This is a genomic window from Phocaeicola sp., assembly GCF_057861905.1.
Map to the genome: position 1 here is coordinate 1 of NZ_DBMACV010000014.1, position 56,860 is coordinate 56,860.

61 protein-coding genes and 5 tRNA genes are annotated in these 56,860 nt (G+C 41.3%); 9 read left to right on the forward strand and 57 right to left on the reverse strand.

Annotated elements, in window-relative coordinates:
- Window positions 1–29: 29 nt before the first annotated feature.
- The 46 genes from ykgO to rpsU form a co-directional block, all read right to left on the reverse strand.
- Window positions 30–146 carry a type B 50S ribosomal protein L36 gene (gene ykgO, locus ACZM60_RS04405; protein ID WP_002558051.1) on the reverse strand — a complete coding sequence of 39 codons (117 nt, stop codon included), beginning with the start codon at window positions 144–146 and terminating at the stop codon, window positions 30–32.
- Window positions 147–159: 13 nt separating this feature from the next.
- Complete coding sequence (gene infA / locus ACZM60_RS04410) at window positions 160–378, reverse strand: translation initiation factor IF-1 (protein WP_002558052.1); 219 nt, start codon at window positions 376–378, stop codon at window positions 160–162.
- A 1-nt stretch (window position 379) separates the two neighbouring features.
- Window positions 380–1,177 carry a type I methionyl aminopeptidase gene (map, locus tag ACZM60_RS04415; protein ID WP_489520889.1) on the reverse strand — a complete coding sequence of 266 codons (798 nt, stop codon included), beginning with the start codon at window positions 1,175–1,177 and terminating at the stop codon, window positions 380–382.
- Between the two features lie 11 nt (window positions 1,178–1,188).
- Window positions 1,189–2,535 (reverse strand): preprotein translocase subunit SecY, encoded by a 1,347-nt coding sequence (secY, locus tag ACZM60_RS04420; RefSeq protein ID WP_340318872.1) that lies wholly within the window; start codon window positions 2,533–2,535, stop codon window positions 1,189–1,191.
- A gap of 4 nt (window positions 2,536–2,539) precedes the next feature.
- Window positions 2,540–2,986: a 50S ribosomal protein L15 gene (gene rplO / locus ACZM60_RS04425; protein WP_489520890.1), complete on the reverse strand. Its 447-nt coding sequence runs from the start codon at window positions 2,984–2,986 to the stop codon at window positions 2,540–2,542.
- 30 nt (window positions 2,987–3,016) lie between these two features.
- Window positions 3,017–3,193 carry a 50S ribosomal protein L30 gene (gene rpmD / locus ACZM60_RS04430; RefSeq protein WP_294595373.1) on the reverse strand — a complete coding sequence of 59 codons (177 nt, stop codon included), beginning with the start codon at window positions 3,191–3,193 and terminating at the stop codon, window positions 3,017–3,019.
- Window positions 3,194–3,204: 11 nt separating this feature from the next.
- Complete coding sequence (gene rpsE, locus ACZM60_RS04435; protein WP_005844884.1) at window positions 3,205–3,720, reverse strand: 30S ribosomal protein S5; 516 nt, start codon at window positions 3,718–3,720, stop codon at window positions 3,205–3,207.
- 6 nt (window positions 3,721–3,726) lie between these two features.
- On the reverse strand, window positions 3,727–4,068 hold the full coding sequence (gene rplR, locus ACZM60_RS04440) for a 50S ribosomal protein L18 (protein WP_340318871.1): 342 nt from the start codon (window positions 4,066–4,068) through the stop codon (window positions 3,727–3,729).
- A gap of 21 nt (window positions 4,069–4,089) precedes the next feature.
- A complete protein-coding gene (rplF, locus tag ACZM60_RS04445) occupies window positions 4,090–4,659 on the reverse strand; it encodes a 50S ribosomal protein L6 (RefSeq protein ID WP_340318870.1) in 570 nt (189 codons plus the stop codon).
- Window positions 4,660–4,675: 16 nt separating this feature from the next.
- Window positions 4,676–5,071: a 30S ribosomal protein S8 gene (gene rpsH / locus ACZM60_RS04450; RefSeq protein ID WP_022125491.1), complete on the reverse strand. Its 396-nt coding sequence runs from the start codon at window positions 5,069–5,071 to the stop codon at window positions 4,676–4,678.
- Between the two features lie 58 nt (window positions 5,072–5,129).
- A complete protein-coding gene (rpsN, locus tag ACZM60_RS04455; RefSeq protein WP_181213966.1) occupies window positions 5,130–5,429 on the reverse strand; it encodes a 30S ribosomal protein S14 in 300 nt (99 codons plus the stop codon).
- 6 nt (window positions 5,430–5,435) lie between these two features.
- On the reverse strand, window positions 5,436–5,993 hold the full coding sequence (gene rplE / locus ACZM60_RS04460) for a 50S ribosomal protein L5 (RefSeq protein ID WP_340318869.1): 558 nt from the start codon (window positions 5,991–5,993) through the stop codon (window positions 5,436–5,438).
- Complete coding sequence (gene rplX, locus ACZM60_RS04465; RefSeq protein WP_072529637.1) at window positions 5,993–6,316, reverse strand: 50S ribosomal protein L24; 324 nt, start codon at window positions 6,314–6,316, stop codon at window positions 5,993–5,995. The genes rplE and rplX overlap by 1 nt, the downstream gene beginning before the upstream one ends.
- A 20-nt stretch (window positions 6,317–6,336) precedes the next feature.
- Window positions 6,337–6,702, reverse strand: a complete 366-nt coding sequence (gene rplN / locus ACZM60_RS04470; RefSeq protein WP_007559377.1) for a 50S ribosomal protein L14 — start codon at window positions 6,700–6,702, stop codon at window positions 6,337–6,339.
- A 2-nt stretch (window positions 6,703–6,704) separates the two neighbouring features.
- On the reverse strand, window positions 6,705–6,962 hold the full coding sequence (rpsQ, locus tag ACZM60_RS04475; protein ID WP_040312450.1) for a 30S ribosomal protein S17: 258 nt from the start codon (window positions 6,960–6,962) through the stop codon (window positions 6,705–6,707).
- An 11-nt stretch (window positions 6,963–6,973) separates the two neighbouring features.
- Complete coding sequence (gene rpmC, locus ACZM60_RS04480) at window positions 6,974–7,168, reverse strand: 50S ribosomal protein L29 (RefSeq protein WP_007559379.1); 195 nt, start codon at window positions 7,166–7,168, stop codon at window positions 6,974–6,976.
- Between the two features lie 5 nt (window positions 7,169–7,173).
- Window positions 7,174–7,605: a 50S ribosomal protein L16 gene (gene rplP, locus ACZM60_RS04485; protein ID WP_013617999.1), complete on the reverse strand. Its 432-nt coding sequence runs from the start codon at window positions 7,603–7,605 to the stop codon at window positions 7,174–7,176.
- A 21-nt stretch (window positions 7,606–7,626) separates the two neighbouring features.
- Entirely contained in the window at window positions 7,627–8,358 is a 732-nt protein-coding gene (rpsC, locus tag ACZM60_RS04490; RefSeq protein ID WP_007567354.1) for a 30S ribosomal protein S3, read from the reverse strand.
- Window positions 8,359–8,364: 6 nt separating this feature from the next.
- A complete protein-coding gene (gene rplV, locus ACZM60_RS04495) occupies window positions 8,365–8,772 on the reverse strand; it encodes a 50S ribosomal protein L22 (RefSeq protein ID WP_007567352.1) in 408 nt (135 codons plus the stop codon).
- Between the two features lie 35 nt (window positions 8,773–8,807).
- On the reverse strand, window positions 8,808–9,077 hold the full coding sequence (gene rpsS, locus ACZM60_RS04500; RefSeq protein ID WP_007559385.1) for a 30S ribosomal protein S19: 270 nt from the start codon (window positions 9,075–9,077) through the stop codon (window positions 8,808–8,810).
- A 25-nt stretch (window positions 9,078–9,102) separates the two neighbouring features.
- Window positions 9,103–9,924, reverse strand: coding sequence for a 50S ribosomal protein L2 (rplB, locus tag ACZM60_RS04505; RefSeq protein ID WP_340318868.1), 822 nt, complete (start codon window positions 9,922–9,924; stop codon window positions 9,103–9,105).
- A gap of 7 nt (window positions 9,925–9,931) precedes the next feature.
- Window positions 9,932–10,222 (reverse strand): 50S ribosomal protein L23, encoded by a 291-nt coding sequence (gene rplW, locus ACZM60_RS04510; protein WP_294598150.1) that lies wholly within the window; start codon window positions 10,220–10,222, stop codon window positions 9,932–9,934.
- A gap of 20 nt (window positions 10,223–10,242) precedes the next feature.
- Window positions 10,243–10,872, reverse strand: a complete 630-nt coding sequence (gene rplD, locus ACZM60_RS04515; protein WP_294598148.1) for a 50S ribosomal protein L4 — start codon at window positions 10,870–10,872, stop codon at window positions 10,243–10,245.
- Window positions 10,872–11,489 (reverse strand): 50S ribosomal protein L3, encoded by a 618-nt coding sequence (gene rplC, locus ACZM60_RS04520; RefSeq protein WP_303176333.1) that lies wholly within the window; start codon window positions 11,487–11,489, stop codon window positions 10,872–10,874. The genes rplD and rplC overlap by 1 nt, the downstream gene beginning before the upstream one ends.
- 21 nt (window positions 11,490–11,510) lie before the next feature.
- Complete coding sequence (rpsJ, locus tag ACZM60_RS04525; protein ID WP_007567343.1) at window positions 11,511–11,816, reverse strand: 30S ribosomal protein S10; 306 nt, start codon at window positions 11,814–11,816, stop codon at window positions 11,511–11,513.
- A 94-nt stretch (window positions 11,817–11,910) separates the two neighbouring features.
- Window positions 11,911–14,028, reverse strand: coding sequence for an elongation factor G (fusA, locus tag ACZM60_RS04530; protein WP_340318867.1), 2,118 nt, complete (start codon window positions 14,026–14,028; stop codon window positions 11,911–11,913).
- A 31-nt stretch (window positions 14,029–14,059) separates the two neighbouring features.
- Window positions 14,060–14,536, reverse strand: a complete 477-nt coding sequence (gene rpsG / locus ACZM60_RS04535; RefSeq protein ID WP_489520891.1) for a 30S ribosomal protein S7 — start codon at window positions 14,534–14,536, stop codon at window positions 14,060–14,062.
- 148 nt (window positions 14,537–14,684) lie between these two features.
- Window positions 14,685–15,089 (reverse strand): 30S ribosomal protein S12, encoded by a 405-nt coding sequence (rpsL, locus tag ACZM60_RS04540; protein WP_340318866.1) that lies wholly within the window; start codon window positions 15,087–15,089, stop codon window positions 14,685–14,687.
- A 182-nt stretch (window positions 15,090–15,271) separates the two neighbouring features.
- Window positions 15,272–15,598 (reverse strand): DUF3467 domain-containing protein, encoded by a 327-nt coding sequence (locus ACZM60_RS04545; protein WP_021971559.1) that lies wholly within the window; start codon window positions 15,596–15,598, stop codon window positions 15,272–15,274.
- Window positions 15,599–15,809: 211 nt separating this feature from the next.
- On the reverse strand, window positions 15,810–20,096 hold the full coding sequence (gene rpoC, locus ACZM60_RS04550; RefSeq protein WP_340318865.1) for a DNA-directed RNA polymerase subunit beta': 4,287 nt from the start codon (window positions 20,094–20,096) through the stop codon (window positions 15,810–15,812).
- 75 nt (window positions 20,097–20,171) lie between these two features.
- Complete coding sequence (rpoB, locus tag ACZM60_RS04555; RefSeq protein WP_489520892.1) at window positions 20,172–23,984, reverse strand: DNA-directed RNA polymerase subunit beta; 3,813 nt, start codon at window positions 23,982–23,984, stop codon at window positions 20,172–20,174.
- 125 nt (window positions 23,985–24,109) lie between these two features.
- On the reverse strand, window positions 24,110–24,487 hold the full coding sequence (gene rplL, locus ACZM60_RS04560; RefSeq protein ID WP_007564160.1) for a 50S ribosomal protein L7/L12: 378 nt from the start codon (window positions 24,485–24,487) through the stop codon (window positions 24,110–24,112).
- Window positions 24,488–24,563: 76 nt separating this feature from the next.
- Complete coding sequence (rplJ, locus tag ACZM60_RS04565; protein ID WP_489520893.1) at window positions 24,564–25,079, reverse strand: 50S ribosomal protein L10; 516 nt, start codon at window positions 25,077–25,079, stop codon at window positions 24,564–24,566.
- Window positions 25,080–25,094: 15 nt separating this feature from the next.
- Window positions 25,095–25,793 (reverse strand): 50S ribosomal protein L1, encoded by a 699-nt coding sequence (rplA, locus tag ACZM60_RS04570; RefSeq protein ID WP_340318862.1) that lies wholly within the window; start codon window positions 25,791–25,793, stop codon window positions 25,095–25,097.
- Between the two features lie 16 nt (window positions 25,794–25,809).
- The gene (gene rplK / locus ACZM60_RS04575; RefSeq protein ID WP_008140170.1) at window positions 25,810–26,253 is read right to left on the reverse strand and encodes a 50S ribosomal protein L11; all 444 of its coding nucleotides are present in this window, start codon (window positions 26,251–26,253) and stop codon (window positions 25,810–25,812) included.
- A 59-nt stretch (window positions 26,254–26,312) separates the two neighbouring features.
- Entirely contained in the window at window positions 26,313–26,855 is a 543-nt protein-coding gene (gene nusG, locus ACZM60_RS04580) for a transcription termination/antitermination protein NusG (protein ID WP_340318861.1), read from the reverse strand.
- Between the two features lie 15 nt (window positions 26,856–26,870).
- A complete protein-coding gene (gene secE, locus ACZM60_RS04585; protein WP_340318860.1) occupies window positions 26,871–27,065 on the reverse strand; it encodes a preprotein translocase subunit SecE in 195 nt (64 codons plus the stop codon).
- Window positions 27,066–27,081: 16 nt separating this feature from the next.
- Window positions 27,082–27,154: transfer RNA gene (locus ACZM60_RS04590), tRNA-Trp, on the reverse strand.
- 59 nt (window positions 27,155–27,213) lie between these two features.
- The gene (gene tuf / locus ACZM60_RS04595; protein ID WP_340318859.1) at window positions 27,214–28,407 is read right to left on the reverse strand and encodes an elongation factor Tu; all 1,194 of its coding nucleotides are present in this window, start codon (window positions 28,405–28,407) and stop codon (window positions 27,214–27,216) included.
- A 49-nt stretch (window positions 28,408–28,456) separates the two neighbouring features.
- Window positions 28,457–28,528: transfer RNA gene (locus ACZM60_RS04600), tRNA-Thr, on the reverse strand.
- An 18-nt stretch (window positions 28,529–28,546) separates the two neighbouring features.
- Window positions 28,547–28,619, reverse strand: a tRNA-Gly gene (locus ACZM60_RS04605).
- Between the two features lie 7 nt (window positions 28,620–28,626).
- Window positions 28,627–28,709, reverse strand: a tRNA-Tyr gene (locus tag ACZM60_RS04610).
- Between the two features lie 50 nt (window positions 28,710–28,759).
- A tRNA-Thr gene (locus tag ACZM60_RS04615) sits at window positions 28,760–28,833 on the reverse strand.
- Between the two features lie 91 nt (window positions 28,834–28,924).
- Complete coding sequence (gene hpf / locus ACZM60_RS04620) at window positions 28,925–29,224, reverse strand: ribosome hibernation-promoting factor, HPF/YfiA family (protein ID WP_021970400.1); 300 nt, start codon at window positions 29,222–29,224, stop codon at window positions 28,925–28,927.
- A gap of 17 nt (window positions 29,225–29,241) precedes the next feature.
- Window positions 29,242–30,123 (reverse strand): tyrosine-type recombinase/integrase, encoded by an 882-nt coding sequence (locus tag ACZM60_RS04625; RefSeq protein ID WP_340318858.1) that lies wholly within the window; start codon window positions 30,121–30,123, stop codon window positions 29,242–29,244.
- 76 nt (window positions 30,124–30,199) lie between these two features.
- Entirely contained in the window at window positions 30,200–30,391 is a 192-nt protein-coding gene (rpsU, locus tag ACZM60_RS04630; protein ID WP_021970402.1) for a 30S ribosomal protein S21, read from the reverse strand.
- Window positions 30,392–30,561: 170 nt separating this feature from the next.
- Between rpsU and ACZM60_RS04635 the strand changes: the two genes are divergently transcribed.
- Complete coding sequence (locus ACZM60_RS04635; protein WP_489520894.1) at window positions 30,562–32,346, forward strand: aminopeptidase P family protein; 1,785 nt, start codon at window positions 30,562–30,564, stop codon at window positions 32,344–32,346.
- A gap of 19 nt (window positions 32,347–32,365) precedes the next feature.
- Window positions 32,366–32,905, forward strand: coding sequence for a gamma carbonic anhydrase family protein (locus ACZM60_RS04640; protein WP_021970404.1), 540 nt, complete (start codon window positions 32,366–32,368; stop codon window positions 32,903–32,905).
- Window positions 32,906–32,957: 52 nt separating this feature from the next.
- Here ACZM60_RS04640 and ACZM60_RS04645 read toward each other — a convergent pair whose 3' ends face one another.
- Both ACZM60_RS04645 and ACZM60_RS04650 read right to left on the reverse strand, forming a co-directional pair.
- Window positions 32,958–34,205, reverse strand: a complete 1,248-nt coding sequence (locus ACZM60_RS04645) for a PepSY-like domain-containing protein (protein WP_489520895.1) — start codon at window positions 34,203–34,205, stop codon at window positions 32,958–32,960.
- 265 nt (window positions 34,206–34,470) lie between these two features.
- Window positions 34,471–35,223: a response regulator transcription factor gene (locus ACZM60_RS04650; RefSeq protein WP_340318854.1), complete on the reverse strand. Its 753-nt coding sequence runs from the start codon at window positions 35,221–35,223 to the stop codon at window positions 34,471–34,473.
- A 111-nt stretch (window positions 35,224–35,334) separates the two neighbouring features.
- Here ACZM60_RS04650 and ACZM60_RS04655 point away from each other — a divergent pair, with 111 nt between their 5' ends.
- Window positions 35,335–35,985: a DUF1349 domain-containing protein gene (locus ACZM60_RS04655; protein WP_021970407.1), complete on the forward strand. Its 651-nt coding sequence runs from the start codon at window positions 35,335–35,337 to the stop codon at window positions 35,983–35,985.
- Between the two features lie 46 nt (window positions 35,986–36,031).
- Here ACZM60_RS04655 and ACZM60_RS04660 read toward each other — a convergent pair whose 3' ends face one another.
- Both ACZM60_RS04660 and ACZM60_RS04665 read right to left on the reverse strand, forming a co-directional pair.
- Entirely contained in the window at window positions 36,032–36,745 is a 714-nt protein-coding gene (locus ACZM60_RS04660) for a response regulator transcription factor (RefSeq protein WP_489520896.1), read from the reverse strand.
- Between the two features lie 13 nt (window positions 36,746–36,758).
- Window positions 36,759–38,135: a sensor histidine kinase gene (locus ACZM60_RS04665; RefSeq protein WP_489520897.1), complete on the reverse strand. Its 1,377-nt coding sequence runs from the start codon at window positions 38,133–38,135 to the stop codon at window positions 36,759–36,761.
- A gap of 107 nt (window positions 38,136–38,242) precedes the next feature.
- Here ACZM60_RS04665 and ACZM60_RS04670 point away from each other — a divergent pair, with 107 nt between their 5' ends.
- Window positions 38,243–40,528 (forward strand): outer membrane beta-barrel protein, encoded by a 2,286-nt coding sequence (locus ACZM60_RS04670; RefSeq protein WP_489520898.1) that lies wholly within the window; start codon window positions 38,243–38,245, stop codon window positions 40,526–40,528.
- Window positions 40,529–40,681: 153 nt separating this feature from the next.
- On the opposite strand, the gene ACZM60_RS04675 is transcribed toward ACZM60_RS04670, so the two are convergent.
- Together ACZM60_RS04675 and gltX are read right to left on the reverse strand one after the other, a co-directional pair.
- Entirely contained in the window at window positions 40,682–41,905 is a 1,224-nt protein-coding gene (locus ACZM60_RS04675) for a 3-deoxy-D-manno-octulosonic acid transferase (protein ID WP_021969908.1), read from the reverse strand.
- Window positions 41,906–41,914: 9 nt separating this feature from the next.
- Entirely contained in the window at window positions 41,915–43,432 is a 1,518-nt protein-coding gene (gene gltX, locus ACZM60_RS04680) for a glutamate--tRNA ligase (protein WP_021969909.1), read from the reverse strand.
- Window positions 43,433–43,516: 84 nt separating this feature from the next.
- On the opposite strand from gltX, the gene ACZM60_RS04685 reads away from it, so the two are divergent.
- A complete protein-coding gene (locus ACZM60_RS04685) occupies window positions 43,517–45,574 on the forward strand; it encodes an HD family phosphohydrolase (RefSeq protein WP_489520899.1) in 2,058 nt (685 codons plus the stop codon).
- 97 nt (window positions 45,575–45,671) lie between these two features.
- Entirely contained in the window at window positions 45,672–46,793 is a 1,122-nt protein-coding gene (pelA, locus tag ACZM60_RS04690) for a pectate lyase (protein ID WP_340318849.1), read from the forward strand.
- Between the two features lie 240 nt (window positions 46,794–47,033).
- Here the strand turns inward: pelA and ACZM60_RS04695 are convergent, their stop codons facing one another.
- From ACZM60_RS04695 to priA, 3 genes are read right to left on the reverse strand one after another with little or no spacing between them, the layout of a single operon-like run.
- Window positions 47,034–47,510: a low molecular weight protein-tyrosine-phosphatase gene (locus tag ACZM60_RS04695; RefSeq protein ID WP_021969912.1), complete on the reverse strand. Its 477-nt coding sequence runs from the start codon at window positions 47,508–47,510 to the stop codon at window positions 47,034–47,036.
- The gene (locus tag ACZM60_RS04700) at window positions 47,507–48,223 is read right to left on the reverse strand and encodes a phosphatase (RefSeq protein ID WP_489520900.1); all 717 of its coding nucleotides are present in this window, start codon (window positions 48,221–48,223) and stop codon (window positions 47,507–47,509) included. The genes ACZM60_RS04695 and ACZM60_RS04700 overlap by 4 nt, the downstream gene beginning before the upstream one ends.
- An 11-nt stretch (window positions 48,224–48,234) precedes the next feature.
- On the reverse strand, window positions 48,235–50,697 hold the full coding sequence (gene priA, locus ACZM60_RS04705; protein ID WP_021969914.1) for a replication restart helicase PriA: 2,463 nt from the start codon (window positions 50,695–50,697) through the stop codon (window positions 48,235–48,237).
- Window positions 50,698–50,788: 91 nt separating this feature from the next.
- Here priA and ACZM60_RS04710 point away from each other — a divergent pair, with 91 nt between their 5' ends.
- Complete coding sequence (locus ACZM60_RS04710; protein WP_340318847.1) at window positions 50,789–51,766, forward strand: Gfo/Idh/MocA family protein; 978 nt, start codon at window positions 50,789–50,791, stop codon at window positions 51,764–51,766.
- Window positions 51,767–51,851: 85 nt separating this feature from the next.
- Here the strand turns inward: ACZM60_RS04710 and ACZM60_RS04715 are convergent, their stop codons facing one another.
- Window positions 51,852–52,436, reverse strand: coding sequence for a porin family protein (locus ACZM60_RS04715; protein ID WP_021969916.1), 585 nt, complete (start codon window positions 52,434–52,436; stop codon window positions 51,852–51,854).
- 309 nt (window positions 52,437–52,745) lie between these two features.
- Here ACZM60_RS04715 and ACZM60_RS04720 point away from each other — a divergent pair, with 309 nt between their 5' ends.
- Together ACZM60_RS04720 and ACZM60_RS04725 are read left to right on the forward strand one after the other, a co-directional pair.
- On the forward strand, window positions 52,746–53,174 hold the full coding sequence (locus tag ACZM60_RS04720; protein WP_021969917.1) for an Hsp20/alpha crystallin family protein: 429 nt from the start codon (window positions 52,746–52,748) through the stop codon (window positions 53,172–53,174).
- Window positions 53,175–53,239: 65 nt separating this feature from the next.
- Complete coding sequence (locus ACZM60_RS04725) at window positions 53,240–54,007, forward strand: arginase family protein (protein ID WP_418586733.1); 768 nt, start codon at window positions 53,240–53,242, stop codon at window positions 54,005–54,007.
- A gap of 4 nt (window positions 54,008–54,011) precedes the next feature.
- Here the strand turns inward: ACZM60_RS04725 and ACZM60_RS04730 are convergent, their stop codons facing one another.
- Window positions 54,012–56,735 carry a SusC/RagA family TonB-linked outer membrane protein gene (locus tag ACZM60_RS04730; protein WP_489520901.1) on the reverse strand — a complete coding sequence of 908 codons (2,724 nt, stop codon included), beginning with the start codon at window positions 56,733–56,735 and terminating at the stop codon, window positions 54,012–54,014.
- Window positions 56,736–56,860: the final 125 nt, after the last annotated feature.

A 56,860-nucleotide genomic window follows, 5' to 3' on the forward strand; every position in this document is an offset into this window, starting at 1 on the left:
TAAATTATTTTTTTTGCAAAAATAATAAATTATCCTTGACGTTGTTTATACTTAGGATTTTTCTTGTTAATAACATACAAACGGCCATTACGTCTAACGATCTTACATTCCGGCGTACGTTTCTTTAATGATGCTCTTACTTTCATATCTTATTTTCTTTTATTTATATCTAAAAACGATTCTTCCTTTAGATAAATCATAGGGTGACATCTCTACCCTCACTTTATCTCCCGGTAATATTTTAATGTAATGCATTCTCATCTTGCCGGAAATATGAGCGGTAATCTCATGTCCGTTTTCCAGCTCAACACGAAACATTGCATTTGACAATGCTTCTACGATTACTCCATCTTGTTCAATTGCGGATTGCTTTGCCATATTAAATTGCTTTATCTCCCAAAACTTGTTCTATAAATTCAAACGATGATAAAATATCTGCCTTATCTAAACCGATTGCAACTGTATGTTCAAAATGTGCGGCACATTTACGATCCCTGGTTCTTATCGTCCAACGATCACTTTCCATCACAATCTGACGATCACCTTGAGTTATCATGGGTTCAATGGCAATACACATACCTTTCTTTAGTAAGGCACCTGTACCTCTTTTCCCATAATTAGGAACTTGAGGCTGTTCGTGCATTTCCTTACCTATTCCATGACCAACAAACTCTCGGACAACTCCGTATGATCGAGCTTCACAATGTTGCTGAATAGCATAACCAATGTCACCCAAACGTTTTCCATGAACAGCATTTTCGATTCCCTTATACAATGCTTCTTTTGTAGTTTTTAAAAGCGCCCGAATTTCCGGATCGACTTCACCCACACAAAATGTATATGCTGAATCACCACAATAACCATTCATATAAGTTCCGCAGTCAACGGAAACGATATCTCCTTCTTTCAAAGGTATATCATTAGGAATACCGTGCACGACTTGATCATTTACCGAAGTACATAAAGTTCCAGGGAATGGAGGTCCATATGGATTAGGGAATCCTTTAAATGTTGGAATTGCCCCATGATCTCTAATAAATTCCTCCGCAACTTTATCAAGTTGTTTTGTTGTTACTCCTGGCTTTATCAGTTTAGCCACTTCAGCCAGAGTCTTCCCCACAAGGAGATTACTCTGACGAAGCAACTCTATTTCATCATCTGTCTTAAGAAATATCATTCTGACTTCTTTTAATATGCAGCAACATTTCCTGAACGACCTTTAATTCTTCCTGAGCTGAGTAAGCCATCGTAATGACGCATTAACAAATGGCTTTCAACCTGCTGGAGGGTATCAAGAACAACACCTACAAGAATCAACAAAGATGTTCCACCAAAGAACTGCGCAAATTCAGCCTGAACTCCAAATATGCCCGCAAATGCCGGTAAAATAGCAACGATAGCCAAGAAAAGAGAGCCAGGGAAAGTGATACGTGTCATAATCGTATCAATGTAATCGGCCGTACTCTTACCCGGTTTAATACCTGGAATGAAACCATTATTACGTTTCATATCTTCAGCCATCTGAGTTGGATTAATCGTAATTGCCGTATAGAACCACGTAAACACAATAATCAGAATTGCAAATACCAAATTATACCAAAAACTGGTATGGTCTACAAACGCACGAGCAATACCACTTGCCGAGGCAACATTTGAGAATCCGACAATTGTAATAGGAATGAACATAATTGCCTGAGCAAAAATGATCGGCATTACATTTGCAGCATTTACCTTCAAAGGAATATACTGTCTAGCACCACCATATTGTTTATTACCTACAATGCGTTTTGCATACTGTACAGGTATCTTACGAACTCCTTGTACCAAAAGGATAGCTGCAGCGATAACCAAAATCAACACTACAATTTCTAACAAGAACATAATGATACCACCAGCACCTGGAGACGCAAGACGAGAAACAAATTCACCACCGAAAGCTTGAGGAAGACGGGCAATAATACCAATCATAATAATCAGTGAAATACCATTACCGATACCTTTATCAGTAATTCTTTCTCCAAGCCAAAGGATAAACATACTTCCCGCAGCCAAAATGATGGTAGAAGTAATAATAAAGAAAGTCCAATCTAATGAAGCATTAAGAGCCGGACCTGCCTGCATTTTCAAGTTGATCAAATAAGAAGGAGCCTGGAATATCAAAATAAAGATAGTCAGAATACGAGTATACTGATTAATTTTTCGACGTCCACTCTCACCTTCACGCTGTAGTTTCTGGAAATAAGGAACTGCAATCGCCAACAACTGGATCACGATGGATGCAGAGATGTACGGCATGATTCCCAATGCAAAGATAGACGCATTAGAGAAAGCTCCACCAGAGAACATGTTCAACAAAGCAAGAAGACCTTCACTCGTTTGTTCATGCAACTTTGACAGCATATCAGGGTTGATACCTGGAAGAACCACATACGAACCAAATCTGTAGATTGCAATAAACAATATAGTAATGAGGATCCGCTGTCTCAGATCCTCAATATTCCATATGTTCTTTAATGTTTCAATAGATTTTCTCATTGAATCAGAGTTTTACTGCATTACCACCAACGGCTTCGATTGCAGCTACTGCACTCTTAGAAAAAGCATTTGCTTCTACATCGAGTTTAGTAGTTAAACTACCGTTACCAAGAACTTTCACTAACTGGCTAGAAGAAATAAAACCAGCTTCAATCAAGTCATTAACACCTACCTTAGACAGATTCTTAGCTTCAGCCAACTTCTGAATAGTGTCAAGGTTAATAGCCTTATATTCTACACGGTTGATATTCTTAAAACCAAATTTCGGAACACGACGCTGAAGAGGCATCTGACCACCTTCAAAACCGATCTTCTTAGAATAACCAGATCTTGACTTTGCTCCTTTATGTCCTCTTGTAGAAGTACCGCCTAAACCAGAACCAGCACCACGACCAATTCTCTTTATAGTTTTGACTGAACCTTCTGCAGGACGTAAATTATTTAAATTCATATTGTAAAATCCTTTATTATTAACAATATATTACTTAACGATTGCAACCAGGTGTTTTACCTTTTCAATCATACCCAGAATTGAAGGAGTTTCTTCGTGTTCAACCACACGATTCATCTTACGAAGTCCCAGTGCATCCAATGTTCTCTTCTGATCTGCAGGAGCACCAATTCTACTTTTTACTTGTTTGATCTTAATAGTTGACATGTCTATCCTCCTTATCCTCTAAATACTTTTTCCATACTTACACCTCTGTTTTGAGCTACCATGCGAGCATCTCTCATTTCACCCAAAGCCAAGATTGTAGCTTTTACCAAGTTGTGCGGGTTAGAAGAACCTTTTGACTTAGCCAAAACGTCAGTAACACCAACACTTTCCAAAACGGCACGCATCGCACCTCCAGCTACAACTCCTGTACCGGTTGAAGCAGGTTTAATGAAAACTTCTGCACCACCGAATTTAGCAGACTGTTCGTGAGGAACAGTACCTTTCAATACAGGAACACGAGTCAGGTTCTTCTTTGCAGCTTCTACACCTTTAGCAATAGCAGCTGTAACTTCACCAGCTTTACCAAGTCCCCAACCGATGATACCATCTTCATTACCAACTACAACAATAGCAGAGAAACTGAAAGTTCTACCACCTTTTGTAACTTTAGTAACGCGGTTGATTGCAACCAGTCTATCTTTTAATTCTATATCGTTAGTGATCTTAACTCTATTATTAACTGCCATAATTCATTAAAATTTAAGTCCACCGTTACGAGCAGCATCAGCTACTTCTTTTACTCTCCCATGATACAAGTAACCATTACGGTCGAATACGACAGTCGTAATACCAGCTTCCTGAGCCTTCTTAGCGATCAATTCACCAACTTTAGCAGCCTGTTCTTTCTTAGGCATAGTTTCCATACCCAAAGAAGAAGCAGCAACCAATGTTTTACCGCTCAAATCGTCGATAACTTGGACATAGATCTGCTTGTTACTTCTAAACACACTCATACGCGGACGTTCAGCGGTACCTGAAATCTTGTTGCGTACTCTATATTTGATCTTGATTCGTCTTTCTATTTTTGTTGTCATAATTGTACGATTTTATGTGAATTACTTAGCGCCAGCTGACTTACCAGACTTTCTACGAATTTCTTCACCAACAAACTTAATACCTTTTCCTTTATAAGGTTCAGGCTTACGGAAAGAACGTATTTTTGAACAAACCTGACCGAGCAGCTGTTTGTCACAAGATTCCAATATAATAAGAGGGTTCTTATTTCTTTCAGATTTAGTTTCAACCTTGATTTCAGGAGGCAACTGCATAAAGATATTATGAGTATAACCTAAAGCGAAATCAATGATGTTACCATTATTAGATGCACGGTAACCAACACCGACAAGTTCCAACTCTTTCTTGTAACCTTCAGAAACACCCACAACCATATTATGTATCAAAGCGCGATACAAGCCATGGAAAGCGTGACGCTGTTTCAGGTTATCAAGCATAGCGTCTTCTTTTTCTTTCAACACCACATGTCCGTCTGCAATTTCTACTTCAATAGCAGGATCTACAAACTGACTCAACTCACCTTTCGGACCTTTAACGTTTACTACGTTATCCTTCAGAGTAACTGTTACTCCGGCAGGAATACTAACGGGCAATTTACCTATTCTTGACATAGCTTATCCTCCTACATTAATATACATAACAAAGAACTTCACCACCGATTTTCAAAGCAGCAGCTTCCTTGTCTGTCATCACACCTTTGGAAGTAGATATAATAGCAATACCTAATCCATTAATAACTCTCGGCATGTCTTTGTAGCCAGTATACTTACGCATACCCGGAGTAGATACTCTTTCAAGTTTCTTGATTGCGTTAACCTTGTTAACTGCATCATACTTCAAAGCAACTTTGATAGTACCTTGAGGACCATCTTCTACAAATTTGTAGTTCAGAATGTAACCTTTGTCAAACAGGATCTTAGTGATTTCCTTTTTCAAGTTTGAAGCAGGCACTTCTACAACTCTGTGCTTAGCACTAATTGCATTTCTCAATCTTGTGAGATAATCTGCGATTGGATCTGTCATAAAAAATAATTGTTAAATTAATCAGGACTACCCTGACAATATTTAATAATAAAAATATTTACCAGCTTGCTTTTTTAACGCCCGGGATTAAACCATTTGAAGCCATTTCACGGAACTGAATACGTGAAATACCAAACTGACGCATATATCCTTTAGGACGACCAGTCAGTTTGCAACGGTTGTGCAAGCGAATCGGATTGGCATTCTTAGGAAGAGCCTGCAATTTCTGAGCAGCTTCAAAAGCTTCAGCAGGATCACCTGTATTTACAATCTTCTTCAACGCAGCACGTTTCTCAGCATATTTGGCTACCAGTTTGGCTCTTCTTACTTCACGAGCCTTCATTGATTCTTTTGCCATATCTTATCAATCTTTTTTAGCGTTTTTAAACGGTAAACCGAATTCCTTCAACAAAGCATAACCTTCTTCATCTGTTTGAGCAGAGGTTACAAAGGTAATATTCATTCCGAGAATTTTAGTAATACTATCGATATTAATTTCAGGGAAAATAATTTGCTCCTGAATACCAAGAGTATAGTTACCTCTTCCGTCCAACTTGCTTTCGATACCTTTGAAGTCACGGATACGTGGCAAAGCTACGCGAACAAGTTTTTCAAGGAATTCATACATTCTTTCACGACGTAAAGTTACCATCACACCAATAGGCATTTTCTTACGCAACTTAAAGTTTGCGATATCTTTACGAGAAACAGTTGCAACAGCTTTCTGACCAGTAATTGCAGTCAATTCATTGATAGCAACATCGATGATCTTCTTATCAGCTACAGCCATACCTAAACCTTGATTGATAACAATCTTCTTAAGTTTAGGAATCTGCATAGATGAAGTATACTGGAACTGATTCTTCAATGCAGGAGCAATACGCTCTGCATATTCTTTCTTAAGGCTAGCAGTACTACTCATTATTTAATCTCCTCTCCTGATTTTTTAGCATAACGGACAAATGTTCTTCCATCAGAACTTTCTCTTCTACCAATACGTGTCGGTTTACCAGTCTTAGGGTCAACCGGATTCAGGTTAGAGATGTGAATAGGAGCTTCCTGCTTCACAATACCACCCTGAGGATTCTTAGCATTAGGCTTAGTGCTCTTTGATACCATATTGATACCTTCTACCAATGCACGTCCTTCTTTTACAAGAACTTTCAACACGCGGCCAGTTTTACCCTTGTCTTCACCAGAGTTTACGTAAACTGTATCGCCTTTTTTAATATGTAATTTACTCATTACTTAAATCTTTTACAAAATTAAAGTACTTCAGGTGCAAGTGACACAACCTTCATGTTGGCATTACGCAACTCTCTCGCTACCGGGCCAAAAATACGACTTCCTCTAATTTCACCTGCGTTATTCAACAGAACGCAAGCATTATCATCAAAACGAATATAAGAACCGTCAGCACGACGAATTTCTTTCTTTGTACGTACGATCAGGGCCTTAGATACTGCACCTTTTTTAATATCACTTGAGGGGATAACACTCTTTATTGAAACTACAATAACATCCCCAACAGAGGCATAACGTCTCTTTGTACCGCCTAAAACGCGGATACAAAGAGCTTCTTTAGCACCACTGTTGTCACATACTGTAAGTCTGGATTCTGCTTGTATCATAATTACTTAGCTCTTTCGATAATTTCAATCAATCTCCATCTCTTAGTTTTGCTCAACGGACGAGTTTCCATGATACGAACAGTATCGCCAATCTGGCATTCATTTTTTTCGTCATGAGCATGGTATTTTTTCGTCTTAGAAACGAACTTACCATAAATAGGGTGTTTTTCCTTAAACTTAGCAGCAACAGTAATGGTCTTATCCATTTTATTGCTAACCACAACACCAGTTCTTTCTTTTCTTAAATTTCTAGCTTCCATGAGGACCATTATTATTTGTTAAGTTCTCTCTGACGCAATTCTGCTTTCATACGCGCAATTGTTCTGCGTAATTTCTTGATCTGTGCAGGATTTTCCAGCGGAGAGATCGAATGATTTAAAACCATTTGATTGTAATTGGCAACTTCAGTTTGAATTCTTTCTGCCAATTCGTTGGTAGCTATTTCTCTAATTTCTGCAATCTTCATATCAATTAAGCATTTTGACTTGCGTCGTAATCACGTCTAACAATAAACTTAGTAGTAACAGGAAGTTTCTGTGCAGCAAGGCGCAAAGCTTCTTTTGCTACTTCAAAAGATACACCTTCAACTTCGATCAAAATACGACCCGGAGTTACAGGAGCTACAAAACCTTCCGGATTACCTTTACCTTTACCCATACGTACGTCAGCAGGTTTACGAGTAATAGGTTTATCCGGGAATATACGGATCCAAATCTGACCCTGACGCTGCATATATCTTGTTACAGCAATACGAGCTGCTTCAATCTGACGTCCAGTAATCCACTTAGTCTGCAATGACTTGATACCAAAAGTACCGAAAGCCAACTGGTGTCCTCTCTGGGCATTACCTTTAGCGCTACCTTTCTGCTGTCTTCTGAATTTTGTCTTTTTCGGTTGTAACATAATTCCTAAAATTCAAATTCGTTAGCGATTGTTGTTTTTCTTTCTGCGGAAGTTCTTTCCACCATTATTACCGTTTCCACCACGGTTGTTTTCTTTGCTCTGAGTAAAGTTAGGAGCCAACTCACGTTTACCGTAAACTTCACCACGGCAAATCCACACCTTAATACCCAGCAAACCAACCTTTGTCAAAGCTTCAGCATGACAATAGTCGATATCTGCACGGAAAGTGTGTAACGGAGTACGACCTTCCTTATACATTTCAGAACGTGCCATTTCAGCGCCATTCAAACGACCAGAAATCAGCACCTTGATACCTTCAGCTCCCATACGCATCGTATTGGCGATAGCCATTTTGATAGCACGACGATAAGCGATCTTGCCTTCAACCTGGCGAGCGATGTTATTAGCAACAATCACAGCGTCGAGTTCGGGTTTCTTCACTTCGAAGATATTAATCTGGATATCCTTATCAGTGATCTTCTTCAACTCTTCTTTCAACTTATCAACTTCCTGACCACCTTTACCAATGATAATACCTGGGCGAGCAGTACATACAGTAATTGTCACCAACTTCAAAGTACGTTCAATAACGATTCTTGAAACGCTGGCTTTTGCAAGTCTGGCATTCAGATATTTACGAATTTTGCTATCTTCTAACAAAGCGTCACCATAATTCTTGCCACCGTACCAGTTAGAATCCCATCCTCTGATAATTCCTAAACGGTTACTTATCGGATTAACTTTCTGTCCCATCTACTCTTAATTTTTATCATTAGTATTCTTAGAATCAACGAACAAAGTCACATGATTTGAACGTTTGCGAATTCTGTAACCTCTACCCTGCGGAGCCGGTCTCATTCTTTTCAGAGTTGCTCCCCCATCAACAAAAATCTTAGTTACAAAAAGTTCACCGTCTTCAGCTTTGCGTTCGTTTTTCTGTTCCCAGTTAGCAATAGCAGAGCGCAACAGTTTTTCCACTCTTGCAGAAGCTTCCTTAGAAGAAAACTTCAAAACACCAAGTGCTCTATTAACCTCCATACCGCGAATCATGTCAGCCACGAGACGCATCTTACGCGGAGAAGTAGGCACATTTTGCAATTTAGCAAAATACATGGTTTTAAGGGCTTCTTTTCTTTTTTCAGCCGATATTTTTTTTCTTGCTCCCATTATTTATTACTTTATTATTTCAAATAAGTGTCCTGTTATTTTTTCTTGTTACCAGCGTGACCACGGAATGTACGAGTTGGAGCAAATTCTCCCAACTTATGACCAACCATGTTTTCTGTAACGTAAACAGGAATAAATTTGTTTCCGTTATGAACTGCAATTGTATGCCCAACAAAATCAGGCGAAATCATTGAAGCTCTAGCCCATGTCTTAACAACTGACTTCTTGCCGCTTTCATTCATAGCCAGCACTTTATTTTCCAGTTTTACATTAATATATGGACCTTTTTTTAATGAACGACTCATAAATTACTCAATTAATCAGTTGTTATTACTTTCTTCTTTCAATAATATACTTAGAAGACTGTTTCTTAGGTGCTCTTGTCTTCAAGCCCTTAGCATACAAGCCTGTACGTGATCTTGGGTGACCTCCTGACTGACGTCCTTCACCACCACCCATCGGGTGATCAACAGGGTTCATAACAACACCACGGTTATGAGGACGACGTCCTAACCAGCGAGAACGACCAGCTTTACCTGAAGCCTCCAATGCGTGGTCAGAATTACCAACACTACCGATAGTCGCTTTACATGCACTTAAGATCTGTCTTACTTCACCAGAAGGCAACTTAATAACGCAGTACTTACCCTCACGAGAAGTTAACTGAGCAAAATTACCAGCCGATCTAACCAAAGCAGCACCTTGTCCCGGACGCAATTCAATATTATGAATTACAGTACCAACAGGAATATTCTCAAGAGGAAGTGCATTACCAATCTCAGGCGCTGCATTCGCTCCAGACATCAAAGTACTACCAACTTGCAATCCATTAGGAGCAATGATATATCTCTTTTCACCATCAGCATAATACAAAAGAGCGATACGAGCGGAACGGTTCGGATCGTATTCAATTGTCTTAACAACTGCTGGAACACCGTCTTTATTTCTCTTGAAATCGATAATACGGAATTTTCTCTTATGACCGCCACCAATATAGCGCATTGTCATTTTACCTACATGGTTACGACCACCTGTAGAACGCTTTCCATATACAAGAGATTTTTCTGGTACCGATGCAGTAATTTCTTCAAAAGTACCAATAATTTTGTGTCTCTGCCCCGGTGTTGTGGGCTTAAATTTACGTACTGCCATCTTTTATTTAAATATTGCTATAAAAATCAATAGTATCACCTTCTTTCAATGTAACGATAGCTTTTTTATAAGCATTTGTACGTCCATTGATAAGACCTGATTTAGTATAACGGCTTTTGTTCTTTCCTGCGTAACGTACAGTATTTACGTCAACAACAGTCACGTTATACATAGCTTCGATTTCGCTCTTAATTTCTAATTTGTTAGCTTCAGGACGAACAATAAATCCAAAGCGGTTGAACTTTTCAGATATTGCCGTCATCTTTTCTGTAACCAACGGTTTAATAATCATTCCCATATTACTTCAGCCTCCTTTAATTATTTAACTAAGGTTTCCTCGATAGCTTTCAATGCACTCTCTGTAACAACAAGAGTTTCTGCGTTCAATACTGAGTAAGTATTCAGCGCAGAAGCAATTGCAAGATTTGTACGCTCTAAGTTACGAGCAGACAAATATACGTTTTTATTTGCTTCCGGCAAAACCATAAGCAGCTTTTTACCAGCTACTTTAAGATTATTCACAACATTTACAAAATCTTTAGTCTTAGGAGCTTCAAAAGTGAAGTCTTCTACAACTACGATATTGTTAGCCTGAGCCTTATATGACAAAGCAGACTTACGAGCCAAAGCCTTAACTTTCTTGTTCAGTTTGAACCAGTAATCACGTGGTTTAGGACCAAACACACGAGCACCACCAACCAACAGCGGAGAGTTAATATCACCACGACGAGCGCCACCTCCACCTTTCTGACGGCCTAATTTACGAGTAGAACCACTGATTTCGCTTCTTTCTTTAGACTTGTGAGTTCCCTGGCGCTGATTAGCCATGTACTGCTTTACGTCCAGATAGATAGCGTGATCATTCGGAGTGATTCCGAAGATAGCTTCGTTCAAAGCCACCTTTCTTCCGGTGTCTTCACCCTTAATATTTAAAACGTTAACTTCCATTATTTCTCAATTATTACGATTGAACCTTTGCAACCCGGAACAGAACCCTTAATCAAAAGTAAGTTGTGTTCTGGAATTACCTTTAATACTTGTAAGTTGTGAGTAGTTACTCTGTCACCACCCATTTGACCACCCATACGCATTCCTTTGAATACTTTTGCAGGGTAAGAACAAGCACCGATAGAACCCGGCTTACGAGCACGGTTGTGCTGACCGTGAGTAGTCTGACCTACACCACCAAATCCGTGACGTTTAACAACACCCTGGAAACCTTTACCTTTAGAAGTACCGATTACGTCTACATAGTTAGCATCGTTAAACAATTCTACAGTGATAGTATCACCTAAATTCAATTCTTCTGAGAAATCTTTGAACTCGGCCAAGTGTCTCTTCGGAGTTACTCCAGCTTTCTTAAAGTGACCCATCAACGGTTTTGTAGTATGCTTTTCCTTTTTGTCCTGGAAACCTACCTGAACAGCTGCATAGCCATCTTTTTCTACACTCTTAATCTGAGTAACTACACAAGGACCAGCTTCGATAACAGTGCATGGTACATTCTTACCATCAGCACTGAAAACGGATGTCATTCCGATTTTCTTTCCTAATAATCCTGGCATTTCAGTTAATTTTTTTAATTATTAAACTTTAATTTCTACTTCTACCCCACTTGGCAATTCCAATTTCATCAAAGCGTCTACAGTCTTAGCTGTTGAGCTATAGATGTCGATCAGTCTCTTATAAGAAGACAATTCAAACTGTTCACGTGACTTCTTATTAACGAAAGTCGAACGATTTACAGTAAAAACACGCTTGTGAGTTGGCAATGGAATAGGACCGCTAACAATAGCACCTGTAGCCTTCACAGTTCTTACAATCTTTTCAGCAGACTTGTCTACCAAGTTGTGATCGTAAGATTTCAGTTTAATTCTAATTTTCTGACTCATTAGTAATGATTAATTAATTATTTATATTTAAGATGAAGCATGAGGGCTAAGAGTCATTCGCTAGCCCTCATCAGCTTCAAGTTATTCAATATGATTATACCAAGTCTACGCGACCTTTAACTTCTTCCAATACAGTCTTAGCAATAGAGCTTGATACTTGTGCATGATGATCATACGACATTGAAGAAGTAGCACGACCTGAAGTAATAGTACGCAAGGCTGTTACATAACCAAACATTTCAGCCAGCGGAACCATTGCTTTAACAATACGTGCACCAGAACGGCTTGTTTCCATACCTTCTACCTGTCCACGACGTTTATTCAAGTCACCGATCACATCACCCATGTTTTCTTCCGGAGTAACTACTTCCAGCTTCATGATAGGTTCCATCAAAACAGGACCTGCTTTAACACAAGCATTCTTGTAAGCCTGAATAGCACAGATTTCGAAAGACAACTGGTCAGAGTCTACCGGATGGAAAGAACCATCTTTCAAGACAACCTTCAATGAGTCGAGCGGGAAACCAGCCAAGACACCATTTTTCATGGCAGTCTGGAAACCTTTCTGTACAGAAGGAATAAATTCCTTAGGCACATTACCACCCTTCACCTCATCGATGAACTGCAGGCCACCCTGCTTCCAATCTTCGTCAACCGGACCTACAGTCACAATAATATCAGCAAACTTACCACGACCACCAGACTGCTTCTTATAAACTTCACGAAGTTCTACAGTCTTAGTAATAGCTTCCTTGTAATTAACCTGCGGACGACCCTGATTACATTCAACCTTGAATTCACGTTTCAGACGGTCGATAATGATATCCAAGTGAAGCTCACCCATACCAGAGATAATTGTCTGACCAGTCTGCTCATCTGTACGTACAGTAAATGTCGGGTCTTCTTCAGCCAACTTAGCCAAACCATTAGACAGCTTGTCCAAGTCTTTCTGAGTCTTCGGTTCTACTGCAATACCGATAACCGGCTCTGGGAAATCCATAGACTCCAATACAATCGGAGCTGTTTCATCGCACAGCGTATCACCAGTACGAATATCCTTGAAACCTACACCAGCACCGATATCACCAGCGCTAATTACCTCTACAGGGTTCTGTTTGTTTGAGTGCATCTGGAACAAACGAGACACACGTTCTTTTTTACCTGAACGAGAGTTGTAGATATAAGAACCAGCTTCAACCTTACCAGAGTAAACACGGAAGAATGTCAAACGACCAACATACGGGTCGGTTGCAATCTTAAATGCCAAAGCAGCAGTCTTTTCATCTTCGTCAGGTCTACGATCTTCTTCAGCTCCAGTAGTCGGATTTGTACCCACGATATTCGGAGTATCCAGCGGAGAAGGCAAGAATGCACATACATAGTCCAGCAAAGTTTGCACACCTTTATTCTTAAATGAAGAACCGCACAACATCGGAACAATTTCCATCTTCAAAGTTCCGGCACGCAAGGCACGCAAAACTTCCTCTTCCGTAATAGTAGAAGGATCATCAAAGTATTTTTCCATCAAAGACTCATCGAACTCAGCTACTTTTTCAAGCATTTTATCTCTCCATTCATTAGCTTCGTCAACCAAGTTTGCTGGGATATCTTCAACATCATAATCAGCACCCATTGTTTCATCGTGCCATAAGATCGCTTTCATCTTAATCAGATCCACTACACCCTTAAAGCTTTCTTCAGAACCAATAGGAATAACCACCGGACATGGATTAGCGCCCAAAACGTCCTTCATCTGACGCACTACTTCAAAGAAGTCAGCACCAGAACGGTCCATTTTGTTTACATAACCAATACGAGGAACATTATACTTATCCGCCTGACGCCATACCGTTTCAGACTGAGGTTCAACACCACCAACTGCACAGTAAGTTGCTACAGCACCATCCAGCACGCGAAGTGAACGTTCTACCTCAGCAGTAAAGTCTACGTGCCCCGGAGTATCAATCAAGTTGATTTTATATTTATTTCCTGCGTATTTCCAATAAGTAGTTGTAGCAGCAGAAGTGATAGTAATACCACGTTCCTGTTCCTGCTCCATCCAGTCCATTGTTGCAGCTCCATCGTGTACTTCACCAATTTTGTGAGTCAAACCAGTGTAGTACAGAATACGTTCAGAGGTAGTAGTCTTACCTGCATCGATGTGCGCCATGATCCCGATGTTACGAGTCAAATGCAAATCATGTTTAGCCATTTTAATTCCGTCTTAATTGATTATTACTATATTAGAATCTGAAGTGAGCAAATGCACGGTTAGCTTCAGCCATACGATGCATATCCTCTTTACGCTTGAAAGCGCCACCCTGCTCGTTATAAGCATCAAGAATTTCAGCAGCCAATTTATCAGCCATTGACTTACCGCCACGTTTACGAGCAAAAGCAATCAAGTTCTTCATAGAGATTGACTCTTTGCGGTCAGGACGAATTTCTGTAGGGACCTGGAAAGTTGCACCACCAATACGGCGAGATTTAACTTCCAGCTGCGGAGTTACATTATCTAGAGCTTTTTTCCAAACTTCCAAAGCTGGAGTTTCTTCACTCGGAAGTTTTGTCTCAACTGTTTTCAGTGCGTTATAGAAGATTTCGTAAGAAGTATTCTTCTTTCCATCATACATCAGGTGGTTTACGAATTTAGAAACCTTCTGATCATTAAATACCGGATCCGGCAGGATCACACGTTTTTTTGGTTTTGCTTTTCTCATTTTGTTTGATAATAATGTTTAGTTTGGGGCTGCATCTCTGTTTTCTTCAACGTCTCCTCCGAGACATTTACTCAACCTTAAAGCTTTTCCTACAAACCAAAACGAATTAATAAAAGTTCTTTTACTAAGGATTGTACTCAGCTACGAATTATTTTTTACCTTTTGCAGCAGGAGCCTGTCCCGGTTTCGGACGCTTAGCACCGTATTTAGAACGTCTCTGTGTACGACCTGCAACACCAGCTGTATCCAATGTACCACGAACGATGTGATAACGTACACCCGGAAGGTCCTTTACACGACCACCACGTACCAATACAATTGAGTGTTCCTGCAAGTTGTGGCCTTCACCCGGAATATAAGAGTTTACTTCCTTAGAGTTTGTCAGACGCACACGAGCTACTTTACGCATTGCTGAGTTCGGTTTCTTCGGAGTCGTAGTATAAACACGAACACAAACGCCACGTCTCTGAGGACATGAATCCAGTGCTGGTGATTTACTCTTGTCTACCAAAACCGCTCTTCCTTTTCTTACTAACTGTTGAATAGTAGGCATTTTGTTTTGATTTTAATTATTATATATATTGTTTATTGTTTTCCAATCCTTGTCGAAACTATACATTTCGGGCTGCAAAATTACAAATAACTTTTTAATAGACAAACTGTTTTAAAATAAAAAAAGCCCATTCCCTTGAAAAAAGCAGGAAATGGGCCTTAAAATGACTTTTTTATATTTTTTTAAGCTTCTCCTTTGAAATCACTCAATGGTGGAACGAATGTTTTACTACCATTATTTTGTTCTTCTGGCATACGTATCTGTCCGAAGTTGCGTTCATATTTTGCCACATTATCTTGTAAAGCAAACATTAAACGTTTAGCATGTTCTGGAGTCATCACAATACGTGACTGTACACCAGCCTTTGGCAATCCCGGCATAATACGCACAAAATCCAATATAAACTCAGAAGTAGAATGAGTAATTATAGCAAGATTAGCATAAGTACCTTGAGCGACCTCTTCCTTCAACTCTATCTGGAGCTGATTATTTTTGTTTTCGTTTTCCATAATGACTAAAATTTAATATTAAGTATTTACTTTTTTCATATTAGCTCTACAAATGTAGGGAAAAAGTTGAATCATCCGCATTTTAAGATAGAAAATTAAACGATGTATTCAATTTTTTACCCCTACTCCACCTACAAGAAATAAAAAAACCACTTCGTCAAAGATAAAAACTTCGACAAAGTGGTTTTAATATAAATATAGACTATTGCAATTATTCTACTTCACTATAGTCAAGTACATTCTTTCGATTAGCCAAGATACGATCGTACTCTTCTTTTGAACCAACGATAATCTTTTCAAATTCACGCTGACCTGTACCAGCAGGAATCAAATGACCACAGATCACGTTTTCCTTCATACCTTCCAGCTTATCTACCTTACCATTAATAGCAGCTTCATTCAAGACCTTAGTTGTTTCCTGGAATGATGCAGCCGACATAAAGCTTGATGTCTGCAATGCAGCACGTGTGATACCTTGTAATATCTGAGTAGATGTTGCAGGTACTGCATCGCGTACTTCAACAGGCTTCAAGTCTCGACGTTTCAACATACTGTTTTCATCACGCAACTTACGAGCTGTAACAATCTGTCCTGGCTGCAAGTTCTGAGAGTCACCAGCATCAACAACAACTTTCTTACCCCAGATACGGTCATTTTCTTCATTGAATTCCAAACGGTCAACAACCTGCTGTTCCAAGAAGCGTGTATCACCCGGCTCATCAATCTGAACTTTACGCATCATCTGACGGACGATAATTTCAAAATGCTTATCGTTAATCTTAACACCCTGCAGACGGTATACATCCTGAATTTCGTTCACAATATATTCCTGAACTGCTGTAGGACCTTTAATAGCCAAGATATCAGCAGGAGTGATAGCACCATCCGACAGCGGAGTTCCGGCACGTACATAGTCGTTTTCCTGAACAAGGATCTGCTTTGACAGAGCTACAAGATACTTCTTCACATCACCAGTCTTAGACGTAACGATAATCTCACGGTTACCACGTTTAATCTTACCCATCGTAACCTCTCCATCAATTTCTGATACAACAGCAGGATTAGACGGATTACGCGCTTCGAACAACTCTGTTACACGAGGAAGACCACCGGTAATATCACCAGCCTTACCTACAGCACGCGGAATCTTAACCAAGATATCACCAGCCTTAACCACTTGTTTATCTTCTACAACAACGTGACCACCTACCGGTAAGTTATATGTACGGATAATTCCACCATTCTCATCTAAGATATGTAATGAAGGAATCTTTGTCTTATCCTTAGACTCTGTAATAATGATTTCACGCAAACCAGTTGCTTCATCGGACTCTACCTTATATGTTACATTTTCAATAACCGATTCAAAATCGATCTTACCAGCAGCTTCTGTAACAATAACGGCATTGAACGGGTCCCACTTAGCAATCAGCTTACCTTTCTCAACGACTTCACCATCTGATGCATACAGTTTAGAACCATAAGGAACGTTATGTGTTGACAAGATAATACCTGTATTAACATCCACGAAACGAACTTCAGCCAAACGGCCAACAACGATCTTAACTGCCTCACCTGTTTCTTCAACAGCGTCTACTGTACGCAATTCTTCAAACTCAAGACGTGCATCGTTCTTCGCAACAATACTTGCATTTGCAGCCATGTTACCGGCGATACCACCGGCGTGGAACGTACGCAATGTCAACTGAGTACCCGGTTCACCGATTGACTGAGCAGCGATAACACCAACAGCCTCACCTTTCTGAACCATACGGCTCGTAGCAAGGTTACGTCCATAACACTTAGCACATACACCCTTCTTCGACTCACAAGTCAATACAGAACGGATTTCAACGCTTTCAATCGGAGAATCTTCAATTTCCTGTGCTATTGATTCTGTAATTTCTTCACCAGCAGCTACTATCAGCTTACCAGTTGTAGGATGTATTACATCATGTACAGAAACACGTCCCAAAATACGTTCATATAATGTTGCAATAACTTCATCGTTATTCTTCAATGCTGTACAAACCAGACCACGCAATGTTCCACAGTCTTCTTCATTAATGATTACGTCGTGAGAAACGTCAACCAAACGACGAGTCAAATATCCAGCATCGGCAGTCTTCAACGCAGTATCGGCAAGACCCTTACGAGCACCGTGAGTAGAAATAAAGTATTCCAACACAGACAGACCTTCCTTAAAGTTAGAAAGAATCGGGTTCTCAATGATCTGAGCACCTTCTGCACCTGCTTTCTGCGGTTTAGCCATCAAACCACGCATACCAGACAACTGACGAATCTGTTCCTTAGAACCACGGGCTCCAGAATCCAGCATCATAAACACTGAGTTGAATCCCTGATCGTCATTCTTAATTGTCTTATACAAGATATCAGACAAGTCACTGTTTACGTGTGTCCAAGTATCGATAACCTGGTTGTAACGTTCGTTGTCGGTGATGAAACCCATGTTATAGTTCATCATAATCTGCTCAACTTCTTCGTTACCACGTTTAACAAGTTCTTCTTTTTCCTTCGGAATAATGATATCACCTAAGTTAAATGACAAACCACCTTCAAATGCCTTCTTATAACCTAAATTCTTAATACCATCCAAGAATTCACAAGCACGAGCTACACCGACAGTCTTGATAACATCGCTGATGATATCACGCAATGACTTCTTAGAAATAATAGTATTCAAATATCCACATTCATCAGGAACCAATTCATTAACGATAATACGTCCAACAGAAGTTTCTTTAATCATCTTCTTCACGATATTACCATTTTCATCAAGGTCATTGGTTACAACACTAATAATTGCATGAATATCTACCTTCCCTTCGTTGTAAGCAATCAATGCTTCTTCTGGTCCGTAGAAAATCAGACCCTCGCCTTTCGCACCTTTACGTAACTTGGTAATATAATACAAACCAAGAACCATATCCTGTGCAGGCACCGTAATAGGAGCGCCATTGGCAGGGTTCAAAATATTATGTGACTGAAGCATCAACATCTGGGCTTCAAGAACTGCTTCATTACTCAAAGGCAAGTGTACCGCCATCTGGTCACCATCGAAGTCGGCATTGAACGCTGTACATGCCAATGGATGCAATTGGATAGCTTTACCTTCAATCATCTTAGGCTGGAAAGCCTGGATACCCAAACGGTGCAGAGTCGGCGCACGGTTCAGCAATACCGGATGTCCTTTCATTACATGTTCCAGAATATCCCAAATCACCGGTTCCTTACGGTCTACAATTTTCTTTGCAGACTTAACGGTCTTAACAATGCCACGTTCTATCAACTTACGAATGATAAACGGCTTGTACAATTCAGCAGCCATCAATTTAGGGATACCGCATTCACCCATTTTCAGTTCCGGACCTACAACGATTACGGAACGTGCAGAGTAGTCAACACGTTTACCCAGCAAGTTCTGACGGAAACGTCCTTGCTTACCTTTCAAGCTATCAGAAAGAGATTTCAGAGGACGATTGGCATCTGTCTTCACTGCACTCGACTTACGAGAGTTGTCGAACAATGAATCAACAGCTTCCTGCAACATACGCTTTTCGTTACGTAAGATTACTTCAGGAGCTTTAATTTCAATCAGACGTTTCAGACGGTTATTACGAATAATAACACGACGATACAAATCATTCAAGTCGGAAGTTGCGAAGCGACCACCATCCAGCGGAACCAACGGACGCAATTCAGGCGGAATAACCGGAACGATACGTACAATCATCCATTCAGGTTTATTACGACCTCTTGAAGCACGGAATGACTCTACAACTTGCAGACGTTTCAATGCTTCATTCTTACGCTGCTGAGATGAGTCATTATTGGCTTTGTGACGCAATTCGTATGACAATGCATCCAAATCCAGACGTACCAACAAATCGTAGATAGCTTCAGCACCCATTTTAGCAATAAACTTATTCGGGTCGCTGTCTTCCAAATATTGATTATCCTTCGGAAGATTATCAATAATGTCAAGATACTCTTCCTCAGACAACAAGTCATATTGATTAATGCCATCTTCAGCCTTCACACCTGGCTGAATTACTACATAACGTTCATAATAAATGATAGCATCAAGTTTCTTTGTAGGCAATCCTAACAAATAGCCAATTTTATTAGGCAAAGAGCGGAAATACCAGATATGTGCAACAGGTACAACCAACTGAATGTGACCGCTACGCTCACGACGAACTTTCTTTTCTGTTACTTCAACGCCACATCGGTCACAAACGATGCCTTTATAACGAATACGTTTGTATTTACCACAATGACATTCGTAGTCTTTTACCGGACCAAAGATTCGTTCACAGAACAAACCATCACGTTCCGGCTTATAAGTACGGTAATTGATTGTTTCCGGTTTCAACACTTCACCGTAAGAGTTTTCCAAAATCTCTTCAGGAGAAGCCAGTCCGATTGTAATCTTTGAGAAATTACTTTTTATCTTAGTATCTTTTCTAAAAGCCATACTTTATGTTTTATAAAATGAAGAATTTAAAGATAAAGGAGGAGAAATCCATCTTCTCCCTCCTTTATTAATATATTATTCCAGTGTAATGCTCAAGCAAAGACCTCTCAACTCGTGCAGCAATACATTCAGAGATTCAGGGATACCCGGAGTAGGCATCGGTTCACCTTTTACGATAGCTTCGTATGCTTTTGAACGTCCAACTACGTCATCTGACTTAATTGTCAGAATTTCCTGAAGTACATGAGCCGCACCAAATGCTTCGATAGCCCAAACCTCCATTTCTCCAAAACGCTGACCACCGAACTGTGCCTTACCACCAAGTGGCTGCTGAGTAATCAGAGAGTACGGACCGATAGAACGTGCATGCATCTTATCTTCAACCATGTGACCCAACTTCAACATGTAAGTCACACCGACTGTTGCAGGCTGGTCAAACTGTTCACCCGTACCACCATCGTACAGGTAAGTCTTACAATAGCGTGGCAAACCAGCTTTATCTGTCCACTTATCCAAGTCGTCCAATGTAGCTCCATCAAAGATAGGAGTAGCAAACTTAACGCCCAGCTCCTTACCAGCACGTCCTAATACTGCTTCGAATATCTGACCGATGTTCATACGAGAAGGCACACCCAACGGATTCAATACAATATCAACCGGAGTACCATCTGCCAAGAACGGCATATCTTCCTGACGTACGACACGCGAAACGATACCCTTGTTACCGTGACGACCCGCCATCTTATCACCGACACCAATCTTACGCTTCTTAGCAATATAGACTTTAGCCATCTGAATAATACCAGAAGGAAGTTCATCACCAATAGTCAGAGCAAACTTCTTACGCTTCAACTCGGCATCAAGTTCCTTGTACTTTTTCAGATAATTCATGATTAAATCACGAATCATATCATTCTTATGAGCATCCGAAGTCCATTTGCTCAACTGAATGATTGTATAATCCAATGATTCCAAATCACGTTTTGTGAACTTAGCACCTTTAGCTATAACTTCTGTTCCCAAATAGTCTTTTACACCCTGAGAAACCTTATCGTTAGTCAGAACCAATAACTTCTCGACTAAGATTTCTTTCAGTGCTGCAGCTTTTTCTTCAAATTCTTCATTCAGTTTCGGCAGGATAGCCTTATCTGCATTCTTTTCACTACGAGTCTTTATAACACGTGAATACAACTTCTTATCGATTACAACACCGCGCAATGAAGGAGAAGCTTTCAAAGAAGCATCCTTCACGTCACCAGCCTTATCACCAAAGATTGCACGCAACAATTTTTCTTCTGGAGAAGGATCAGATTCACCTTTCGGAGTGATCTTACCAATCAAAATATCACCCGGTTCAATGCGAGCACCAACACGGACAATACCATTTTCATCCAAGTCTTTTGTAGCTTCCTCGCTTACATTAGGTATATCAGAAGTCAACTCTTCCATACCGCGCTTGGTTTCACGTACTTCCAGAATATATTCATCAACGTGTACAGAAGTCAAGATATCTTCACGTACAACACGTTCATTCAATACAATAGCATCCTCGTAGTTATATCCTTTCCACGGCATGTATGCGACCAGCAGGTTCTTACCCAATGCCAATTCACCATTAGCTGTAGAATAACCTTCTGTCAAGATATCGCCTTTCTTCACACGCTGACCTTTTGAGCAGATAGGACGCAAGTCGATAGTCATGCTCTGGTTAGTCTTGCGGAATTTAGGAATGCGATACTCTTTCAATGCCGGTTCAAAGCTTACAAACTCTTCATCATCGGTACGGTCATACAAAATACGTATTGTCGTTGCATCCACGAAATCAATTACACCATCACCTTCAGCTGCGATCTGTGTACGCGAATCTTCACACAATTGTTTTTCAATACCAGTACCAACAATAGGAGCTTCTGTCTTCAACAGAGGAACTGCCTGGCGCATCATGTTTGATCCCATCAACGCACGGTTAGCGTCATCATGTTCCAAGAACGGAATCAAAGATGCAGCGATAGAAGCAATCTGCTGTGGAGAAACATCCATCAACTCTACCTGATCAGGAGTAACTACAGGATAATCTGCATCACGACGAGCTTTTACTTTTTCACGGATAAATGTTCCGTCGTCATTCAATGGTGCATTACCCTGAGCGATAATCTTGTCTTCTTCTTCCTCTGCCGACAAATATTCTATACCTTCCGGTGACAAATCTACTACTCCATCTTTCACCTTACGGTAAGGAGTGACGATAAATCCAAGATCATTAATCTTTGCATATACACACAGAGAAGAGATCAAACCGATATTCGGACCTTCAGGAGTTTCAATCGGACACAAACGACCATAGTGAGTGTAGTGTACATCTCGTACCTCGAATCCGGCACGGTCACGTGACAAACCACCAGGACCCAACGCTGACAAACGACGCTTGTGAGTAATTTCTGCCAACGGGTTGGTCTGATCCATGAACTGTGACAAAGCATTTGTTCCAAAGAATGAGTTAATAACCGACGAAATAGTCTTAGCGTTAATCAAATCAATCGGAGTAAACACTTCATTGTCGCGGACATTCATACGTTCACGAATAGTACGTGACATACGAGCCAGACCGATAGCGAACTGGTTAGACAACTGTTCTCCTACGGTACGTACACGACGGTTGCTCAAATGGTCAATATCATCAACATCCGCTTTTGAGTTAATCAGCTCAATCAGATATTTGATGATTTCAATAATATCTTGTTTTGTCAACACCTTCACATCCATAGGAGTATCCAGATTCAACTTCTTGTTGATACGATAACGTCCTACTTCACCCAGGTCATAACGTTTTTCAGAGAAGAACAAGTTATTGATAACTTCACGTGCACTGGCATCATCGGCAGGGTCAGCATTACGCAACTGACGATAAATGTACAATACAGCTTCTTTCTCCGAGTTAGACGGGTCTTTTTGTAAAGTATTGAAAATAATTGAATAATCAGAAGAATTAGCTTCTTCATTGTGAACGAGGATATTCTGAATACCTGATTCCAGGATCAAATCGATATGTTCCGGTTCAATTACAGTTTCACGGTCGATTACTACCTCGTTACGTTCGATAGAAACAACTTCACCAGTATCTTCATCAACGAAATCTTCAGTCCAAGTTTTCAGCACACGTGCAGCCAGCTTGCGACCGATAATTTTCTTCAAATTGGCCTTATTAACCTTAACGTCTTCAGCCAGATTAAATATTTCGAGGATATCCTTATCATTTTCAAAGCCTACAGCTCTCAGCAATGTAGTTACAGGCAACTTCTTCTTACGGTCAATGTAAGCATACATCACGTTATTAATATCCGTAGCAAATTCTATCCAAGAACCCTTAAACGGAATAATACGAGCTGAATATAATTTAGTTCCATTCGCATGGATACTTTGTCCGAAGAATACACCCGGAGAACGATGCAACTGAGAAACAACTACACGTTCTGCTCCATTGATAACAAAAGTACCTTTCAGAGTCATATAAGGGATAGGACCCAGATATACATCCTGAATAACAGTATCAAAGTCTTCGTGATCGGGGTCTGTACAATAAAGCTTCAATTTAGCTTTCAAGGGAACACTATAAGTCAATCCACGTTCCAAACAATCATCAATAGAATAGTGAGGCGGATCGATATAGTAATCGAGGAACTCGAGCACGAAGTTGTTACGAGTATCTGCAATAGGGAAATTTTCTGCAAACACTTTATACAAGCCATCGTTCTTTCGTTTTTCAGGCGGAGTATCTAACTGTAAAAAGTCTTGAAATGACTTCAATTGCACTTCCAGGAAATCCGGATACTTCATCGGATTCTTAATAGAAGCAAAATTAATTCGTTGATTATTAGTATTTGAAGACATCTGTATGGAGTTAAAATGTTTAAATTCAGGTATAGAAACCTGTGTAACTTAATATAGACGCAAAAAGGTTAAGAATCCCCTTTACAGAGGACTCTTAACCGAACTACCTGATTTACAGGATAATCTTATTTAAGTTCAACTTCAGCTCCAGCTTCTTCCAAAGTTTTCTTCAAAGATTCAGCTTCGTCTTTAGCCAAGCCTTCTTTTACTGTGCTAGGAGCACCGTCAACCAAGTCTTTTGCTTCTTTCAAGCCAAGACCACAAGCTTCTTTAACGGCCTTAACAACCTGCAATTTAGCAGCACCTGCGCTCTTCAAAACTACATCGAATGAAGTTTTTTCTTCAGCAGCAGCTGCACCAGCAGCAGCAGGACCAGCAGCAACAGCTACAGCTGCAGCAGCAGGTTCAATACCATATTCTTCTTTAAGGATAGTTGCAAGTTCATTAACTTCTTTTACTGTCAAGTTAACTAATTGTTCTGCAAAAGCTTTCAAATCTGCCATTTTTGTATGAATTTAATTGTTTGTTACTATTTGATAATTAAAGTTGTTTTGGTTAAGTCTTAAACTTGGGAAACAATTATTCAGCACGTTCACCCAAAGTCTTAAGAACTCCGTGAATGGTGTTACCACCAGATTGAAGAGCAGAAATAACATTCTTCGCAGGAGACTGCAGCAATGCCACGATGTCTGCGATAACTTCGTTCTTGCTCTTGATTGTTGCCAAAGCTTCGAGCTGATCAGCACCTACATAGAATCCTTCTTCTGCATAAGCAGCCTTCAATGCAGGAACACCGTCTTTGTATTCTTTCAACAACTTAGCAGGAGCGTTCGCAGTTTCGCAGAACATCACTGAAGTTGTACCTTTCAAAGAATCAAACAATGGTGAATAATCAATATCCAAGCTCATTAAAGCCTTGTGAAGCAAAGAATTCTTCACAACTACCAGTTTGATACCAGCCTTAAAACATTTTCTACGCAATTCACTTGTTGAAGCTGCATCCATTGCAGTTGTATCAACCAAGTAGAAATGTCCGTATTGCTTTACGGTATCAGCCAACTGACCGATAATTACGCCTTTATCTTCCTTTCTCATGATTCCTCCTTAATTTTAGATTTCTTCTACAGATTTAGGGTCGATTTTAATACCCTTACTCATAGTACTTGAAAGATAAATACTCTTAATATAAGTACCCTTAGCTGTTGTCGGTTTCAGTTTGATGATAGTAGCGATAAATTCTTTCGCATTGTCACGGATCTGGTCAGCAGTGAAAGATACTTTACCGATTGAAGTATGAACGATACCGCTCTTATCAACTTTAAAGTCAATCTTACCTTGCTTAACTTCCTTTACAGCTTTAGCTACATCCATAGTTACAGTACCACTCTTCGGGTTCGGCATTAATCCACGAGGACCAAGAACACGACCCAGAGCACCGATCTTACCCATGATAGACGGCATAGTGATGATTACATCAATATCAGTCCATCCACCTTTGATCTTTTCAATATATTCATCAAGACCAACATAGTCAGCACCAGCTTCTTTTGCAGCAGCTTCAGCATCCGGTGTACACAGAACAAGCACGCGAACCTGCTTACCTGTACCATGAGGAAGAGATACAACACCTCTTACCATCTGGTTAGCCTTACGAGGGTCTACACCTAAACGTACGTCAATATCTAATGAAGCGTCAAACTTAGTAAAAGTAATATCCTTTACCAACTGAGCAGCTTCTTTCAGTGAGTATGCTTTCCCTGCTTCAATTTTTTCTGCAGCCAACTTTTGATTTTTTGTCAGTTTACCCATTATTAATTGAAGTTAATTAGTTATTACCCGGGAAGTCACCTTTTACAGCGATACCCATACTTCTAGCTGTTCCTGCTACCATTGTCATAGCAGATTCGATAGTAAAGCAGTTCAAGTCAACCAATTTGTCTTGAGCGATAGCACGAATCTGATCCCAAGTCAGTTCTGCAACTTTCTTACGGTTAGGTTCAGCAGATCCACTCTTGATTTTAGCAGCCTCGAGCAACTGAATTGCTACAGGAGGAGTCTTAATTACGAAATCGAAAGACTTGTCTGTGTAGTAGGTAATGATTACAGGTAATACTTTACCTGCCTTGTCCTGGGTTCTGGCGTTGAATTGCTTGCAAAACTCCATGATATTAATACCCTTAGAACCTAAAGCAGGTCCAACGGGAGGTGATGGATTTGCAGCGCCTCCTTTAATCTGTAATTTGATTAGTCCAGCAACTTCTTTAGCCATTTTTTTAATTTTTAATATAAGTGATTAACGAATAGAATAACGACACGTAACAAAATGCATTATTCTTTTTCCACATCCGTAAAGCCTAATTCAAGCGGAGTTTTACGCCCGAATATTTTGACCATTACTTTCAGCTTGCGTTTTTCCGCACTCACTTCTTCAATGATACCACTGAATCCGCTGAACGGACCAACACTAACTTTCACTGTTTCTCCTACAGCATAAGGAATATTAGCATCCTCGCTTACTTCCTGAAGTTCATCTACCGTACCCAGTATACGATTCACTTCCGATTGTCTTAAGGGAACCGGATGTTCCTGTCCACCCAAGAAGCCGATTACATTCGTGATGTTTCTCAAATGATGAGCTACTTCACCAACCAGCGCAGCTTCTACCAAGACATAACCAGGGAGATAAGTTCTCTCTTTCACAATTTTTTTACCATTGCGAACCTGGTAAACTTTTTCGGTAGGAATCAATACCTGAGATACATATTCACCAAGATCGCTGTTTCTCATTTCAGCTTCAAGATACTCTTTAACCTTGGTTTCTTTACCACTCACGGCACGAAGTACGTACCATTTCTTTTCAATCTCAGACATTCTTATTACTGTTTATTAGTGCGGATAGATAACGTCTTCCATAATAAAGCGGAAGGCAGAATCCATAAGCCAAACAACGAGTGCAATGAGTAGGGAAGCATATAAAACAACCACTGCACTACTTGAAAGTTCTGAACGAGTAGGCCACGATACTTTATGGACTAGTTCGTCATAAGATTCTTTACAATAATTCGTTATCTTTTTAAACATATTCTTATCAATTTAGCACGGGAAGAGAGGCTCGAACTCCCGACACTCGGTTTTGGAGACCGATGCTCTACCAACTGAGCTATTCCCGTAAAAATAGTTCCCGAATTTGCTTCGGGAACTATAAGCTTTATTTCAATGACTTTTAGTATTAGTCAAGAAGTTCAGTAATCTGACCAGCACCTACTGTACGACCACCTTCACGGATAGCGAAACGCAGACCTACATTCAATGCAACCGGATAGATCAATTCAACAGTGATTGTTACGTTATCACCCGGCATTACCATGTCTGTTCCTTCCGGCAAAGTGATTTCACCTGTACAGTCCATAGTACGCAGATAGAACTGAGGACGATATTTGTTGTGGAACGGAGTGTGACGACCACCTTCTTCTTTCTTCAGGATATAAACCTCAGCTTTGAACTTAGAGTGAGCTTTAACCTGACCCGGGTGACACAGAATCATACCACGTTTGATTTCGTTCTTATCGATACCACGAAGCAACAAACCTACGTTATCACCAGCTTCACCCTGATCCAACAATTTACGGAACATTTCAACACCAGTTACAACTGATTTCTTGTCTTCACCAAGACCCAGGATTTCAACTTCGTCACCTACCTTGATTACACCAGCTTCGATACGACCAGTAGCAACAGTACCACGACCAGTGATTGAGAATACGTCTTCAACCGGCATCAAGAATGGTTTATCTACATCACGCGGAGGCAGAGGAATCCAAGTATCTACAGCGTCCATCAGTTCGATGATCTTATCTTCCCATTCTTTTACACCGTTCAAAGCGCCCAGTGCAGAACCACGGATGATAGGAGTATTGTCACCGTCGAAATCATAGAATGAAAGCAATTCACGCATTTCCATTTCAACCAGTTCCAACATTTCTTCATCGTCAACCATATCACACTTGTTCAAGAATACAACCAAGCGCGGTACGTTTACCTGACGAGCCAACAGGATGTGTTCACGAGTCTGAGGCATCGGACCATCAGTTGCAGCAACTACGATGATCGCACCATCCATCTGAGCAGCACCAGTAACCATGTTCTTTACATAGTCGGCGTGTCCCGGACAGTCTACGTGAGCATAGTGACGATTTGCAGTTTCATATTCTACGTGAGAAGTATTAATGGTAATACCACGTTCCTTTTCTTCCGGAGCGTTATCGATCTGATCGAAAGACTTGATTTCGTCAGCTTTAGTGAAACCTCTTTCTGCCAATACTTTAGTGATAGCAGCAGTCAAAGTTGTTTTACCGTGGTCAACGTGACCAATCGTACCAATGTTCACATGCGGTTTGGTGCGTTCAAATTTCTCTTTAGCCATAGCTTTACTATTTATTTTGATTAATAATCAGCTTTATTTACAAATCACGAGCTGTTACCGGGACTTGAACCCGGGACCTCTTCCTTACCAAGGAAGTGCTCTACCGCTGAGCTATAACAGCAAAGAAGAAAAAAAGAAGAGCGGAAGACGGGACTCAAACCCGCGACCCTCAGCTTGGAAGGCTAATGCTCTATCGACTGAGCTACTTCCGCATTTTTGTGGGCAAAGATGGATTCGAACCACCGAAGGCGTAAGCCAGCAGATTTACAGTCTGCCCCATTTGGCCACTCTGGTATTTGCCCAACTTCTTTCAAAGAACACCAGTTTCTAACCTGTGTTTTTCTTCCTTTTGAGCCTCTTGTCGGATTCGAACCAACGACCCCGAGATTACAAATCACGTGCTCTGGCCAACTGAGCTAAAGAGGCAAATTAACTTTACAGCCGCACAATCTCCGCGACTTAGCGGCTGCAAAGTTAGATATAATTTTCTAATCACAAAATATTTCTCGCGATTTTTTTATTTACCCTGCTGTTTTTCTTTCGATTTCAGCAGCTGTTTAGATAGTGCATCCATGCACACATCTATTGATTCTTCAAATGTATCACTTACCTTTTCAGCGTAAAACTCTGTATTCAGCGCCAAGACGCGTACACCAGCTTCCTTATTCATTGCTGTTTCAGGTTTTACTACTTTTAAAGACACCTCTACTTTCTTTATATTATCGCAAAACTTCTCGAGCTTCTCTGCTTTTTTCTGAATAAAAGCTTCCAATTTTTCAGATGCGTCGAAATGAATTGATTGAATTCTTACTTCCATAAATACCTCCTTTTTCTTTACGCTCTAGGATGAGCTTGTTCATAAACTTTTTTCAACTCTTCAAAAGTCGTATGAGTATAAACCTCCGTTGTTGTCAAGCTCTCATGCCCCAGCAACTCTTTCACCGCCTCCAGTTCTGCATGGTTATTCAGCATCGAGGTTGCAAAAGTATGTCGCAAGACATGCGGACTTCTTTTTTTCAACGAAACGACCTTCGAAAGATTACGTTTCACTAAGAGATATACCAGATAGGGATACAACGCTTTTCCGTTCTTCCGCACGAAAAATGCCTCCCCACCATCTGGCAAAAAATCTTTTTTAGCAGAAAGATAAGCTTCTATATCCTCCTTCAGCTCATCACCGAAAGGAATCAAACGTTGCTTATTTCTTTTTCCCGTTACCTTTATCTGCTTAGCATACAAATCAACATCCGCATCCGTTAAGTTTATTAGCTCCGAACGTCGAATACCCGTTTCATAAAACATTTCCAATATCAAGCGATCGCGAACACCTTCAAACCCAGCATCAAACGCCGTATCATCCAGCAAGCGAGCCATATCAGCATCTTTTACAAAAACAGGCAAAGGCTTCTTTTTCTTCGGACCCGTCACTTTCATCAACGGATCAACCGAAACAACGCCTTGACGCAGCAAATAACGATAAAAAGAACGAAGTGAACTTAATTTCCGATTTACAGTAGTTGCCGTACAGCCACCCTCCATCAATGAGAGAACCCACCCACGAACGATATCCGCATCAACTGCCGCGAAATCCAGATTTTCATCCACCGCCTTAAAATACTCTTCAAATTTCGAGAGATCCGTACCATAACTAACAATTGTATCGTCAGAATAGTTTTTCTCAAAACGAAGATATTTCAAAAAAGATTCTTTCAGCATAAAAAAGCATCGCCTTAATTATTCAGCAACGAATTTATGAAAAAGAATTCAATAATTCAAAGTTTTTGCAGAATTATTATTCTTCTACCTGGTGCATTTTCTGAACGTAAATAGCACGTTCCATTTTCAGTCTTTTCAAAACAGACGGTTTGTCATACTGCTGTCTGCTTCTCAGTTCTTTTACAACACCTGTTTTTTCAAATTTTCTTTTGAATTTTTTCAGCGCTTTTTCAATGTTTTCGCCTTCTTTTACTGGTACTACAATCATGTTTTTAAAATTAAAGTATGTTGTTATTAAATTATTCGATAGTCGAATTGCGGCGCAAAATTACACATACTTTCTTTATTTACAAAACTTTCCAATAGATTTTATCGAAAATACCTTAGAAATCGTACCTTTGCTTTTTATAGTAAGTCTTTGAGAAAACGTATTTTTATATGAAAGAAGAGATAAAAAAAAGAATCGCTTTACTGCGCACGCTCATGGTGCGACAAGGAATATCGGCTTTTATTGTGCCGAGCACAGATCCGCACTCCGGAGAATATGTACCGGCTCACTGGGAATCACGTAAATGGATATCCGGATTTACAGGTTCGGCCGGAACAGTTGTCATCACAACTCAAGAGGGAGGGCTCTGGACAGACTCAAGATATTTTTTGCAAGCAGCCGATCAGTTAGAAGAAACAGGCATCAAACTCTTCAAAGACAGGCTGCCCGAAACACCATCCATTGCAGAATGGTTAGGAAATGTCTTGCATAAAGGAGAAAAGGTGGGCATAGATGGTTGGGTTAATGCAACAGACGAGACCGAAACCCTCCGTGCATCACTCGTTTCTCAAGGCCTGGAACTTGTTTCCGTAGAAGATCCATTCGAAACGTTATGGGAAGATCGTCCCTCCCTGCCACTCAACGTACCGTTTATCCTGCCAGAAACATATGCCGGAGTGTCATGTTCCGACAAGCTGACTCAAATCAGAGAAAACATCTTGCACAATCAAGCTGACGGCATCTTGATTTCTGCCCTCGATGAAATAGCCTGGACTTTAAACATGCGAGGCAACGACGTGCATTGCAATCCGGTATTCATCAGCTACCTGCTTATCACTCGGTCTGACGCAACCTTATATATCCTGCCCGAGAAGCTCACTCCTGAAATCAGCTGTTATCTCCAACAAAACGGAGTGCGTACCAAGAACTACACAGAAATAGAGAATGATCTGCTACATTATTCAGGGAAATGCATACAACTCTCACCGGAAACGAACTATACGCTTTATTGCGCAGCAGCTTCTTCTGCACATGTCGATATTCTCCCCTCCCCCGTCCGCTTATTGAAAGCAATCAAAAATCCAACAGAAATAGCGGGATTTCATCAAGCCATGAAACGAGATGGCGTAGCAATGGTGCGCTTCCTGAAATGGCTGAAAGCGGCTGTCAAAGAAGGTAAGGAAACCGAACTTTCCGTCGACCGTAAATTATATGAGTTGCGAGCTGAGCAGGAGCATTTTCAGGGCATCAGTTTCGATACGATTGCCGGCTATCAGGCACATGGAGCTATCGTACATTATGAAGCAACACCTGAAACAGATGTAACATTGCAACCCGAAGGATTCCTTCTGCTCGACAGTGGAGCACAATATCTGGACGGAACAACTGACATTACAAGAACCATCGCCTTAGGTAAAGTTTCCGAAGAACAAAAAACCGACTACACACTGGTTCTGAAAGGATTTATTGCCTTGTCAAGAGCCGAGTTTCCTCAAGGCACCTGCGGTACACAACTCGACGTGCTGGCACGACAGTTCATGTGGAAAGCAGGTATCAATTACGGACACGGTACCGGGCATGGTGTAGGACATTTCCTGAATGTTCACGAAGGGCCTCATCAGATTCGAATGAACCATGTACCGACTCCTTTATGCCCCGGCATGACCATTACCAACGAACCGGGAATCTACAAATCCGGACGTTACGGCATCCGGACAGAAAACACAATGCTTGTAGTACCGTCCCGTGAAACAGAGTTCGGCGCCTTTTATAAATTTGAGCCTCTCACCCTCTGCCCGATAGACAAAGAAGCCATTCGTACAGACATGCTGACACAAGAAGAAACGGCATGGCTCGACGACTATCACCGACATGTTTTTGAAGTACTGTCTCCTATGTTGACGGCTCCCGAGCAGGAATGGTTGAAAGATGCAACATCCAGCTTACGTAAATAATATAAAACAGCAAGATAATATGGCACTAATTAAATCAGTCAGAGGATTCACTCCTCAAATTGGCGAGAACTGTTATCTCGCCGACAATGCAACGATTATAGGCGATGTCGTCATGGGACGGGATTGCAGCGTATGGTTCAATGCCGTATTACGCGGAGACGTGAACTCAATTCGTATCGGCGACCGCGTAAATATTCAGGACGGAACAGTCCTGCATACACTTTACGAGAAGTCGACCGTAGAAATCGGCAATGACGTTTCCATCGGGCACAACGTCACTCTACACGGAGCCTGCGTACACGACAATGCACTGATCGGGATGGGGTCTACCCTGCTCGACCATGCAGTTGTGGGTGAAGGAGCTATTGTAGCCGCCGGAGCACTGGTCTTAGCCAATACAGTCATCGAACCTCATACTCTTTGGGGCGGTGTTCCAGCCAAATTTATAAAGAAAGTAGATCCGCAGCAAAGCAAAGAGCTGAACCAGAAGATAGCAAACGGCTATCTGATGTACGCATCCTGGTTTAAGGAAAATGAAGAACATACCGACAAGTTATAAAAAACAAACGGAGGGTAATTAACATAAAAGTTATTTTACCCTCCGTTTGTTTTTACTTTACTGTTTCATATTTCATAAATCCCCCGTGAGCATTAAATAGCCACCGGGTACCGTCTATCAGCAACACATGATAACTTCCATCCTTCCTGTCCACATCCGTTATACCAACATCGGCCGCCGTATTCTTCCAATACGAGATAATACCGGAAGGCAGCAATGGAAACATTGAATCCGGCCATATCTGTCCACCTCCGTTTATACGCAACCACTTATAATTACCATTAAACAAGAAACTGAATCCATTGGGTAAAGTAACAGAAACAAGCGGATGATTATAGTCATGATTCCACGATATGGTCAACTGATGTACTTCAGTAAAATAGTTTTCCAGAAAATCCTGAACCTTATCTATCTTTATGACAAAAGTTTTCTTCCCCTCATATGTGCAAAGTGCCTTATCGGGCTGCACCTGCAAGGTATAATAATCTTTTTTATCACGGACGACAGAAGTAATCCGTGCACCCGGTTCATATTTTCCGACTTCCTCCATTACCCTCTGAGGCAGCAGACTAAAGACCGTCTGCGGCAATGCAGGGAAAAGCATTTCATCACCTCTGCCAGCGGCAACCCGCTCAAACTCTCCGCTCACCGAAGTCCACTCCCCCTCTTTATTAAAGAGAAACAGATAAGTATCGTCGACCCATACCCGGTAAGCCGGCATAGAAGCATCCAAGACTTCCGCACCCAGAATTATCCGAGTAACTGTACCATCCGGAAATGCTTGCTGAATACAATCTTTCACTTTCTCAGGTAAATACTCTTCCCCGGTTTCAACACTATACTCATAGCCCAGACAACGATTTCCTTCATGCTGGAAGACCATTCTTCTGCCGTCACTCAGTTCAGCACTGACGCCTTCCTTGACTGCATAAACAGCAGAAACTGAAATTTCACCAAACTTTGCCTCCATAAAGTCGTACATCTCCCCCAAAAACTTACGAGCGAAAATCTGCATTCCCGCATCAGGGAAACTTACTTTTGTCCAGACACCATCCTTGGTAAAATTTACTTCTACATTATTCGACAGGACAACATGATATCCTGCATCCCCCTCGCTTACCCGTGAAATCCGTTCAATCATAGCTCCGGAAAAACGTCCCGATACAAACAACGATATATCGGAAGGAACCTCTTGCACAGATACAGTATCCTCCACATCATCGCCCGAACAGGAAGTTACCCACGGAATCACTCCACCTAAAACGAGAGTCAAATAGCATAAACAGAACAGCTTCTTCATAAGCTCGCACAATTAAGTCGTTAAAGTTAAGCATTTTAGACGAGAAACCGCTAACTTTTTCTGTTAAAAAGCCGACATTTTTTTAAAAGACTCTCACCTCTTCACTAAAAGGCCATGAAAAGTGATTCTCTTTTTGTACAAAACATTTTAAACTTTGTACAAATTTCCCGATGTTTTGTACAAAACAATAGAAAGACTTCTGCAGAAAAATTACACAACACCTCGACATTTTTCCTCCATCTTCCCCATATCCTTTCGCAAACAGTTACAGCAAATGCAATTCGCACGCAACACCAAAAGCCTGAGCCGAATTACTTACCTGTAGTTTTTGCAAGATATTTTGCCTGTGACGACTAACAGTATGTATACTGACAGACAGTTCATCGGCTATCTCCTTACTCGATTTTCCCTTTCCTATCAACAAGAGAATTTCTTTTTCCCGTTTCGAAAGCAGGTCCGAGCAATCGTACGTGTCGATATCCATACGGCTTCCATCAGCAGAATTTACTATTCCGCTGCCCCGTAAAGGTCCGTCGGCCAAATTATAAAGGCATAAAGCCAGACAAATATTCCCGGAATCCTGTGCTATCACATAAAACATTCGATGCAAAACCAGGTAATACTTTCCCCCGCCATCGCGCATCCGGAGATACTCTTCCAGGTAATAATCACTACGCAGCTTTCCCGAAATATTTTTCAGAAAATGCAGGAAACGCAATTCACGGGTATGCTTTTTCAGCAAATCATCGGGATGAATCCGGCTAAATATATCTTCTTCCCAAATTGAATTGATGACATGATACGCTCCTTGCAAGGCTATCCCCAAAGACTCTCCCACTTTTCCATAATAGATATAGCTCCGGTTAGAGTCCATATCACTCAGGACAGCTATCGAGTTCTCGACTTCGGCATATGCCAAAGCTATTTGCTTATAGCGTGCCAAATACAGGTTCAGATCCGCTTCTGTGCCAAAATCTTGTGCAAGCAGTTCATTATTTAGTGTTGTCTTTATGTTCATAGCGCCAAAGGACAAAGAAAATTGGTTATTTATCAGTATTGATGCTTCCCGCAGGGACAGCTACTTTTGCAAAATAATAGAAAAAGTTTCACATTATAAATCTACAAGTTTATGAAAAAGCTCTTTTTAGCAGCTCTCACTTTTATAAGTACACAAGCCATGATGGCGCAGACGCTGGAAAAAATGCAATGGTTCAATGAACCGGAAAACTGGGAGATAACAGACAACACTTTAAGTATGTCTGTCACTCCGCATAGTGACTACTGGAGAATTTCTCACTACGGATTCACTGTAGATGATGCTCCTTTTTATTATACAACCTATGGAGGGGAATTTGAAGTGAAGGTAAAAATCACCGGCGACTATAAGGTTCGTTTCGACCAGGCGGGTCTGATGCTCCGTATCGACAAGGAAAACTACATTAAGACCGGTATTGAGTTCGTCGACGGGAAATTCAATCTGAGTACGGTTGTCACTCACCATACAAGCGACTGGAGTGTCATTACACTCGACAAGCCTGTGCCTTACATCTGGATAAAGGCTGTCAGACGACTGGATGCCGTAGAGGTATTCTATTCCTTTGACGACAAGACTTACGTGATGATGCGAAATGCGTGGTTGCAAGACAATACACCTGTTCAGGTTGGTCTGATGGGTGCTTGTCCCGACGGCGAAGGATTCAACGTGAAATTCGAGCACTTCAAAGTAACCCACCTTCCCGACCAGCGAAGAATGGAATGGCTGAAGAAAAATGCCGAATAAAAGGAATCCTGCCTTATCGTTTTAAATCAAAGCAGGATTCTTATATTTATTCTTCAGGCGCAGGGCTGTCTTCCAACATAAGTCCTACGCCTTTTATCGTTTTCAACTGTACCGTACTGTCGGATGCCAGCAACTTTCGCAAGCGCGAAACGAATACATCCAGACTACGCGAAGCAAAATAATCGTCATCTGTATTCCATAAGCGATCTAAAATGGCCTCACGCCTGACAACTCTATTCTTGTTCTCACACAAAAGGCGCAGTAACGCAGCTTCACGTTCGGTAAGCGTCCGTTCTTCCCCGCCCGACTGTTTCAGCAAGGCATGTCCGGCTTCGAATATAAAGGACTGGCCAAAATGGAATTTATCTTCTTCGTTTGTCGACTTTATTCCTTTAGTCAGCTTCAGCAAAGCAAGAATATGCGCATTCAACTCCTCGGCAAGAAAAGGTTTCTTGATATAATTATTCACTCCCAGCTCATAACCTTTCACCACATCCTTGGGAGAAACACGACCGGAAGTAAACAGAGTAGGTGTTACTTCATCCGTTTCACGAATACGTCTTACCATTTCGTATCCATCCATCACCGGCATTTCGATATCGGCAACAATCACATCGGGGTGCGCTTCCTTCCATATTTTCAATCCGGTTTCCCCATTGTCGGCCGTCATCACCTCGTAACCACCTATCATATCCTCCAGTCCGCCACGTATGATGTAGCACAGATTGGCATCGTCTTCTACCAGCAATAATCGTATCATCGTTTCATTGTTATTATTCATTGTCAATCTTCGGGCAAGTCTTTCCAGTAATGTCTTCTTCAACTGGAAGATAGATAGTAAACTCGCTGTACTCTCCTTCGATACTTTCCAGCGTAACCCTGCCACCATGAGCTTCAGCTACCCGCAAAACATAATTCAGTCCCAGCCCGAAGCCAGCCGGACCTCCATATCGGCTTCTGCCCAATGCCGAGGCACGTTCGTACTTTTCGAATATCTTACTCTGGTCTTTCAGGGGAATTCCGAAGCCCGTATCGTGTACCTTTATATAATATTCGTTCGAAAGCTTTCCCGACGAGAATGTAATTTCAACCTCCTCACCCGAATACTTCACGGCATTGTCAATCAGATTGCTGAGCGCTTCTTTCAAAAACTCTTCATCCGCATAAACGGTATCTGCCTGCAAATTCCATTTATAGACAATATGCTTCACTGCTTTTGCCTTATACTTCTCGGCAAGGTCTTCCAGCATCGGACGAAGGCTACATGTTTCTTTTTCTAACTTCAACTGGTGATTTTCCAGTTTGGAGAGGGTAAGCACCTTGTTTGTCAGCGAGAGTAAATGCTCTCCCTCTTCTCTCAATATCCGGAAATAACGGGCTTTTTTTTCCGGCTGGGCATCCAGCTTTCCGGTTTCAAGTATCTGTGTACCCATCAGAATGGAACTCAGCGGTGTCTTCATATCATGAATCATGGCATACGAGAAGTCTTCACGCAATTTGGCAATCTTGTTCTGACGGAGAATAATGCGTATCTGATAAATGATACAAGCTATAACCAAGACCATGATCAGCACGGTAGCAAGCAAAAGCAACGTCATCCGCTGGAAAATTACCCGATACGGATTGGTGATAACTCCTTGCAGAAAGCGAGTTCCGTCAAAACTGATCGGCAAGGGAGAAGTTCGTAATACGCCTTTGCCATGCATATCCAGTTGACTGGAGGCCTTCATTATACGGCCGGTTGAGTCGACAATACACGACGCAACAGCAGCAGGAAAGCCAATCGAATCGAGCATGTGTGCATAAATCGAATCCAAATCCATAAACGAAACATCACGATTAAAATCTTTCAGAGCAATTTCCTGAAACGAAACATGCATATAACTCATCAGCCATTGACCTGGAGTAGACATAGTTTCCATGTCTTTCTCAGCATCAAAGTTGACGTTCATTGTAACCGTGGAGTCTTTCTTTGTCTTAGACACGCGCAGGAAAACCTCTTGCAAGGCTGCTTCGGGAAACAGTTCCTCCCCTTTCATCTGAATACTTTCCTTGGTCAGCTTATATGTGTTGACAAGCCATACGTATTGCAGCTCAACAATAGCAATAAGTCCCACCACAGCAATCCAACGGATATGTTTTATCTCCATAAGTCGTGTATTAACGTAACATTAACCTGCCCTTAACCCAGAAAATCGGTCGGGCCCTTTACTTTCGCACTGTCAAAGATATAGAAAATAACCCAATGCAATTTGATATGAAAATCTATTTTTTAATGAGTATCTTCTTGCTGGCAGGAGGCTCAGGCAGCCTGACGGCACAAACCGTTTCGGGTAAGGTTGTCGATACAGAACAGCAGCCAGTAGACGGTGCAACAATCATTCTCCAGACTTCCGACTCAGTTTTCGTGGATGCAACAATTTCGAATGCCGACGGAAACTTTGTGTTCAATCATCAGCCGGAAGCTTATCGGCTCATCTTTCAGCATCTATTATATCATACAATAGAGAAAAAAGGCAAAGAAAAAGATGCAGGTATCACGGTACTACAGGCTAAAGACTATGCGCTGGATGAAGTTGTTGTACGAGGGGAACGACCGCTGGTCAAGGTAGAAGGCAGCCGCTTGACTTACGATATGCCTCAACTCACTGCCAATAAGCTGGTGACGAATGTGTACGATGCTTTAAAACAACTGCCGGGAATAATGGAACAAAATGGTGTGTTGACGCTGGCGGGAGCCGGAATTATTAATATTATCTTGAACGGAAAGCCTACATCTATGAACTACGAACAGCTCGTTACATTATTAAAGAGTATGCCAGCATCACGTGTGGAACGGGCGGAAGTGATGTATAATACTCCCCCGCAATATCATGTGCGCGGTGCAGCAATCAATGTAATACTAAAAGGTTATAAGCCGGGAGAAGGAGGATTACAGGGAGAGATAAGCGGCAATTATGTACAGGCAGATAAAGCTGGAGAAGAAGGCGGCGTGACATTTGCTTATTTATCTCCCAAACTGGATATAGACTTTATGTACAATCTCAACAATTGCTACAACCGTCAAGGTTATGAACTGATTACCCGTCACACTTTGAACCATGAAATACATAACATCAGCCAGTCTACTAACGGAGAAAATCGGCAACTGGTACATACATTCCGGTTTGGAGGAAACTATAAGCTTAATGAACAGAGCCAATTGGGGCTGAGTTATACTTCCAGTCTTAATCCCGATAAACGACAATCGGTTACCTCTTCGGATAATCATTCGACTACCTTCAACCATGCCCCTGCCGAAGAACAGATGCATAACGTGGCTTTGAACTATACTTCCAGCTTCGGTCTGACAGGAGGTCTCGATTACACGTATTTCAGGAACAAAGAGGAACAGTCTTTCCGCAGCATAGAAACCAACGGGCAGGAAACGACCTTTCTCAGCAACACGGCTCAATATATAAACCGATGGAAAGTATATGTCGACCAAAGCCATACACTTTCCAATGCGTGGATACTGAATTATGGAACATCCTTTGCATATGTAAACAACCGTAATTCGCAAAGATATAATCTTGCTGCGATGAGTGGAATGAACAAAGAAAGCCGAGTTGACGAATATACTTGTAATCTTTATACCGGTTTCGAAAAGAGCTTTGGCACTCAATGGAGTCTGAATGCATCTGCTTCCATTGAATATTATCAAATGATGAGCTATAAAAAATGGGCAATCTACCCGATCTTGAACTTAAGTTATGTTCTTTCATCCGCACACCTTTTCCAGTTTGAGCTCAGTTCGAACAAGACTTATCCCGACTACTGGACGTTAAGCGGATCGACCAGTTACCTTAACAACTATCAGGAATCGACAGGGAATGCATCACTCAAGCCTTATACCGATTACTCCGCCGCTTTAATATACATCCTGAAGAGCAAGTATATTTTCCAACTCAGCTATGATTATATCAAAGATTACTTCATGCAAATGATATACCTCGACTCCAGCCGACTGAAAGCTGTATATAATTATCAGAACTGGGACTATTCAAAAGAGTTTGCCTTTACTTCTGTTATCCCGTTCAAGGCTAAAAAATGGTGGAATAGTCAGCTGATGATATGCCTGTCTTCACTTCATCAACAGGCAAGCAACTATTATGATGCTCCTTTCGACCGTAGGATATGGAATATAGCAGGAAGCTGGACTAATACGTTTACACTCTGTAAGCGCCCCAACATCAAGATGGAAATTAGTGCGACCGGTACATCCAAATCCATACAAGGAAGTTATACCATAGAGCCTGCCGCATTCATCCATACAGCCATTCGCTATACCTTTGCAGGAGATAAAGCTATGATTCAGATCAAAGGAAATGATTTATTCAATGGAGGCAACCACCTGACAACGAAAGTCCGTAATGGAAATCAGTATCTGGATATGCATCTGAGCAATTATATGCGTAACTACACCGTATCTTTCAGCTACAAATTTGGAGGATTTAAGAAAAAGGAAGTGAAGGATGTAGACCTTTCTCGTTTCAAGCACTGACAAGTCGGTCGGTCCTCCTAAAAGGAATTCAGTTTTACCAACCTCAGCCAGCATTGAAACTGCAATCAAAAGAGATTTCTGAAAGAATAAAAAGAGCAGCAGGCATACCAGTCACTATCCAGACCCGTATGCCTACTGCTCCTATCTTACTTATTATAAAGAAACTGTATTCATTATCTTTTCCAGCGCACCCGCATTATTACGTACATAACCGCCGGCATTCTTTCCTGCTTCCTGCAGACAAGCCTCATCCGAAAGGAACTTGTCCATCAAGCAATCAAAGTCTTCTTTGCCCTGAATTTCGAATCCTCCCCGACAAGCCTTCAGCCCTTGTGCCTCGAGGAACTTATAATTGTTCGGTCCAAAGATGACAGGAATACCATACACAGCCGCTTCGAGCGTATTGTGGATGCTGACACCGAAGCCACCTCCTACATACGAAATCTCTCCATAACGGTATATTGACGATAATAATCCAAAGCAATCTATAATTAGACAGTCGGCCTGTTTAACATTTTCTTCGGTTGCTTGGGTATAACGTACTACCGGACGCTTCAGCTTTCCAATGATTTCCTGTAAATGACTCTCGTCTATCACATGAGGAGCAATGATAAGTTTCATTTCCGGATGCTCATTAAAATAAGGGATGAAGATATCTTCATCCGGTGCCCATGAACTTCCGGCAACAAATGTCTTATGATTTCCACCCTTAAAGCTTTCCACCAGCGGTAATTCCTTGGCCTGACTACATATTTCCAGTACCCGATCGAAACGAGTATCTCCCACAACTGTGGTACGAGTAACGCCGATACTTTTCAGCAGACGGACAGATTCTTCATTCTGTACAAAAAGATGGTCGAAACATTTCAATACATTTTTGTAACTTCCCCCGTACCAACGGAAAAAAATCTGCTTCGGACGGAAAATAGAAGATACGCTATATACCGGAATATTACGGCGCTTCAGCTCACTTAAATAATTGCACCAAAATTCATATTTGATGAAAAAAGCCATATAAGGATGAGCCAAATCGATAAACTTTTTCACATTCCGAGGAGAATCAAGCGGCAGATAACATACCACATCCGCACCTTTATAATCCTTACGTACCTCATATCCCGAAGGAGAGAAGAACGTTTGCAGAATCTTATACTGAGGATATTGCTGACGAATCCGTTCAATCAGCGGACGCCCCTGCTCAAACTCGCCCAATGAAGCTGCATGAAACCACAAATATTTAGCCTGCGGATCAATATGTTGCTTCAAGACAGCGAAAGACTCTTTTTCACCTTTCACCATCTTGGCTACTTTCTTATTAAAAAGTGCAGCCAGACGGACTGCACTTATATATAGGCCAATAACGAAATTATAAATCATTTCTGTTTCTTATTTGAGTACCTCTACTGCACGGCGCATACGTCTTACAGTTTCTTCCTTACCTAATACAGCCGAGATATCAAACATATGAGGACCTTTTCCTTCGCCCACCAGCGTAAGGCGGAAAGCATTCATTATATTTCCCATGTGATAGCCGTGGTCTTCTATCCACTTCATAACCACTTCTTCCTGATGAGCCAGAGAGAAATCATCGAGTGATTCAAGCAAATCGGCCAGTTCTGTCATACGAACGGCAGAATCTTCTTTCCAGCGTTTCTTTACAGTCTTCTCATCATACTCTGTAGGAGCGACAAAGAAGAACTTGCAAGTATCCCACAATTCCTTAATGAAGCTGACACGGCCTTTCATCAAACCAACTACAGTTACAACTGTTTCCATTGGAGCTTCGATGCCATGTTCTTTCAGGATAGGCATAAACAAACCAGCAATTTCCTCATCACTCTTCATCAAGATATATTCATGGTTAAACCATTTTCCTTTTTCATAGTCGAACTTAGCTCCCGCTTTGCTACAACGATGCAGGTCGAACAACTTAACCAATTCATCCAGTGACATGATTTCCTGATCATTTCCCGGATTCCATCCCAGCAAAGCCAAGAAGTTGATGACAGCTTCAGGCAAATATCCAGACTCACGATAGCCAGAAGAAACTTCTCCTGTCTTCGGATCATGCCATTCCAACGGGAATACCGGGAAGCCAAGACGATCGCCATCACGCTTACTTAACTTACCGTTTCCATCCGGCTTCAGCAACAACGGCAGATGAGCAAATTCAGGCATTGTGTCTTCCCAGCCGAATGCACGATACAATAATACATGCAACGGAGCAGAAGGCAACCATTCTTCACCACGAATTACATGAGAAACCTCCATCAAATGGTCATCTACGATGTTAGCCAAATGATAGGTGGGCAGTTCGTCGGCCGACTTATACAACACTTTATCATCCAGAATAGAAGAGTTAATTACGACCTCTCCACGAATGATGTCGTGTACATGTACATCCTCATTCGGTTCTATTTTGAAACGCACTACATACTGTGTACCTTCGGCAATCAGCTTATCAACTTCCTCCTTCGACATCGTGAGTGAGTTACGCATTGAATTACGTGTAGAAGCATCATACTGAAAGTTAGGAACCTCCTTACGCTTAGCTTCCAGTTCCTCCGGGGTATCGAAAGCGATATAAGCCTTACCGTTATCAAGCAAGACCTTTACATATTTCTTATAAATGTCACGACGTTCTGACTGGCGGTACGGGCCATAATTTCCGCCGAAGCTTACGCCTTCGTCAAACTTAATGCCCAACCATTTGAAGGATTCGATAATATATTCCTCTGCCCCTGGAACAAAACGGTTGGAATCAGTATCTTCGATACGGAAAATCAAATCTCCGCCGTGCTGACGCGCAAACAGATAATTATACAAGGCAGTGCGCACACCACCGATATGCAATGCACCTGTCGGACTCGGTGCAAAACGAACTCTTACTTTTCTTTCTGCCATAGTGGTCTTTATCTAAAAATACGCCACAAAATTAAGCTAAATTTCCCGTTTTTTTCTTATTTTGCACGCAAAATATCCTAACACATGAAAAGTTTCCAGACAGAAAGACAGTTTTCATACAAGAAACTATTGTATAAATGCGCCATTTTCTTGGCAGCAGTTGCCGTAATCGTTTATTTTTTGCCGAGAGAAGGTACCTTCAACTATCAATTTGACATCAACAAACCATGGAAATATGGTTTGCTACAAGCCTCCTTCGACTTTCCTATCTATAAGGGAGATGAGGAAGTACGTCGGGAACAAGACAGTATCATGACTAACTATCATCCCTATTTTGTCTTATCAGAAAGTACAGGCGAAAAGGCAATCAACCAGTTCAAGAATGATTACAATAAAAAACTGCGAAGATTCATTCCTGACCCAACCTATTCGCATCACATAGAACGCATACTGAAAAATATCTACGAAAAAGGTATTGTTCCTGTAGACCAGCTGGCAAATTTACGGAAAGACAGCATGCGAAGTATTCATATAATCAACAAAAACACCTCTATTCTGCAAAGTACCAGCGAAATATACACGACAAAACGTGCTTATGAAGAGCTGATTTACTCGGATACGCTGCATTATAGCAAAACATTACTGCAACGCTGTAACCTGAATGAATATCTCACGCCCAACCTGATATATGATTCAGAGAAATCGGAAACCGCAAAGAAAGATATTCTTTCGGGGGTATCCTGGGCTAAAGGCTTTGTCATGAACGGACAGAAAATCATAGACCGAGGTGAAATTATCGACCAGCGTACATTTGACATCTTGAAATCCCTTCAGAAAGAATGGGATAAAAGAGGAGAAACCATGACAGAGAAGCGCCTGACCCTGCTGGGACAAATTTTATTCGTAGCCATACTTATAGGGTGTTTCATGACATATCTTGCTCTGTTCCGTTACGATTATTATCAAAAGAAAGGCAGTCTGGGACTGCTATTCTTCCTCATTATCTTTTTCCCTGTCCTGTCGGCCATCATGGTATCTCATGCTTTCATGAGCGTATACATCGTACCATTTACCATGCTCCCGATGATTATCCGCATTTTCCTCGACTCACGTACGGCGTTCATGGCACATATAGTGTCCATCCTGTTATGTTCTATCTGTCTGCGTACGCCACATGAGTTTATTTTACTACAGACCATAGCTGGAATGGCCAGCATTTATAGTCTGCGCGAACTGTCGCAACGTTCACAATTGCTGCGCAGCGCACTCATTGTCTTCGTTGCATATTCCGTACTATACTTCGCGCTCGACTTGATTCATATAAACGATATCGCACAACTTAATACATATATGTATGTAAATTTCATCATCAATGGTATTTTGTTGCTATTCACTTATCCCTTATTGTTCATTCTGGAAAAAACTTTCGGCTTTACATCAAACGTCACGCTGGTAGAACTTTCCAATATAAACAACAAGCTGATGCGCGAAATGTCGGAAGTTGCACCAGGAACCTTCCAGCATTCTCTTCAACTTGCCAATTTAACTGCTGCCGCAGCCAACCGTATCAATGCCAACAGTCAGCTGGTACGTACCGGAGCCATGTATCACGATATCGGAAAGATGCTGAATCCTGCGTTCTTTACAGAGAACCAGACGGGAGTCAATCCCCACGACCAACTAAACTACAAGCAGAGCGCACAGATTGTAATCAATCATGTAACAGATGGAATAAAGCTCGCCGAAAAGAATGATTTGCCGCAGGTTATTAAAGACTTTATTCGTACACATCATGGAAAAGGACTCACAAAATATTTCTATATATCATACCAGAACGAACATCCTGATGAAGATGTAGACAAGGAAGCATTCCGCTACCCGGGTCCCAATCCGTTTACCAAAGAACAGGCTATCCTGATGATGGCAGACTCTGTAGAAGCAGCGTCAAGAAGCTTGAAAGAATATACAGAAGAAAGCATTTCAGGCCTGGTAGACAAGATTATCGACACCCAAGTGCAAGAAGGTTATTTCAAGGAATGTCCGATAACGTTCAAAGACATAGCCACCGTGAAAAGCGTATTCAAGGAAAAACTGAAAACGATGTATCATACACGTATCAGTTATCCTGAATTGAAAAAATAAAGCTGCTGCATAAAAAAGACAAAGGAAAGAACAATTTTTACCATCTGTACAACAGATTCCTTCATAATTTTGAGAAAGAATCTAAACTTATACAGATATGAAAAATACTTTATCCAAAGGTAGTGCCAGAATCATTCTGGCTTATGCCATGTACGCTTGCATGGCAATACCGGCATCTTCCCAGCAGACTTTCAATCCAAAGGATTACCAATATACAGCAAAGGAATGGAAAGCAATTGTAAGGAAAAGCCCTGATGCGTTCTTCAAGACCGACGAAGCCAAACGAATAGCAGAAAATGTACTGGCTTATCAGAGAGAAACCGGCGGATGGCCCAAGAACATTCCCATTCACCGACCGCTGGGCGGAGAACTAAGCATCGTCTTAGGAGACAAGAACCGCCTCAACGACTCTACGACCGACAATGATGCAACGATTCTGGAGCTGACTTATCTTGCCAGACTGTACCAGCAGAATCCCGACAAACAATATAAGGATGCCTTTTTGAAAGGAGTAGAATTTATTCTGGCCGGACAGTATGAGAACGGAGGATGGCCGCAGTTCTGGCCCGAAAACAGAGGTTATCAGGTATACATTACTTACAACGATAATGCAATGGTGCAGACCTTGGAAATAATACGTAAGCTTCGTGATGGAATTGCACCTTTTAACGACTTGGTAGACGACAGCATGAAAGCCAGACTGGCTCAAGCTTTCGATAAGGGAATAGAATGCATACTGAATACCCAGATTAAGGTAAACGACCAGCCCACCATATGGTGTCAGCAACATGATAACATAACACTGAAACCCGCTCCCGCCCGCAGTTTCGAACTCCCCTCATTCTGCACGTCGGAAAGTTGCTCCATCATTCGCCTGTTAATGGAGTTACCCAATCCCAATGAACGAGTTAAAGCTTCTATAAACGGAGCCATGACATGGCTCGATGCACACAAAATACATGGCATACGCATTGAACAATTCACGAATGCAGAAGGGAAACCAGACAAAAGGGTTGTAAAAGATCCGCAAGCATCCCCCATATGGGCACGCTTTTATGACCTGGAAAAGGCAGAACCTCTATTTTGTGACCGCGACGGCATTCCTCGCAAGAACTTATCCGAGATAGGATACGAGCGCCGAAACGGTTACAGTTGGTACAATCAAGCTCCCGAATCACTTTATAAGCCCTACGAACAATGGAAAGAAAAATACATGTAATATAACTAACTTAAAGGCAAAGAAAATGTAACTCCGGCAGGTTTATAGCGAAACCTCTCCACATTCTCAGATTTTTTGTACAAAAGATTTTAGATTTTGTACAAATTTTCAAAAAACGTCGAGAGAAATTTCCACAAACCTGCCGACGTTTTCATAAAAATGAGCCGACATTATTTTTTCACGTCGTTTTACCTGACAATCAGCGCAGTGCGTTTCTTCGCCGACTAAGGTATAAGGAAATTATTTTTTATCTTCTTCATCCAGACTTTCGAGCAAACCTTTGCAGGCATCTTCCAGAATATCGAGAACATTCTCAAAGCCTTGGGCACCGCCATAGTAAGGATCGGGGACATAGTCCGCTACCTTCGTCCTGCAGTAATCAGTCATTCTGCCGATTTTCTTTTCCGTTTCCACATCGGGAGCCTTTTCTTTCAAGGCATCAATATTGCGGTCGTCCATACCCAAAATCAGATCGAAATCATAAAAGTCATCGGTACATACCGGACGCGAACGATGCGTTATATTATACCCACGGCGAATAGCATGTGCCCGCATCCGGTCGTCGGCAAGTTCTCCCCGGTGATAACTGCTTATACCTGCCGAATCGACCTCTATCTCCTTTTCCAGTCCTGCACGTTTGATATAAGTGCGCATAATCTCTTCTGCCGACGATGAACGGCAAATATTGCCTAAGCAGACAAACAAGATTCTTTTCATAGTCCTATCTTCAAATATTCCTTAAACTTATCTACACTGGTATTCATAATCAGACTTTCCGGGAAATCAGTTTCAGCAACCAGCTCCAGCGCATAATCATAAGTAGCAATATCAAATGAAATGTGAGCATCACTTCCCAAAATGACCGGCACATCATAGCGGCGGCACAGCCTCAGTATCTCCAGATTATTGGCACGGGCATCCAACTTCCCCCGGCAAGGCTTCAACGATGAATTGTTTATTTCCAGCAACGTATGATGTTCCTTGGCCGCAAGCACTATCGGCTCAAAATTAAGCTTTGCCGTCCCGTCACCCGGATGACTGATAATATGTATGTAAGGATTGGAAATGACCTGCACCATTCCGTGAGTATTTTCTTCAGGAGTACCTTGTCTATAACAAAGTGAATGAATGCCTGCTATACGCAAATCCAGCATCTTCAGGTAAAACTCGTCCAGATCAAGATTTCCTTCTCCACTCAGGATATTGATTTCTGTCCCCAACAGTAGTTCTATGCCGTACATCTGTCGCGGAACGACATGCAGGTTACGGAAATAAATCGGGTCGCATGTACCCGGTATACTCGGAGAATGTTCTGTTATCCCCAACAATTTCAGCCCTTTATCTGCAGCAGCCTGAGCCATTTCCTGCAACGAGCTGAATGCATGACCGCTTGCTACGGTATGCGTATGAACGTCCAGTTCTATTTTCATACAAATATCTTTTACATCGGATCGACATCATAATAAACCAGCAGCGAACGGAAACGCTCATCTTCTATAATTGCCCGTTGTACTTGCTGGAGATACTCTCGTACTTTCGACATCGAAGCCTGTTGTTCTATTTTTACTATTATCTTTTTTATAAACAAAGTCTGTATACGTGATACCGGCGGACGGTCTGGTCCCAACACCCGGCTTCCCAGTCCGTTTCGCAGATATCCTGCCATCAGATCGGCCGCCTGTTCGAGCACCTCCTCTTTTCTATGTTTCAAATAAACATATATCAACCGGTAGAAAGGCGGGTACTTGAACAAACTTCTCTCCTCAATCTGCATCCGATACAAGCCTCCATAATCGTTTGCCACAACTTGATGAATCAGAGGCAAGTCGGGAGATTTTGTCTGCAACACCACAAGCCCCTGCTTGTTTTTCCTTCCGGCACGTCCTGCCACCTGCGCCATCAGTTGAAACGCCCGCTCGTATGAACGAAAGTCCGGATAGTTCAGCATCGAATCAGCGTTCAGGATTCCCACCACACTGACGCGGTCGAAATCGAGTCCCTTCGAAACCATCTGCGTTCCTATCAGGATGTCTGTTTTACCTTCTTCGAAATCAGCGATAATCCGCTCGTATGCTGTACGGGTCCGGGTCGTATCCAAATCCATACGTGCAACACGTGCTTCCGGAAAGATTTGTTTAATATCATCTTCTATCTTCTCGGTGCCAAAACCCCGGTTCATCAATTCTACTCCTCCACAGGCAGGACAAGACTTGGGTACCTGATAAGTATAACCACAATAATGGCAAGTAAGCTGATTCAATCCTTTGTGATAGGTAAGACTGACATCGCAGTTCTTGCATTTGGGCACCCATCCGCAAGTACGACATTCTATCATGGGAGCAAATCCTCTGCGGTTCTGGAAGAGTATCACCTGTTCGTTCTGCTCGAGCGCTTCGCGTATCTTCTGAAGGAGCAACGGGGAGAACTGTGCAGTCATACGTTTTTTCCGGGCAAGCTCCTTGATGTCTACCACCTCGATATGAGGCAACTGAATATGCTGATGCCGTTCCGTAAGCTGTACCCAGCCATATTTTCCGTTTACAGCATTATAATAAGTTTCTATACTTGGAGTGGCCGTACCCAGTAGAGTCTTTGCACCAAACATAGATGCCAGCATGATGGCAGCACTGCGTGCATGATAACGTGGAGCCGGTTCTTGTTGTTTATAGGTATTTTCATGTTCCTCGTCGACAATGACCAGGCCCAGTCGGCGAAACGGCAGGAAGACCGAAGAACGTACCCCCAGTATCACATCGTAATCATGTTCGGTTAGTTGTTTACGCCATATCTCCACCCGCTCGGCATCCGGAAACTTTGAATGATAAATTCCCAGCCGGTTACCAAATACTCTGCGTAAACGTTCAGTAATCTGAGTAGTCAGGGCAATTTCCGGCAAGAGATATAACACTTGCTTGCCTGCTTGAATTGCCTGCTGTATGAGGTGAATGTAAATTTCTGTCTTACCGCTTGCCGTTACTCCATGAAGCAGACAAACATTCTTTTGATGGAAGTGTGCCAGGATCTCTTGATAGGCTTGCTGTTGTGCTGCGCTTAAAGGATTCAATTCTGCAGTTTCGACAGGTCCTTGAGGTAAGCGCCCAACCTCGGAAGTGTAGGTTTCGAAAATATGTTTTTCTACCAGTCCGTTGAAGATAGAGGTCGTTGCAGATGCGGCATCCAATAAGGTTTTACGTGAAACTTCCTTTATGGCTTTCTGTTCGCCGGTCCATCCGGAAAGTTCAATGTATTTCATTAGCAAAGCCAGTTGCTTGGGGGCACGCGACAGGACATCAAACTGACGACGTACGGCATCCTCCGTCTGCATAGCCTCTGCCAGACGTACCCGAATTTCGACCCGTGGCTTATAACTGCGCTTTAATTCTTCTTTGACCCTGATAGCCTCTTTTTCTAACAAAGACTTAATGACAGGCAACAGATTCTTTATGCCACTTGCCTTTTCCAGTTGTGTAATGCACTGCTCCGAATCATCAGACAGTAAATCGAGGACACGTTGTTCTTTTTCAGGAAGTGGTTTGTCTGCCTCAAATTCAGGATTCGGTACAACAAGCGTTTCGCTTTCCAGCTTCATCCCCGAAGGAAGAGCTGCTTTGTATACATCCCCCAGCGTGCACAGATAATAATCTGCCAGCCATTTCCAGAAATCATACTGACGTTTCAACAAGACAGGTGATGTATCAAGTACTTCTACGAGATCTTTCGTTTCATAAGTTTCGGGAGCATTCTGATGCACACAGGTAACAATTGCCGTATAATACTTTTTACTTCCGAAAGGAACTACAATCCGACAACCCGCTTTTACCTTATCCTCCAGGTCTGCCGGAACAGAATAGGTATATTGTCCGGCAACGGGTAAAGGCAATATGACATCCACATACTTTTTCATGGTGGCAAAGTTACAAAAAACAGAGCTATCCCATTGGAACGTCGGGCAAACTTTTATAGTTTTGTAAAGAAACTCTTAAACCATTATCAACATGAAAATATATAAGATAGGTATTATCGGCTGCGGCGGCATCGCAAAGAAGATGGCAGCTACACTGGGAAAAATGAAAGAGGTAGAATGTTATGCTGTAGCTTCACGCAGTCTGGAAAAAGCACGGACTTTTGCCGATGCATGGGGATTTGAAAAAGCATATGGTTCTTACGAGGAATTAGCCGATGATCCTAAGGTAGATTTGATTTATATTGCAACTCCACATGCCATGCACTATGAAAATGCGCACATGTGCATTGAAAAAGGAAAGCCTGTGCTATGCGAAAAAGCATTTACAGCCAATGCTCGCCAAGCAGAGTCACTCCTTGCGTTTGCCAAAGAGAAAAAGGTATTTATTACCGAAGCTATCTGGACCCGATACATGCCACTATCTCTAACCATACAAGAGTTGTTGAAAAAAGGTGTAATTGGTACTCCTTATACATTATCGGCCAATCTCAGCTACCCGATAAGTGACAAGGAAAGAATTATCCGTCCGGAACTGGCCGGAGGAGCTTTACTCGACATAGGAGTTTATACATTGAACTTTGCTGCAATGGCATTCGGTGATGAAATAGCCGAAATTCACTCAGCCTGCCAAAAGACAGCAACAGGTGTAGACGCACAAGAAAGTATCACGCTCTTTTATAAAGATGGAAAGATGGCTACCTTACAGGCGAGCATCTATGCACAAAGTGACAGAATGGGAGTAATTTCGGGTGATAAAGGACATCTGATTGTGGAGAATATCAATTGCCCGGAGGCTGTCCGCCTGGTTGATAAGGATTATCAGACGGTAGCTGTCTATAAAGCACCGGAACATATTACCGGATATGAATACCAAGTATATGCTTCCATTGAAGCCATAGAAAAAGGATGGCTGGAATCTCCATACATGCCTCATGCCGAAACATTACGGATAATGAAGCAAATGGACGGTTTGAGAAAAGAATGGGGAGTGATTTATCCTTGTGATTAATCTGCTGCATAGCAAAAATAAAAAGGAGATGCCTGACGGACATCTCCTTTCTCGTATTGATTTATTAATAAACACCTCTCTATCATCAGAACATATATGCCAGTGAAATCTGCCAAGTGTTACGTTTCATCTCGATACTCATCGTATCATCAATCGACTTAGCCATCTTACTTAGTCCAAAGTTATAGTTTACTCCAGCCTGCAGATGTCCCAATAATTTAAGACCTACTCCAACGTTGAACGAAGTATTGCAGGACTTCATATCAAAATTCTCGGTAAAATGTCCGCTTCCTACATTAAAGCCAAACTGAGGCCCTGCTGCAACATAGGCTCCTAATGTGCTTCCCAGCCCAAGTGTCCATTTTAAGTTTACAGGAACTTCAATTGTTTTAAGTGTCTGATCGACTTCTTCTCCTCCACTTACAGCCTTAGCACCTGACTGATTATATAAGGCAGCAACGTCTACGCCTAATCCTACAACCGGAATGGTAAACTCAGCCATCGGACCAATAAAGAATCCTGTACGATTATCACTTTTTACAATATCTTTCGAGAAAGTCAATTTCGAAATGTTTAGTCCCCCTTTCAGTCCAAACTGCAATTGGGCTTGTGCAGGCACTGCCATAAACAAACAGGCCAAAATCATTAAGGTTGATAAAATCTTCTTCATAAATACACAATATTAAATGTTTACAAGAACAAAAATAAGGAATAAATAATAAGAATGCAAACATCCGTATGAAAAGATAGAAATGACAATCTGTCTATTTTCAGGTCGTATTGACATAACGCAATGTTTATCAAAGTTTAAATTGCCCTGGCGTTCGTTCAACGAAAGTTAACGGCATCGACCAATATGTCAGTTGAAACAATTGGCACAGACTTTGCAAGTATATGGGTGAATCGCGAAAGCGAAAGGAGAAGCGGTTCAAGATAACAAGATTGAAAATAAAAAACTAAAATATAGGAGATTACAACTATGATGCCGACTAGAAGAAATTATAATCAGAATTGGTTACCAAGTATTTTTAATGATTTCTTTGATAACGATTGGATGGAAAGAGCTAATGCTACTGCCCCTGCAATCAATGTAATCGAAAACGAAAACAATTACAAGATAGAAGTTGCAGCTCCGGGCATGACAAAAGACGATTTCAATATTCATCTTACCGAAGATAATCAGTTGGTTATTTCGATGGAGAAGAAAAACGAGGTAAAAGATGAGAAAAAGAAATATTTGCGTCGTGAATTTTCTTACTCTAAATTCGAACAATGCATGATTTTACCTGAAGATGTTGATAAGGAAAAAATCAGCGCATCAGTCGATAACGGTGTCCTTAACATAGAGTTGCCTAAGATGACACAGGAAGAAAAGAAACAGGCCAACAAAGTGATTGAAATTAAATAAACAATTCTAACTGCAAAATCCCCGCTCCGGTCCATTCCGGGGTGGGGATTTTTTTATTTATAGCCATGAACAAGCCCATTATTATCATGAATTTTACAGGAGTATACGATTATGAACCTTTCTCCCGTAATAGAAAATTTACATGGATAGACTGTACGCACTTGCAAGGTGTAGAATGTTACTGTGATAAAGAGGGAGCACTCGCTCTTAAAAAAGCTATAGAGAACTATCCGGCAGAAGGGATTCACTTTATCGACTCCGGTAATTATCATTACCTGACAAAGTTCTGGACGGATAAAATACAACAACCTTTCTCATTAATTGTATTCGATCATCATCCGGACATGCAACCTCCTTTGTTCGAAGAAATGATTTCGTGCGGAAGCTGGGTAGAGGATATTATTAAAACCAATTCTTATTTAAAAAAGGTGGTTATCATCGGAGCTTCTGAACAGTTAATAAACAGTGTTGCTCCCAAATATCAGACACGAGTTGAATTCTATAGCGAACAAAGTCTTCAACAGGAATCGACGTGGAAAAGATTCTCCGCCGAAGTAATCAATACTCCAGTATACATTTCAGTAGACAAAGACGTACTCAACCCTCAGGCGGCTATTACGAACTGGGATCAGGGGTCTTTTACACTGAATGAACTGGAACATTTGCTTTCTATTATTCTGAAACATGAACAGACAATAGGCATAGATATCTGCGGCGAATGTCCTGCCACGCTCAATATCTTTGAAGAAGAAAAAGAAGCGCAGCTGGACAGTACAGCCAACAAAGAGTTGCTCAAACTTTTTCTAAGTTTTCAATCTCACACTTTTCAATAAACATTTAGAAAGTAAGCTGTATGGAAAAGCCCATATTGCGCAAGCTGGGTAAACGGAAGTAATCAATTCCCCGCATATCATTTTCCATGCTTGCAGAACTCATCGGATCGAAAGGAGCTTTATTGTATAACATAACCAAATTTCGCCCGACAAAAGATAGTTTTATATTTTGCATCCAGTTTACCCAACGATACATCGGAATTGTATAACCCAATGACAATTCTGCCAAACGAATATTGGTCATATCGTACATGTAAAGTTCACCAATACCCGACAACCCCGAAGTTGCTGAATAGTATTGAGGGGCAGAGATTTTCTTTCCTTCTATCCAAACTCCTCCCTTGTCACGTGCATCTGCTGTAGACTTTGAAACGCCGTACTGGTCGAGCATAGATTGTGTCATTGATAACCCTTCACCTCCGAAACTTCCCTGCAGTACGAATCCCAGTTCCAATCCTTTCCAGTTAAAATCATTCGTCCATCCTATTATATAGTCAGGAGAAGAATTTCCTGCGTATGTATATTCACTACTACGTTTCGGCAAACCAGTTTGAGTATTAAATATCATATTGCCTGCTGCATCTTTCTGAAAGGTACTGACATAAATATCGCCGATCGAACCTCCGGGCACCAGCCTTTCTTCTGCAAGCTGACCATATGAAGCAAGCTTTAAATAGTCAATATCAACAAGGTCGCCTGTTACAGGATTTACTATTTCAACAAAATCCTTAATTTCATTTTTATTTAAAGTATAAGTAAGGTTGGAATTCCATAAAACAGAACCTAAGGACTGATTCAGACCTAATGATATTTCCAACCCTTTATTCTGTATCTTTGTTTTTCCTAAATAAGTTTCCACTGGTATCTCGTTATCCGTAGAAGTTGTATACATGGTAAAGGATAGATTCAACTTATTATTAAATAGTCCCAGATCAACCCCTGCTTCATACGACTTCGTCTTGTCACTAAAAACACTTCCTTGTACCAGTGATGTCACATCTCTATCATACGACCATAATCCGTTAGGCAGACAATACTGATGAAAAGTACCGCTTTCTGCATAAGCCAGACGTAACTTCAGGAAAGACAAAATATCCGAATGCGAAATTATGGAAGTTGGAATAAATGAGAGTCCTGCCGATGGATAAAGAACATCATCGTAGCCTTCTCTTGTTCCTTCCTTCCACAAATACTGCCATTCTTTACGTCCTCCGACATTTATATAAAGAAAATCTTTGTAACCAATTTGCAAAGATGCAAACAACGCATCACTACGGTCGTGTAAATCGGCATCCCAATCTCTTCTTTTCGTACCATCCAAATTGTCAAGAGAAAATATATTTGGTTGTACCAAACTGCCCCCATGCAAACTGTATTCGTATTTTCGATCACGGAATGCCATTCCCAGCAAAGCATCAAAAGAAAAGTCACCTGCTGATTTTTGAAGATGAAAAGCAAAATCAGCATAGGTCTGATTTAAATCAGCATTTATCTTCCCATATTCTCCTAAAGAAGATTCCTTCAGTAAATAACGAGTCGAAGCATATAATTCTTGAGTTTGTACCTGTTTGTCTTGATCATAGTTGACATGTGCTGTAACATCCAACCAGTCAGTTAATGCATACCGGAATCCCAGTCCTGCTCGTATGCGATCTGTAGTATTCACAAACAAATTACGTTTTTCCGTCCAATACGGATTCTGCCAGTTAGCATAAGGCCAATACTGAACTGCATAGCCTTTATCCGGATCATACCGCTCGAAACAACTATATTCATCTTTCTCACGTAAGATTTCCGGCAGCAGATAAACCGGTACAATTGGATTGAAGTAATCACCTTGTGCCAGCATATTACGTCCTTTAGTACGGATATACATCAAACAGGCATCAATATTCAGCTTTCCATCCAGCAAGTTTGTCGTATTACGAAACGTCAGATTATAATGATTACTACTATTGTTATCAAGCAATCCGACTGCATTTTGAGTCATCGCAGAAAAATAACTTTGATTTACTTCCGTACCACCCGATACCGTTACAGCATTGTTTATGGTATGCCCCGTACGATAAAAGTCGGAAGGATTCCAATCGAATGAAGTTCTCGTGTCCAATTTCCAACTTTCATAGACATGCTGAAAATCAGGCATTACAAAAGGTTTGGCAAAAGTTGTTGTATTCGATACCGTAATTGAAGGTTTACGTGCTTTCTGTCCTTTTTTTGTCGTGATTAGAATTACTCCGTTGGCAGCATCACTACCATAAAGAACAGACACCTCCATTCCCGACAAGACAGACAGACTTTCTATATCTTCCGCATTAAATGAAGTAATGGCATCTGCCGACAACCCATACCCTTTATAAATAGAATAAAATTCTTCAGCAGAAAGCTGGGGAAACGGAATTCCATCAATCACAAAAAGCACATTATTATTACCTCGTAAACTTCTTGCTCCTCTCATTTCAATCTTCACTCCTCCCCCGGTTCCAACAGAACTTGGTTGAATAGTTGCCCCTGCTATTCGACCGACTAACGAATTAAGGAAGTTTGCATCTTTTACCTTTGTAAACGTTGTCCCATCCAACTCTTGCAATAGTCCTGACCTTACCGAGATTTTTGTATCCGATGTGACTTTTATCGTATCGGCTACCCCTACTTCCTCAGCCCATACATTAATTACCGAGAACGTCAATGCACTCCCCAGTAACAAAATAAAATTGTGTTTCTTCATAACATCATTAAGGTTTACTTTTAAATTTTAGTAGATGACAAAAAAATAAAATTCTATTGTTAAGTATTTAATTATCAATAGATTATATTTGCAAAAGTCCCTGAAAGTCAGTAACTTTAAAGAAA

Excerpts from the sequence above, each read along its gene's own strand:
- rpoB (WP_489520892.1), bottom strand. The coding sequence starts at position 23,984 with ATGTCTTCAAATACTAATAATCAACGAATTAATTTTGCTTCTATTAAG.
- ACZM60_RS04655 (WP_021970407.1), top strand. The coding sequence starts at position 35,335 with ATGAAAAAGCTCTTTTTAGCAGCTCTCACTTTTATAAGTACACAAGCC.
- ACZM60_RS04650 (WP_340318854.1), bottom strand. The coding sequence starts at position 35,223 with ATGAACATAAAGACAACACTAAATAATGAACTGCTTGCACAAGATTTT.
- rpsU (WP_021970402.1), bottom strand. The coding sequence starts at position 30,391 with ATGATTGTAGTACCAGTAAAAGAAGGCGAAAACATTGAAAAAGCGCTG.
- pelA (WP_340318849.1), top strand. The coding sequence starts at position 45,672 with ATGAAAAATACTTTATCCAAAGGTAGTGCCAGAATCATTCTGGCTTAT.
- ACZM60_RS04700 (WP_489520900.1), bottom strand. The coding sequence starts at position 48,223 with ATGAAAATAGAACTGGACGTTCATACGCATACCGTAGCAAGCGGTCAT.
- ACZM60_RS04545 (WP_021971559.1), bottom strand. The coding sequence starts at position 15,598 with ATGGAAAACGAAAACAAAAATAATCAGCTCCAGATAGAGTTGAAGGAA.
- secE (WP_340318860.1), bottom strand. The coding sequence starts at position 27,065 with ATGTTTAAAAAGATAACGAATTATTGTAAAGAATCTTATGACGAACTA.
- rplN (WP_007559377.1), bottom strand. The coding sequence starts at position 6,702 with ATGATACAAGCAGAATCCAGACTTACAGTATGTGACAACAGTGGTGCT.
- ykgO (WP_002558051.1), bottom strand. The coding sequence starts at position 146 with ATGAAAGTAAGAGCATCATTAAAGAAACGTACGCCGGAATGTAAGATC.
- secY (WP_340318872.1), bottom strand. The coding sequence starts at position 2,535 with ATGAGAAAATCTATTGAAACATTAAAGAACATATGGAATATTGAGGAT.
- rpsJ (WP_007567343.1), bottom strand. The coding sequence starts at position 11,816 with ATGAGTCAGAAAATTAGAATTAAACTGAAATCTTACGATCACAACTTG.
- rplX (WP_072529637.1), bottom strand. The coding sequence starts at position 6,316 with ATGAGTAAATTACATATTAAAAAAGGCGATACAGTTTACGTAAACTCT.
- rplV (WP_007567352.1), bottom strand. The coding sequence starts at position 8,772 with ATGGGAGCAAGAAAAAAAATATCGGCTGAAAAAAGAAAAGAAGCCCTT.
- rpsE (WP_005844884.1), bottom strand. The coding sequence starts at position 3,720 with ATGGCAGTTAATAATAGAGTTAAGATCACTAACGATATAGAATTAAAA.
- rplK (WP_008140170.1), bottom strand. The coding sequence starts at position 26,253 with ATGGCTAAAGAAGTTGCTGGACTAATCAAATTACAGATTAAAGGAGGC.
- ACZM60_RS04665 (WP_489520897.1), bottom strand. The coding sequence starts at position 38,135 with ATGGAGATAAAACATATCCGTTGGATTGCTGTGGTGGGACTTATTGCT.
- rpsS (WP_007559385.1), bottom strand. The coding sequence starts at position 9,077 with ATGAGTCGTTCATTAAAAAAAGGTCCATATATTAATGTAAAACTGGAA.
- rplJ (WP_489520893.1), bottom strand. The coding sequence starts at position 25,079 with ATGAGAAAGGAAGATAAAGGCGTAATTATCGGTCAGTTGGCTGATACC.
- ACZM60_RS04715 (WP_021969916.1), bottom strand. The coding sequence starts at position 52,436 with ATGAAGAAGATTTTATCAACCTTAATGATTTTGGCCTGTTTGTTTATG.
- rplB (WP_340318868.1), bottom strand. The coding sequence starts at position 9,924 with ATGGCAGTACGTAAATTTAAGCCCACAACACCGGGGCAGAGACACAAA.
- rpmD (WP_294595373.1), bottom strand. The coding sequence starts at position 3,193 with ATGTCAACTATTAAGATCAAACAAGTAAAAAGTAGAATTGGTGCTCCT.
- rplW (WP_294598150.1), bottom strand. The coding sequence starts at position 10,222 with ATGGGAATGATTATTAAACCGTTGGTTACAGAAAAGATGACGGCAATA.
- rplP (WP_013617999.1), bottom strand. The coding sequence starts at position 7,605 with ATGTTACAACCGAAAAAGACAAAATTCAGAAGACAGCAGAAAGGTAGC.
- rpmC (WP_007559379.1), bottom strand. The coding sequence starts at position 7,168 with ATGAAGATTGCAGAAATTAGAGAAATAGCTACCAACGAATTGGCAGAA.
- fusA (WP_340318867.1), bottom strand. The coding sequence starts at position 14,028 with ATGGCTAAACATGATTTGCATTTGACTCGTAACATCGGGATCATGGCG.
- rplR (WP_340318871.1), bottom strand. The coding sequence starts at position 4,068 with ATGACAACAAAAATAGAAAGACGAATCAAGATCAAATATAGAGTACGC.
- ACZM60_RS04635 (WP_489520894.1), top strand. The coding sequence starts at position 30,562 with ATGAAAGAAGAGATAAAAAAAAGAATCGCTTTACTGCGCACGCTCATG.
- ACZM60_RS04660 (WP_489520896.1), bottom strand. The coding sequence starts at position 36,745 with ATGATACGATTATTGCTGGTAGAAGACGATGCCAATCTGTGCTACATC.
- rpsL (WP_340318866.1), bottom strand. The coding sequence starts at position 15,089 with ATGCCTACTATTCAACAGTTAGTAAGAAAAGGAAGAGCGGTTTTGGTA.
- ACZM60_RS04725 (WP_418586733.1), top strand. The coding sequence starts at position 53,240 with ATGAACAAGCCCATTATTATCATGAATTTTACAGGAGTATACGATTAT.
- infA (WP_002558052.1), bottom strand. The coding sequence starts at position 378 with ATGGCAAAGCAATCCGCAATTGAACAAGATGGAGTAATCGTAGAAGCA.
- priA (WP_021969914.1), bottom strand. The coding sequence starts at position 50,697 with ATGAAAAAGTATGTGGATGTCATATTGCCTTTACCCGTTGCCGGACAA.
- ACZM60_RS04695 (WP_021969912.1), bottom strand. The coding sequence starts at position 47,510 with ATGAAAAGAATCTTGTTTGTCTGCTTAGGCAATATTTGCCGTTCATCG.
- ACZM60_RS04640 (WP_021970404.1), top strand. The coding sequence starts at position 32,366 with ATGGCACTAATTAAATCAGTCAGAGGATTCACTCCTCAAATTGGCGAG.
- rplO (WP_489520890.1), bottom strand. The coding sequence starts at position 2,986 with ATGAATTTAAATAATTTACGTCCTGCAGAAGGTTCAGTCAAAACTATA.
- hpf (WP_021970400.1), bottom strand. The coding sequence starts at position 29,224 with ATGGAAGTAAGAATTCAATCAATTCATTTCGACGCATCTGAAAAATTG.
- ACZM60_RS04625 (WP_340318858.1), bottom strand. The coding sequence starts at position 30,123 with ATGCTGAAAGAATCTTTTTTGAAATATCTTCGTTTTGAGAAAAACTAT.
- rplC (WP_303176333.1), bottom strand. The coding sequence starts at position 11,489 with ATGCCAGGATTATTAGGAAAGAAAATCGGAATGACATCCGTTTTCAGT.
- gltX (WP_021969909.1), bottom strand. The coding sequence starts at position 43,432 with ATGGCAGAAAGAAAAGTAAGAGTTCGTTTTGCACCGAGTCCGACAGGT.
- rpsG (WP_489520891.1), bottom strand. The coding sequence starts at position 14,536 with ATGAGAAAAGCAAAACCAAAAAAACGTGTGATCCTGCCGGATCCGGTA.
- ACZM60_RS04730 (WP_489520901.1), bottom strand. The coding sequence starts at position 56,735 with ATGAAGAAACACAATTTTATTTTGTTACTGGGGAGTGCATTGACGTTC.
- ACZM60_RS04710 (WP_340318847.1), top strand. The coding sequence starts at position 50,789 with ATGAAAATATATAAGATAGGTATTATCGGCTGCGGCGGCATCGCAAAG.
- rpsH (WP_022125491.1), bottom strand. The coding sequence starts at position 5,071 with ATGACAGATCCAATCGCAGATTATCTCACAAGATTGAGAAATGCAATT.
- rpsC (WP_007567354.1), bottom strand. The coding sequence starts at position 8,358 with ATGGGACAGAAAGTTAATCCGATAAGTAACCGTTTAGGAATTATCAGA.
- ACZM60_RS04670 (WP_489520898.1), top strand. The coding sequence starts at position 38,243 with ATGAAAATCTATTTTTTAATGAGTATCTTCTTGCTGGCAGGAGGCTCA.
- ACZM60_RS04685 (WP_489520899.1), top strand. The coding sequence starts at position 43,517 with ATGAAAAGTTTCCAGACAGAAAGACAGTTTTCATACAAGAAACTATTG.
- rplA (WP_340318862.1), bottom strand. The coding sequence starts at position 25,793 with ATGGGTAAACTGACAAAAAATCAAAAGTTGGCTGCAGAAAAAATTGAA.
- rplE (WP_340318869.1), bottom strand. The coding sequence starts at position 5,993 with ATGAGTAGTACTGCTAGCCTTAAGAAAGAATATGCAGAGCGTATTGCT.
- ACZM60_RS04720 (WP_021969917.1), top strand. The coding sequence starts at position 52,746 with ATGATGCCGACTAGAAGAAATTATAATCAGAATTGGTTACCAAGTATT.
- rplF (WP_340318870.1), bottom strand. The coding sequence starts at position 4,659 with ATGTCAAGAATAGGTAAATTGCCCGTTAGTATTCCTGCCGGAGTAACA.
- tuf (WP_340318859.1), bottom strand. The coding sequence starts at position 28,407 with ATGGCTAAAGAGAAATTTGAACGCACCAAACCGCATGTGAACATTGGT.
- rpoC (WP_340318865.1), bottom strand. The coding sequence starts at position 20,096 with ATGGCTTTTAGAAAAGATACTAAGATAAAAAGTAATTTCTCAAAGATT.
- rpsN (WP_181213966.1), bottom strand. The coding sequence starts at position 5,429 with ATGGCAAAAGAATCAATGAAGGCTCGTGAAGTAAGAAGAGCCAAACTG.
- rplD (WP_294598148.1), bottom strand. The coding sequence starts at position 10,872 with ATGGAAGTTAACGTTTTAAATATTAAGGGTGAAGACACCGGAAGAAAG.
- rplL (WP_007564160.1), bottom strand. The coding sequence starts at position 24,487 with ATGGCAGATTTGAAAGCTTTTGCAGAACAATTAGTTAACTTGACAGTA.
- rpsQ (WP_040312450.1), bottom strand. The coding sequence starts at position 6,962 with ATGGAAGCTAGAAATTTAAGAAAAGAAAGAACTGGTGTTGTGGTTAGC.
- map (WP_489520889.1), bottom strand. The coding sequence starts at position 1,177 with ATGATATTTCTTAAGACAGATGATGAAATAGAGTTGCTTCGTCAGAGT.
- ACZM60_RS04645 (WP_489520895.1), bottom strand. The coding sequence starts at position 34,205 with ATGAAGAAGCTGTTCTGTTTATGCTATTTGACTCTCGTTTTAGGTGGA.
- nusG (WP_340318861.1), bottom strand. The coding sequence starts at position 26,855 with ATGTCTGAGATTGAAAAGAAATGGTACGTACTTCGTGCCGTGAGTGGT.
- ACZM60_RS04675 (WP_021969908.1), bottom strand. The coding sequence starts at position 41,905 with ATGATTTATAATTTCGTTATTGGCCTATATATAAGTGCAGTCCGTCTG.